The organism is Brevibacterium sp. ACRRH (assembly GCF_022346365.1).
Lineage (GTDB): Bacteria > Actinomycetota > Actinomycetes > Actinomycetales > Brevibacteriaceae > Brevibacterium > Brevibacterium paucivorans.
Map to the genome: position 1 here is coordinate 403,497 of NZ_JAKRMN010000001.1, position 57,671 is coordinate 461,167.

At 59.0% G+C, this 57,671-nt stretch carries 54 protein-coding genes, 1 other RNA gene and 1 pseudogene (2 of these 56 cut by a window edge); 35 read left to right on the forward strand and 21 right to left on the reverse strand.

Features of this window, described 5'->3' with window-relative positions; all coding sequences use genetic code 11:
- Positions 1–1,790, reverse strand: partial view of a beta-phosphoglucomutase family hydrolase gene (locus MHX53_RS01845; protein ID WP_239271048.1) — the 5' portion only. 1,441 nt of this gene lie to the left of the window's left edge; 1,790 of the gene's 3,231 nt are visible here — the first part of the coding sequence; it begins with the start codon at positions 1,788–1,790; its stop codon lies beyond the left edge, outside the window.
- 119 nt (positions 1,791–1,909) lie between these two features.
- Here MHX53_RS01845 and MHX53_RS01850 point away from each other — a divergent pair, with 119 nt between their 5' ends.
- The 10 genes from MHX53_RS01850 (at position 1,910) to MHX53_RS01895 (ending at position 10,187) form a co-directional block, all read left to right on the forward strand.
- Positions 1,910–3,124 carry a M20 family metallopeptidase gene (locus MHX53_RS01850; protein WP_239271049.1) on the forward strand — a complete coding sequence of 405 codons (1,215 nt, stop codon included), beginning with the start codon at positions 1,910–1,912 and terminating at the stop codon, positions 3,122–3,124.
- Position 3,125: 1 nt separating this feature from the next.
- Positions 3,126–4,538 carry an NAD(P)H-hydrate dehydratase gene (locus tag MHX53_RS01855; RefSeq protein ID WP_239271050.1) on the forward strand — a complete coding sequence of 471 codons (1,413 nt, stop codon included), beginning with the start codon at positions 3,126–3,128 and terminating at the stop codon, positions 4,536–4,538.
- Positions 4,535–5,671, forward strand: a complete 1,137-nt coding sequence (alr, locus tag MHX53_RS01860; protein ID WP_239271051.1) for an alanine racemase — start codon at positions 4,535–4,537, stop codon at positions 5,669–5,671. Before MHX53_RS01855 ends, alr begins: the two co-directional genes overlap by 4 nt.
- Entirely contained in the window at positions 5,668–6,153 is a 486-nt protein-coding gene (tsaE, locus tag MHX53_RS01865; protein WP_239271052.1) for a tRNA (adenosine(37)-N6)-threonylcarbamoyltransferase complex ATPase subunit type 1 TsaE, read from the forward strand. The genes alr and tsaE overlap by 4 nt, the downstream gene beginning before the upstream one ends.
- Positions 6,150–6,791 (forward strand): tRNA (adenosine(37)-N6)-threonylcarbamoyltransferase complex dimerization subunit type 1 TsaB, encoded by a 642-nt coding sequence (tsaB, locus tag MHX53_RS01870; RefSeq protein WP_239271053.1) that lies wholly within the window; start codon positions 6,150–6,152, stop codon positions 6,789–6,791. Before tsaE ends, tsaB begins: the two co-directional genes overlap by 4 nt.
- Positions 6,792–6,799: 8 nt before the next feature.
- Positions 6,800–7,204: a GNAT family N-acetyltransferase gene (locus MHX53_RS01875; RefSeq protein WP_239271054.1), complete on the forward strand. Its 405-nt coding sequence runs from the start codon at positions 6,800–6,802 to the stop codon at positions 7,202–7,204.
- A gap of 2 nt (positions 7,205–7,206) precedes the next feature.
- Positions 7,207–7,677, forward strand: coding sequence for a hypothetical protein (locus tag MHX53_RS01880; protein ID WP_239271055.1), 471 nt, complete (start codon positions 7,207–7,209; stop codon positions 7,675–7,677).
- Complete coding sequence (tsaD, locus tag MHX53_RS01885) at positions 7,674–8,738, forward strand: tRNA (adenosine(37)-N6)-threonylcarbamoyltransferase complex transferase subunit TsaD (protein ID WP_239271056.1); 1,065 nt, start codon at positions 7,674–7,676, stop codon at positions 8,736–8,738. Before MHX53_RS01880 ends, tsaD begins: the two co-directional genes overlap by 4 nt.
- Positions 8,731–9,204: an NUDIX hydrolase gene (locus MHX53_RS01890; RefSeq protein ID WP_239271057.1), complete on the forward strand. Its 474-nt coding sequence runs from the start codon at positions 8,731–8,733 to the stop codon at positions 9,202–9,204. Before tsaD ends, MHX53_RS01890 begins: the two co-directional genes overlap by 8 nt.
- A 386-nt stretch (positions 9,205–9,590) precedes the next feature.
- On the forward strand, positions 9,591–10,187 hold the full coding sequence (locus MHX53_RS01895; RefSeq protein ID WP_239271058.1) for a hypothetical protein: 597 nt from the start codon (positions 9,591–9,593) through the stop codon (positions 10,185–10,187).
- 455 nt (positions 10,188–10,642) lie between these two features.
- Here the strand turns inward: MHX53_RS01895 and MHX53_RS01900 are convergent, their stop codons facing one another.
- Together MHX53_RS01900 and MHX53_RS01905 are read right to left on the reverse strand one after the other, a co-directional pair.
- Positions 10,643–11,794 carry a glutamate--cysteine ligase gene (locus MHX53_RS01900; RefSeq protein WP_239271059.1) on the reverse strand — a complete coding sequence of 384 codons (1,152 nt, stop codon included), beginning with the start codon at positions 11,792–11,794 and terminating at the stop codon, positions 10,643–10,645.
- A 42-nt stretch (positions 11,795–11,836) separates the two neighbouring features.
- Positions 11,837–12,697, reverse strand: coding sequence for a sulfurtransferase (locus MHX53_RS01905; protein WP_239271060.1), 861 nt, complete (start codon positions 12,695–12,697; stop codon positions 11,837–11,839).
- A gap of 54 nt (positions 12,698–12,751) precedes the next feature.
- Between MHX53_RS01905 and MHX53_RS01910 the strand changes: the two genes are divergently transcribed.
- Entirely contained in the window at positions 12,752–14,353 is a 1,602-nt protein-coding gene (locus MHX53_RS01910) for a glycoside hydrolase family 3 N-terminal domain-containing protein (protein ID WP_239271061.1), read from the forward strand.
- 35 nt (positions 14,354–14,388) lie between these two features.
- Here the strand turns inward: MHX53_RS01910 and MHX53_RS01915 are convergent, their stop codons facing one another.
- A complete protein-coding gene (locus MHX53_RS01915) occupies positions 14,389–15,603 on the reverse strand; it encodes a class I SAM-dependent methyltransferase (RefSeq protein WP_239271062.1) in 1,215 nt (404 codons plus the stop codon).
- A gap of 33 nt (positions 15,604–15,636) precedes the next feature.
- Between MHX53_RS01915 and rsmA the strand changes: the two genes are divergently transcribed.
- Positions 15,637–16,539 (forward strand): 16S rRNA (adenine(1518)-N(6)/adenine(1519)-N(6))-dimethyltransferase RsmA, encoded by a 903-nt coding sequence (rsmA, locus tag MHX53_RS01920; protein WP_239271063.1) that lies wholly within the window; start codon positions 15,637–15,639, stop codon positions 16,537–16,539.
- A 2-nt stretch (positions 16,540–16,541) separates the two neighbouring features.
- On the forward strand, positions 16,542–17,522 hold the full coding sequence (locus MHX53_RS01925) for a 4-(cytidine 5'-diphospho)-2-C-methyl-D-erythritol kinase (protein WP_239271064.1): 981 nt from the start codon (positions 16,542–16,544) through the stop codon (positions 17,520–17,522).
- Here the strand turns inward: MHX53_RS01925 and MHX53_RS01930 are convergent.
- The 4 genes from MHX53_RS01930 to MHX53_RS01945 all read right to left on the reverse strand — a co-directional run bounded on the left by MHX53_RS01930 (position 17,519) and on the right by MHX53_RS01945 (position 19,219).
- Positions 17,519–18,271, reverse strand: a complete 753-nt coding sequence (locus tag MHX53_RS01930; protein ID WP_239271065.1) for a M56 family metallopeptidase — start codon at positions 18,269–18,271, stop codon at positions 17,519–17,521. The two genes, MHX53_RS01925 and MHX53_RS01930, sit on opposite strands and share 4 nt — an antisense overlap.
- Before the next feature lie 71 nt (positions 18,272–18,342).
- Complete coding sequence (locus MHX53_RS01935; RefSeq protein WP_239271066.1) at positions 18,343–18,699, reverse strand: BlaI/MecI/CopY family transcriptional regulator; 357 nt, start codon at positions 18,697–18,699, stop codon at positions 18,343–18,345.
- Positions 18,700–18,752: 53 nt separating this feature from the next.
- Positions 18,753–19,049 carry a hypothetical protein gene (locus MHX53_RS01940; RefSeq protein ID WP_239271067.1) on the reverse strand — a complete coding sequence of 99 codons (297 nt, stop codon included), beginning with the start codon at positions 19,047–19,049 and terminating at the stop codon, positions 18,753–18,755.
- Between the two features lie 5 nt (positions 19,050–19,054).
- Positions 19,055–19,219 carry a hypothetical protein gene (locus tag MHX53_RS01945; protein WP_239271068.1) on the reverse strand — a complete coding sequence of 55 codons (165 nt, stop codon included), beginning with the start codon at positions 19,217–19,219 and terminating at the stop codon, positions 19,055–19,057.
- A gap of 102 nt (positions 19,220–19,321) precedes the next feature.
- Here MHX53_RS01945 and MHX53_RS01950 point away from each other — a divergent pair, with 102 nt between their 5' ends.
- The 3 genes from MHX53_RS01950 to MHX53_RS01960 all read left to right on the forward strand — a co-directional run bounded on the left by MHX53_RS01950 (position 19,322) and on the right by MHX53_RS01960 (position 22,741).
- The gene (locus MHX53_RS01950) at positions 19,322–19,717 is read left to right on the forward strand and encodes a helix-turn-helix domain-containing protein (RefSeq protein ID WP_239271069.1); all 396 of its coding nucleotides are present in this window, start codon (positions 19,322–19,324) and stop codon (positions 19,715–19,717) included.
- Positions 19,714–20,853 carry an MFS transporter gene (locus MHX53_RS01955; RefSeq protein WP_239271070.1) on the forward strand — a complete coding sequence of 380 codons (1,140 nt, stop codon included), beginning with the start codon at positions 19,714–19,716 and terminating at the stop codon, positions 20,851–20,853. Before MHX53_RS01950 ends, MHX53_RS01955 begins: the two co-directional genes overlap by 4 nt.
- 91 nt (positions 20,854–20,944) lie before the next feature.
- Complete coding sequence (locus MHX53_RS01960) at positions 20,945–22,741, forward strand: ABC-F family ATP-binding cassette domain-containing protein (RefSeq protein ID WP_239271071.1); 1,797 nt, start codon at positions 20,945–20,947, stop codon at positions 22,739–22,741.
- Between the two features lie 71 nt (positions 22,742–22,812).
- On the opposite strand, the gene MHX53_RS01965 is transcribed toward MHX53_RS01960, so the two are convergent.
- Positions 22,813–23,289: a MarR family winged helix-turn-helix transcriptional regulator gene (locus MHX53_RS01965; protein ID WP_239271072.1), complete on the reverse strand. Its 477-nt coding sequence runs from the start codon at positions 23,287–23,289 to the stop codon at positions 22,813–22,815.
- A 238-nt stretch (positions 23,290–23,527) separates the two neighbouring features.
- Here MHX53_RS01965 and MHX53_RS01970 point away from each other — a divergent pair, with 238 nt between their 5' ends.
- The 8 genes and pseudogenes from MHX53_RS01970 to MHX53_RS02005 all read left to right on the forward strand — a co-directional run.
- The gene (locus MHX53_RS01970) at positions 23,528–24,619 is read left to right on the forward strand and encodes a BMP family ABC transporter substrate-binding protein (protein ID WP_239271073.1); all 1,092 of its coding nucleotides are present in this window, start codon (positions 23,528–23,530) and stop codon (positions 24,617–24,619) included.
- A 73-nt stretch (positions 24,620–24,692) separates the two neighbouring features.
- Positions 24,693–26,267, forward strand: a complete 1,575-nt coding sequence (locus tag MHX53_RS01975) for an ABC transporter ATP-binding protein (RefSeq protein WP_239271074.1) — start codon at positions 24,693–24,695, stop codon at positions 26,265–26,267.
- Complete coding sequence (locus MHX53_RS01980; RefSeq protein WP_239271075.1) at positions 26,264–27,472, forward strand: ABC transporter permease; 1,209 nt, start codon at positions 26,264–26,266, stop codon at positions 27,470–27,472. The genes MHX53_RS01975 and MHX53_RS01980 overlap by 4 nt, the downstream gene beginning before the upstream one ends.
- Positions 27,469–28,746: an ABC transporter permease gene (locus MHX53_RS01985; protein WP_239271076.1), complete on the forward strand. Its 1,278-nt coding sequence runs from the start codon at positions 27,469–27,471 to the stop codon at positions 28,744–28,746. The genes MHX53_RS01980 and MHX53_RS01985 overlap by 4 nt, the downstream gene beginning before the upstream one ends.
- An 11-nt stretch (positions 28,747–28,757) precedes the next feature.
- Complete coding sequence (locus MHX53_RS01990; protein ID WP_239271077.1) at positions 28,758–29,141, forward strand: cytidine deaminase; 384 nt, start codon at positions 28,758–28,760, stop codon at positions 29,139–29,141.
- Between the two features lies 1 nt (position 29,142).
- Entirely contained in the window at positions 29,143–30,423 is a 1,281-nt protein-coding gene (locus MHX53_RS01995; RefSeq protein WP_239271078.1) for a thymidine phosphorylase, read from the forward strand.
- A gap of 16 nt (positions 30,424–30,439) precedes the next feature.
- Positions 30,440–31,153, forward strand: a complete 714-nt coding sequence (locus MHX53_RS02000; RefSeq protein ID WP_239271079.1) for a deoxyribose-phosphate aldolase — start codon at positions 30,440–30,442, stop codon at positions 31,151–31,153.
- Between the two features lie 521 nt (positions 31,154–31,674).
- Positions 31,675–31,791: pseudogene (locus MHX53_RS02005) on the forward strand (2-deoxyribose-5-phosphate aldolase); the annotation flags it as partial.
- A 16-nt stretch (positions 31,792–31,807) separates the two neighbouring features.
- Here the strand turns inward: MHX53_RS02005 and MHX53_RS02010 are convergent.
- Complete coding sequence (locus tag MHX53_RS02010) at positions 31,808–33,616, reverse strand: phospho-sugar mutase (protein ID WP_239271080.1); 1,809 nt, start codon at positions 33,614–33,616, stop codon at positions 31,808–31,810.
- A 7-nt stretch (positions 33,617–33,623) separates the two neighbouring features.
- Positions 33,624–34,445, reverse strand: a complete 822-nt coding sequence (locus MHX53_RS02015) for a purine-nucleoside phosphorylase (RefSeq protein ID WP_239271081.1) — start codon at positions 34,443–34,445, stop codon at positions 33,624–33,626.
- 75 nt (positions 34,446–34,520) lie between these two features.
- Between MHX53_RS02015 and MHX53_RS02020 the strand changes: the two genes are divergently transcribed.
- Positions 34,521–35,495, forward strand: coding sequence for a histone acetyltransferase (locus tag MHX53_RS02020; protein WP_239271082.1), 975 nt, complete (start codon positions 34,521–34,523; stop codon positions 35,493–35,495).
- Here MHX53_RS02020 and MHX53_RS02025 read toward each other — a convergent pair.
- The 9 genes from MHX53_RS02025 to MHX53_RS02065 form a co-directional block, all read right to left on the reverse strand.
- Entirely contained in the window at positions 35,492–37,513 is a 2,022-nt protein-coding gene (locus tag MHX53_RS02025; protein ID WP_239271083.1) for an acetoacetate--CoA ligase, read from the reverse strand. The two genes, MHX53_RS02020 and MHX53_RS02025, sit on opposite strands and share 4 nt — an antisense overlap.
- Positions 37,514–37,631: 118 nt before the next feature.
- On the reverse strand, positions 37,632–40,934 hold the full coding sequence (locus MHX53_RS02030; RefSeq protein WP_239271084.1) for an FtsK/SpoIIIE domain-containing protein: 3,303 nt from the start codon (positions 40,932–40,934) through the stop codon (positions 37,632–37,634).
- A 163-nt stretch (positions 40,935–41,097) separates the two neighbouring features.
- Positions 41,098–41,535, reverse strand: a complete 438-nt coding sequence (locus MHX53_RS02035) for a pilus assembly protein TadG-related protein (RefSeq protein ID WP_102239208.1) — start codon at positions 41,533–41,535, stop codon at positions 41,098–41,100.
- Entirely contained in the window at positions 41,501–41,989 is a 489-nt protein-coding gene (locus MHX53_RS02040; RefSeq protein WP_239271085.1) for a hypothetical protein, read from the reverse strand. Before MHX53_RS02040 ends, MHX53_RS02035 begins: the two co-directional genes overlap by 35 nt.
- A 19-nt stretch (positions 41,990–42,008) precedes the next feature.
- The gene (locus MHX53_RS02045; protein WP_239271086.1) at positions 42,009–42,398 is read right to left on the reverse strand and encodes a TadE family protein; all 390 of its coding nucleotides are present in this window, start codon (positions 42,396–42,398) and stop codon (positions 42,009–42,011) included.
- Between the two features lie 7 nt (positions 42,399–42,405).
- Complete coding sequence (locus MHX53_RS02050) at positions 42,406–42,633, reverse strand: hypothetical protein (protein ID WP_102239209.1); 228 nt, start codon at positions 42,631–42,633, stop codon at positions 42,406–42,408.
- Between the two features lie 14 nt (positions 42,634–42,647).
- Entirely contained in the window at positions 42,648–43,586 is a 939-nt protein-coding gene (locus MHX53_RS02055) for a type II secretion system F family protein (RefSeq protein WP_239271087.1), read from the reverse strand.
- Positions 43,583–44,455 carry a type II secretion system F family protein gene (locus tag MHX53_RS02060; RefSeq protein WP_239271088.1) on the reverse strand — a complete coding sequence of 291 codons (873 nt, stop codon included), beginning with the start codon at positions 44,453–44,455 and terminating at the stop codon, positions 43,583–43,585. Before MHX53_RS02060 ends, MHX53_RS02055 begins: the two co-directional genes overlap by 4 nt.
- Positions 44,452–45,678, reverse strand: coding sequence for an ATPase, T2SS/T4P/T4SS family (locus tag MHX53_RS02065; protein WP_102239212.1), 1,227 nt, complete (start codon positions 45,676–45,678; stop codon positions 44,452–44,454). Before MHX53_RS02065 ends, MHX53_RS02060 begins: the two co-directional genes overlap by 4 nt.
- 201 nt (positions 45,679–45,879) lie before the next feature.
- Here MHX53_RS02065 and prfB point away from each other — a divergent pair, with 201 nt between their 5' ends.
- The 4 genes from prfB (at position 45,880) to MHX53_RS02085 (ending at position 49,391) form a co-directional block, all read left to right on the forward strand.
- Positions 45,880–47,010, forward strand: coding sequence for a peptide chain release factor 2 (gene prfB, locus MHX53_RS02070; RefSeq protein ID WP_239271089.1), 1,131 nt, complete (start codon positions 45,880–45,882; stop codon positions 47,008–47,010).
- A 72-nt stretch (positions 47,011–47,082) separates the two neighbouring features.
- Positions 47,083–47,553: an SsrA-binding protein SmpB gene (smpB, locus tag MHX53_RS02075; protein ID WP_102239214.1), complete on the forward strand. Its 471-nt coding sequence runs from the start codon at positions 47,083–47,085 to the stop codon at positions 47,551–47,553.
- Positions 47,554–47,910: 357 nt separating this feature from the next.
- Positions 47,911–48,297, forward strand: a transfer-messenger RNA (tmRNA) gene (gene ssrA, locus MHX53_RS02080).
- Between the two features lie 305 nt (positions 48,298–48,602).
- Entirely contained in the window at positions 48,603–49,391 is a 789-nt protein-coding gene (locus MHX53_RS02085; protein WP_239271090.1) for a hypothetical protein, read from the forward strand.
- Positions 49,392–49,493: 102 nt separating this feature from the next.
- On the opposite strand, the gene MHX53_RS02090 is transcribed toward MHX53_RS02085, so the two are convergent.
- Positions 49,494–50,060, reverse strand: coding sequence for an HNH endonuclease (locus tag MHX53_RS02090; protein ID WP_239271091.1), 567 nt, complete (start codon positions 50,058–50,060; stop codon positions 49,494–49,496).
- A 964-nt stretch (positions 50,061–51,024) separates the two neighbouring features.
- Between MHX53_RS02090 and MHX53_RS02095 the strand changes: the two genes are divergently transcribed.
- The 6 genes from MHX53_RS02095 to MHX53_RS02120 form a co-directional block, all read left to right on the forward strand.
- Complete coding sequence (locus tag MHX53_RS02095) at positions 51,025–52,683, forward strand: ABC transporter substrate-binding protein (RefSeq protein ID WP_239271092.1); 1,659 nt, start codon at positions 51,025–51,027, stop codon at positions 52,681–52,683.
- Between the two features lie 122 nt (positions 52,684–52,805).
- Positions 52,806–53,810, forward strand: a complete 1,005-nt coding sequence (locus MHX53_RS02100) for an ABC transporter permease (RefSeq protein WP_239271093.1) — start codon at positions 52,806–52,808, stop codon at positions 53,808–53,810.
- Positions 53,807–54,805: an ABC transporter permease gene (locus MHX53_RS02105; protein WP_239271094.1), complete on the forward strand. Its 999-nt coding sequence runs from the start codon at positions 53,807–53,809 to the stop codon at positions 54,803–54,805. The genes MHX53_RS02100 and MHX53_RS02105 overlap by 4 nt, the downstream gene beginning before the upstream one ends.
- A gap of 4 nt (positions 54,806–54,809) precedes the next feature.
- Positions 54,810–56,468, forward strand: a complete 1,659-nt coding sequence (locus MHX53_RS02110; RefSeq protein ID WP_239271095.1) for an ABC transporter ATP-binding protein — start codon at positions 54,810–54,812, stop codon at positions 56,466–56,468.
- A 189-nt stretch (positions 56,469–56,657) separates the two neighbouring features.
- Complete coding sequence (locus tag MHX53_RS02115) at positions 56,658–57,221, forward strand: hypothetical protein (RefSeq protein ID WP_239271096.1); 564 nt, start codon at positions 56,658–56,660, stop codon at positions 57,219–57,221.
- A protein-coding gene (locus MHX53_RS02120) for a vWA domain-containing protein (RefSeq protein WP_239271097.1) crosses the window boundary here: on the forward strand, positions 57,218–57,671 show its 5' end (the start). It continues 2,693 nt past the right edge of the window; 454 of the gene's 3,147 nt are visible here — the first part of the coding sequence; its start codon is at positions 57,218–57,220; its stop codon lies off the right edge, out of view. The genes MHX53_RS02115 and MHX53_RS02120 overlap by 4 nt, the downstream gene beginning before the upstream one ends.

Sequence of the window (57,671 nt, forward strand, 5' to 3'; positions counted from 1 at the left end):
TCCACCATGAGCTGTGTTTGGGTTGCTGATCCCGAGGTGGTCTCCACCTCCACTCCGAACCGGTCCCACAGCTTGGCAAGGGCTGCTCGGTGTCCCGGGAGGAGCGCTGTAAAGCTACAGTCGGGCAGCCAGTCGAGGTGCTGGACTGCACCTCCGCGCACTGAACTCAAGGCGGGGTCACGGGAGTGGACGGTCGCGGTCACCGTGTCGAAGTCGTAAGCGTGACCAGGGTAAACAGTAAACGCGTGTTCACGGTAGATCGCTTTTCCACGCTCGTTTTCTTCGCTCACCGTTTCGACGTCGTATCCCATAGTCTCCCCGGGAACGCGCTGGGTGGAGAAATCCACGCGCTGTTCTGTCACGCGGGTGCGCTGGGCCATGGCCACACGAGTCCGGCTCTGTTCGGTGATGACTTCGGTGAGCAGGGTGCCGTCGTCGAGTACCTTCGCGTGGCGGGTCTCAATGTGCTGTTTGGCCAGCTGGTCGTATTCGGCCACGTTGTCGTTGTTGACGCGCGCGTCAATCCCCAAACGCACATGCACCTTTTGCGGTTCGTCGCTGAGCGTCTCCACGCGGGTAAGTGTGGCGCTCAAGTGCTGTTTGTCCATGGACACGATGCGGCGTTGGCACAGTTTGAGCGAACGCCCGTGCGGGTCTTGAACGACTAGGTGACGCACCAGCGCGCCGTCGTCAAAGTTGAGGGTGCGTTCTTCGGACACCACGGTGAGTCCGCGGTCCGACAGCCATTCCCCGTCAGCGAACTTCACATCCAGGGCGGCCCAGTGTGGCAGGTTCACCATGGATTCGTGAACTTGGGTGCGCCCTTGAACGGTTGACGTGAGGCGGTTGAAGATCCCAGCGATGTAGGCTCCGGGTGCCCCGCGGTGTCCTGTTTTGATCTCCGAGGCGGTTCCTCGGATGGCCATGTACCCGTTGCCCAGGGTGGTGAGGGTGGCGCGCTTGCCTTTGTGGTGGTCTTCGCCACCCACGTAGACGAGCGTGCGGGGGCGGTCGCGACGCTCGCCCAGGTCGAGTTCGTGCAGGTCGCCGATGACCACATCGGCGCCAGCGTCAGTGAGTTCGTCGCGGTTACCGTGGCGGTCAACACCAATAACTAGGCCAAATTTTCCGGCTCGCCCCGCTTGCACACCAGAGATCGCGTCTTCAACGACAACGGCGTTGCGGGGTTCTACGCCGAGGTCGTTGGCGGCTCGGAGGAACGTGTCGGGTTGGGGTTTGCCTGGGAGGTTTTCGTCCCGTGCGGTCTGCCCGTCGACGATCGTGTCGAAGAGTTCGGTGATCTGCGCGTTGTCTAAGAGGGCGGGCGCGTTGCGGCTGGCAGTGACGAGGCCGATCTTGCGTCCACCTGCCCGCAGACGCTCGATGAGGTTGATGGTCCCTGGGAAGGTGCGCACACCTTGTTTCTTGAGTTCGTCGTTGAACGCGTCGTTCTTGTGACGGGCAAGCCCGTGAACGGTCAGGGCGCCTGCCGGGTCGTCGTCATCGCCTTCCGGAAGCGTGATGCCACGGGACGCGAAGAACTCACGGACGCCGTCTTCGCGTGGGCGCCCGTCGACGTACGCCCGGTAGTCGGTGGCGATAGAGAACTCAGATGCGTCGAGTTCTTCCGGGAACTCGACTGCTGCGTCTTTGAGCTTGGGGTTGGCCAGCGCGGAGTCAAACAGTTGCTTCCACGCGGCCGCATGGAGTGAAGCGGTGTCGGTGACGACTCCGTCCATGTCGAAGATCACTGCGTCGTACGGTGGGGTGGCTGTGAGAACCTCAGTCATATATCTAGCTCATCACGAATGAGTGACGTGTGGGTGAACGTGCCTGCCTTGTTCAGAACTTTTTGTGTTTGTTTGACCACTGTGTTCTGCCCGCGACTAGGTTTACTAGGCTTAACGTCATGACGGCGAACGAAAACTTATTCAAGAAGGTTGTGGAAGTTTCGGAGCAGTTGGCTCCCCGGTTGCGTGACATTCGCACGCGTATTCACCAGAACCCCGAACTGGGACTCAAACTTCCCGCCACACAAAAGACCGTGTTGGACGCGCTTCACGGTTTGGATCTTGAAATAACGACTGGAACGAATCTGGATTCGGTCGTAGCCGTGTTACGTGGTGACAAGCGTGGCGACAACCCTCAAGCGGTGCTCCTGCGCGGTGACATGGACGCATTGCCCGTGACCGAAGCGACCGGGTTTGAGTTTGCCTCGACAAACGGAAACATGCACGCGTGTGGTCACGACCTGCACGTCACTGGGCTCATTGGAGCCGCCCACGTTTTGCACGCCTGCAAGAGCGAACTGGCCGGTGACGTGGTGTTCATGTTCCAACCGGGTGAAGAAGGCTACGACGGGGCCGGAAAGATGGTCGACGAAGGCGTACTCGACGCCGCCGGTGTCCCAGTTGTAGCGGCCTACGGAGTCCACGTTTCCGCCGATCAGCCCCCAGGTCACGTGTACTCCAAACCGGGTTCGTACATGGCGTCTGCGAACAACCTGGAAATCACTGTCCGCGGCCGAGGTGGTCACGCCGCCCGTCCGGAAGCCGCCTTGGATCCGGTGCAGGTTGGGGCAGCGATCGTGGGACAGTTGCAAGAGTTTGTGTCCCGGCACTTCTTTGCGTGGGACCCCGTGGTGCTCACGGTGGGTCAGTTCCAGGCAGGAACTGCGCCCAACGTCATTCCCGATTCCGCGTATCTAGCGGCGAGCGTACGCACGTTTTCGGAAGAAACCACACGCGAATGCGAACGGGTGCTCCCCGCCCTGGTGGAAGGGATTGCGCAGGCTCACGGCCTGACCGCGGAAGCCAACATGTACCGCCTGCTGCCGGCCACCACCAACAACAACGACGAAAACGCTCTGTTCCTCGAAACCGCTGAAGCGCTGTTCGGCTCCGAACGTGTCCACCTCATGGAACACCCGCGGGTGGGGTCTGAAGACTTCTCCCGCATCCTCGACCTCGTCCCCGGATCGTATGGCCACTTCGGTGCGGCATACGGGCCGGAAGATACATGGGAAGCTAACCATTCACCTCGGGCGCGGCACACGGATACAGCGCTAGGTGACCAGGCGGCGTTTCTAGCCGCGCTGGCACTCAACCGTTTGAGCAAGGACTAACATGCAACCGCTGTATACCTCGCAACACGTGCGCGACGCGGAAGCGCCTCTTCTGGCCGCTGGGCAGGGCAAGGAACTCATGCTGAAAGCGGCCACGGGGCTGGCGCATGTGGTTGTGCGGGAACTGCGGAAAAAGTACGGGAACGTGTATGGGACCCGGGCGGTCGCGTTGGTGGGTTCGGGCAACAACGGTGGCGACGCGCTGTACGCGCTGGCGTTTTTAGCCCGCCGAGGTGTCCGTTGCCAAGCCGTGACCGTCGCCCAATCTGCGCACGAGGAAGGGGCGGCCGCCGCGGTGGCTGCGGGCGTACGGGTCACTACGGAGTGGGACGGGGCGCTGGAAGCCGACGTGGTCATCGACGGGATCTTAGGGACCGGCGCGTCTGGGGCGCTGCGCGAACCGTTGGCGAGCCAGCTGACCGCGTGGCAAAACGAGGCGTGCGATCAGCTGTGCATTGCCGTCGATGCCCCCACGGGTGTGAACGCGTCCACGGGCGAGGTCGATCCGCACGCGGTGCGCGCGACTCACACGGTGACTTTTGGCATGTTGAAAGCCGGGCTGTTTGTGCAGCCCGGGGCTGCGTATTGCGGCCAGGTTGAGTGCGTGGACATCGGCTTGACCAGCACGGACGCCCCGGCGGGCTACCTGCACACCACGGCACGTGTGCCAGCGCCGGAGGAGAGCGACCACAAGTACTCACGTGGAGTCCTTGGCGTTGCAGCCGGGTCACGGCAGTATCCCGGTGCTGCGGTGTTGACCTCGCTTTCCGCGCAGAACACCGGCGTGGGCATGGTGCGGTACGTGGGTGGTGCGACTGAGCTGGTCATGCATTCCGTGCCCGAGGTGGTTACCGGTTGGGGTCGCGTTCAAGCCTGGGTTGTGGGCCCGGGGGCGCCGGAAGATGAACTGGTCGATGAGGTGTTGGATGAGGCGTATGAGAACTCGTTGCCGGCCGTGATCGACGCAGGCGCGCTGGCACGTGTGAACAAGGTACGCAACAACTGGGTTCTCACTCCACACGCAGGTGAAGCCCAAGCGCTGTGCGAGTCACGCGGGTGGGCCGTGACGCGTGAGGAGATTGAGTCAGCGCCTGCGCACTGGGCACGTCGCTTGGCATCTGAACTGGGTTGTTGCGTGCTGTTGAAAGGTGCGCGCACTGTCATCAGTGAACCCGACGGCACCGTCCACGCAACCCCTGTAGGTCCGGCGCGCTTGGCAACAGCAGGCAGCGGAGATGTTTTGGCCGGCATCATGGGTGCCCTCATGGCAACCGAGCAACCGGGTGGTTCGCGGAGTGCCGCTGTAGTCGCGGCGAACGCTGTTCTGATTCACCACGCAGCTGCCGGAACCCGCGCATTGGAAACCGCTCAGACTATTCTGGAAGTCGCACGTTCGCACAGGGAGGATTCATGACGTCTGCACCGCTGACGGCCGTGATTGATACGCGCGCACTCGTCCACAATGTGCAACTGTTGCAGGACCGCGCGGCAGGAAAACAACTCGTCGCAATCGTCAAAGCCGATGCCTATGGGCACGGCGTGAATCTGGTTGTGCCTGCTCTGGCTCGCGCTGGGGTGACACAATTTGGCACTGCGACAATTCCCGAAGCTTTAGCCGTGAAAGACATTCTTGCTGACCTGAGCGATCAGCGCGACCACACTGTCATGTGTTGGCTGTATGAACCGCAGGCTGACCTCTCTGAACCCGTTGAACGCGGAATCGAGCTGGGCGTGGGATCACCGGCGGCACTCGAAGCAATTTTCAACGCGGCTCACACCACCGGGAAAACCGCGCGTATCCACCTCAAAGTCGACACGGGACTGGGACGCAACGGTCTCAACCGCATGCAACTGCAACTGGTGCTAGAACAACTGTCCACCGCACAGGGTGTGAAAGTGTGCGGTGTTATGACACACCTCGCGTGTGCTGACGAACCCAAAAATGACTTCAATACGATCCAGGTTGAGCGATTCAACCAGGATGTGGACACCGTAAAAACAACGCTCGGGATCGACACCCTCATGGAGCACATCGCCAACTCACCAGCGATCCTCTCCATGGATCCGGTGCCCGGAAACACGGTGCGTGCCGGTGTGGCCATATACGGACTCAGCCCTTTTGAAGGAGAAAACCGCGCCTACTCGGAAGGCCTCCAACCTGCGATGACACTGGTCTCGCACGTGTGCGCAGCCAAGGACGTGCCTGCAGGCCAAGGTGCCTCATACGGGTTGCGGTATACCACCTCGGCGCCGTCCAAATTTGCGCTTATTGCCGGCGGGTACGGGGACGGAATCCCGCGCCAAGCCTCCCAAAAAGCGCATGTGGCCATTCACGGCAAAGCGTTCCCCGTCGTGGGGTCGATCGCAATGGACCAGATGATCGCCGACGTGGGCGATGCGCAAGTGTCGCCAGGGGACCCCGTGGTGGTCTGGGGCAACGGTGGCCCGCACGTCGACGAATGGGCGCAGTGGGCGGGCACCATCAACTACGACATCGTCACACGCTTGGGAGCTCGCGTGCCGCGCATAGAACAGGAGCACACGTGATCCTCACGTCGTCCGTGGAACAGACAGCCATTTTTGCCCGCGTGCTGGCCGCTCATGTGCAGGCCGGGGACGTGATTCTGCTGACTGGGAACCTGGGTGCCGGGAAAACGACGCTTACCCAGATGATCGGGAAGGAGCTCAACGTGCGTGGCCGGATCACCTCGCCCACGTTCGTCATTGCGCGTGAACACCAAGCGGTGGGAGACGGGCCGGGGCTTGTTCACGTCGACGCGTATCGTTTAGAAGACGCGATGGAGCTGGACGACCTGGACCTCGACTCTGAACTTGACGACATGGTCACCATCATCGAATGGGGCCGAGGCAAGGCAGAACAGTTGAGCGATTCGTACTTGGACATCTTCATCGACAGGCCCGAACCCGACCCCGAATCCGAAGCCCGCACCTACACGCTAGGCGCGCACGGTCCACGGTGGGAAGGCCGAGTCGAACAGCTGACAACCGCATGCCAGGAGGCGCTGTGATCACTCTGGCGATTGACACCTCGGCGGCGGCGAGCGTGGCACTGGTGGACTCAAACGGGGAAGTACGCGCCCAGCGCACCACGTTCAGCGCCCGCAAACACGCCGAATTTGTAGGCCCCGCAATCCGCGAAATCACCCAGGACGTGAAGCCGCAGCGGGTGATCGTGGGCGTGGGGCCCGGGCCTTTCACCGGCTTGCGCGCTGGGATCGCCACCGGGATCGGATACGCGCTCGGTTTGGGTATTCCCATCTATGGTGTGCGCAGCCACGACGCGTTAGCGTTCCGCGCAGCAGCCCACGGAATCACAGGCGACGTCACGGTCGCCACCGACGCCCGCCGCAAAGAGGTGTACGCAACCACCTACCGCTTGGGATCTACCGTGACCGTGATCGACGGGCCGCGCGTGGTCCTCCCGGCCGGCCTCACGCCGGCGGCCGCCCGGATTGGGCGAGGTTTTGCGCTCTACGCGGAAACCCTGGGCAACCCAGCACGTACGGAAGACGAATTCACCGAACCCACGGCCGGCGACCTCGGCCTGTGCGCCCAGCCGGAACCGGGCAACCCGGAGGAGCTGGGGGCGCTTCTCGACACCTCGCCGCTGTACTTGCGCGAACCGGACGCCCAGCCCCGGCAATGATCGAACGCATGCGGTGGATGGACATCGCCCCCGTGGCTGTCCTCGATGAGAAGAGTTTTGGAAGCCAAGCCTGGAGCGAAGAATTCTTTTGGTCGCAAATGGCCGTGCCGGGCAACCGGTTTTGGGTCGAGCGCGACGGTGGCCAGGTTCTGGGGTATGTGGGGCTCTCAGTTTCCGGCCCCCAAGGTGACATTCTGACGCTGGCCAGTGACCGCCGAGGTGTCGGCAGTCGGCTCTTGGATGTCGCCATGGACGCTGCGCGCGAAGCAGGAGTTGAAGCCTTGTATCTGGACGTGCGTGACGACAACGAACGCGCCATATTCTTATACGCTTCGCGCGGGTTTGAAGAGATAAACCGGCGGGCCGGCTACTATGCGGGCGCAGACGCCCTCATCATGCGTAGTAGCCTGTGAGTATGGACATTGAGGCCACACTCACTGAATGGGAAGACGGCTGTGATTTGGTGATCAGCGCGGACGCCCCCGTGGACTGTGCAACCGTGTGGAACTACGTGACGGATCCTGATTCTGCTTCCCAGTGGTTCGCTCCGTGGAGCCGAGATGACGACGTTGTGACTTTCGACTTTGACGGTGAAGCGCTTGCCGGGGAAATCATCGGGTGCGAAGATCAGCGGTTCTTCTTGCTGGAACTTCCTTTTGGGCGAGTGGGCTTGAGCGTCAATGGCGAAAAGCCTGATTCAACACGTATTACGGTGACTCAGACGTTCGCTACTTATGAGGAAGCGGCGCACACGGTTCCCGAGATTGGGCCGGTGTGGGACACGCACCTGCGCGCCCTGCTTACTGAGCTGGGTCTGAAGAACGTGGACATCGACGAAGATACCCAAGCGCGCAAGTACGCGAACCTCACGGTGGAGGACCTGTGACCGAACCGTTGGTGTTAGGGATTGAAAGTTCGTGCGATGAAACCGGTGTGGGGATCGTGCGTGGTCGCACCCTGCTGACGAACACGGTTGCTTCGTCCATGGACGAACACGTGCGTTACGGGGGAGTGGTGCCCGAGGTGGCCTCCCGGGCGCACATCAACGCTATTGGTCCTACCGTGCAGGCGGCGCTGGACGATGCGGGCGTGACTTTGAACGACCTCGACGGGATAGCCGTAACGGCCGGGCCGGGACTGAGCGGGGCGCTTATGGTGGGAGTGTCTGCGGCTAAAGGTCTGGCCGCTGCTACGGGCCTGCCACTGTACGGGGTGAACCACTTGGCGGCACACGTGGCCGTCGATATGGTGGCACCCGATTCGCCGGGGCTCACACTGCCCACCGTGGCGTTGCTGGTATCTGGTGGGCACACCGAAATTCTCACCATCACCGACATTGTCGACGGGGTGGAACTGGTGGGTGCCACGATTGATGACGCGGCGGGTGAAGCCTTCGATAAGACAGCGCGTCTGCTGGGTTTGGACTATCCCGGTGGCCCGAACATCTCGCGTGCTGCCTCGGGTGCTTTCACTGACGGGGTTGCAGGTGATCCGCACGCGGTTGCGTTCCCGCGGGGGCTTACGTCTGCAAAGGATATGCGTGACCCGGAACGACGCTATTCGTTTTCTTTTTCTGGTTTGAAAACCGCGGCCCTGCGGTATGTCACTCAAACACCGGACGCCAATGTTGCGGATGTCGCGGCCAGCTTCGAAGAAGCGATTGTGGACGTGTTGGTGAAAAAAGCGTTGTTGGCGTGTGAAGACTTCAACATTCCTCATTTGCTTGTGGGTGGGGGAGTTGCGGCGAATGGGCGGTTGCGCGCTCGCCTTGAGCAGGACTGTGCGCAGGCTGGAGTGACGTTGCGGATTCCGCCGTTTGCGCTGTGTACGGATAACGGTGCCATGGTGGCTGCGTTGGGGGCCGAGGTTCTGAGCCGTGGATTGCCACCGTCTAACTTTTCGTTTGGAGTGACAAGCTCATTGGAGGTCGACCACGTCTATGTCTGACCCACAGGTCTCCTTCGTGTCTGGTGACGGCTGGTGCGAAACACCCCAGGGTCGGTTCTGGGGACTGTTCGGAGCTGCCGGTTTGCTCATTCATGACCCGGAGCGGGGCGTTTTGCTTCAGCACAGGGTTGCGTGGTCAGCCCACGGAGGGACGTGGGGCATTCCGGGAGGGGCCAAGCACAAGGGCGAAAGTGACGTGGTGGCTGCGATTCGCGAAAGTCACGAAGAAGCAGGTGTGCCGGCTCTTGACGGGCACGACATTGAGATCATTGACGAGTACACGGTCGACAAGAGCGGTTGGACGTACACCACGGTGATTTGCCGGGCTCTGGCGCGACTGGAAGAAAGCATTAGTGACCCCGAAAGTGAGGAACTCGCATGGGTTCCCGTGGGCCAGGTTGAGAGCTACCCTTTACACCCTGAGTTCGCGAAGGCGTGGCCTACTCTGCGCAAGTCCCTGGGGTGACTTCCGCGCGTGACCGGTTTACCCAACACCTGTAGCGACTCGGGACCAACAAGTGCTGCGGCAGCCATGCCTAAAGCGCAGGGGCGGTGATGCTTGACGCCCTGAGTATCTGCAGATGGAAGATAGACATCTAACCTGGTAGCGAACTCACCTTTAGAATTCTAGCTTGGTATATCCCAGACTTACCGGAGGTAAATTTGTATACGTTTCATGTCGATGAAACCGGCCGTTCAGGAAAAGAAAAGTTTTTCTATATCGGCGGTTTAGTTGCTGACGAAAATCAGTTTATAACTGCTACAGCGCGCACTAAGGAAATTCGAAATAAGTTTAACTACAGTCAAACGGACCCATTCAAGTTCAGTTCGAATTCGAGGCCTAAGGAGAGGGTGTCGATTGAAGATTGGACGGCGTCGAAAAGAGAGGCGCTTGAGCTTATTAAGGAACTGGATATTAAGTTTCTCGCGCTGTACATTCATCACAGTATTGCCAATCCGTTGAAGCGAACTGAGGGAGTTGTATGGAATATGCAAAACCTTTTTCGCCACTATGCAAAAATTTTCTTGCAAGACGAGCCTGGCGCTGTTTGTCTTGACCGTGTGGACGAAAAATGGAGTAACAATGAAATAGCAAAAATTGCACAAAGTCAGATTCCCTTTAAAGATGAGATCATAGGAATTCCGGAAATTATTCATTACTCATTTACGGACCATCGCTTTTCGCATTTTAACTCGCTGGTAGACATTGCGCTGGGGACATTTCATTACTGTTGCGAATCCGCGTTTGCGGAAAATAAAGATGAGAGGATTGAAAAGGTGGAAACGATGCTTAGTCTTGTCTACCCATGTTTCGCCCGAGACGAAGCAACTGGATTAGTGACGGGAACGGGGTTGCTTCAGCAACCGAATTCGCCTGCCTCCAAGTACGAACATGAGTACAACACGTTGCAAGCGTTCTTAGCTGATCACAAGCCTGCTCAACAATAGTATCTCTATCTGTGCACCAACTAGAGGTGTTCCCCTCAGTTTGTGGTCTCTAAGGAATGCCGGTGTGAGCTGTGATGAGCGGAGACCACGCGTACGCGCCTCCTGTAAAGACATTGGAACATGCAGGGTGTGGTGTGACGTGTTTTCGAACTCCATGCGCTGAATGTAGGCCCCGGGGTTCGATTGTGCTATAGCCCATGAACGATCTGTGGAAAACCCGATTTCCCGGGTACACCTGTGCCACTAAGTCGTGTGTGCTGGGGACCGCGCTGAGTGGTTTACCCGACACCTCTCGAAAGGGGTGTTGACTAATTGCCCTTTTTGTTCGTTTTGTTCACGTTTTCGGCCCAAAATCGGCCCGTTACTCTACACCCCACACGAAAGTGTGCTGGCCTTTGTAGAGAAAACGGGACAAACCACCTCAGCAGCTCACTTGTGGTGGGTAAACCAGTAACTTACTCCGCGCCAGACCCAGGGGTGACTTCAGAAGGCTTCGTGGACTTGAACTCGTCAGCCAAAAGCTTGGCCACTTGGAACATGTCGCCCGTGTTTTCGTAGACGGCTCGCTGGCGCTCATATGACGCGCCAATGCGTGCGAACTCTAACATGCCCAGAAGCTCATCCTCGCACCCAAGTTCACGAGCAATCGGGGCCAAGAACTCCACCTCATCAGCAATCACGTGCTTCACCAGGCGTTCACGCCCCAGCTCGTTTTCAATGATGATCGCGTCCATCCCGTAACGCGCGGCACGCCACTTGTTTTCCACGTGGAACCACTGCGGCATGGTGGGCAAACTCAACCCGCGGTCCAAGCGATCGCAGAAGTGGTGCACCAGACACTGGACGAACGCGGTCACTGCGGCGACCTCGGCGATGGTAGGCATCCCATCACACACCCGCACCTCAATGGTTCCCCACTTAGGAGCAGGCCGGATATCCCACCGGATCTCATTGATCTGGTCAATCACGCCGGTCTTGAGCATGTCGCGTACGTACTTGTCGTACTCGCGCCATTCGGTGAACGGGTACGGCAACCCAGCGGTGGGCAACTGCTGGAACAACATGGCGCGGTTGGATGCGTAACTAGTGTCCGTGTCTTCCCAAAACGGGCTGGACGCACTCACCGCTTGCAGATGCGGCACGTAGCACATGAGTGCGTTCATAATGGGCAACACATACTCGCGTTTGTCGATACCGACGTGCGTGTGAACCCCGTAAATGAGCATGTGGTGGCCCCACCACTGCGTGCGGTTGATGAGTTCTGCGTAACGCTCTTTGTCGGTCACCTGTTGTTCGCGCCAGTGCGCAAACGGGTGAGTTCCCGCACTCATGAGGTCCAGGCCCAGCGGGTTGGTGATTTCGCGAAGCTGCGCAACAGAATCCTTGAGGTCCGCAACTGCGTCAGACACGCGCTCATGCACCCCGGTAACAACCTCGACCGTGTTCGTGAGCATTTCGCCCACGATGCACGAATCGAGACCAGCATCAGCAACAAGGTTGAGGACCTCCCCGGCGCGGGGCACCAAGTCCAAATTTTCCTTGTCAACCAGGGCTAGCTCCCATTCGATCCCTAAGGTCGAACGGGGGGACTGCGCAAAATCAACCATGATCGCAATCCTAGTGCGTAGCCCAGGAAGATACGGTGTGAGCTAGCTCGCTTGGTCGCCTGTCGCAACGGGGTTTGAATCGTCCGATGACCACCCTGACCAGGAAGGACCGTACAAAACCGGGGTCACGCCCACGCTCATCAGGCTCAACGCATTATGACACGCTGTGACACCAGACCCGCAGTAAACCCCCACTTCCGCGGTAACCTTGCCCGTTTCATCCAGCACGCCGAGGTCGTTCCACGCCTTGCGTAGTTCGTCCTCTGAGAGCCACAGCCCGTTAGGGGTGTTGAGGGTTGTGGGCCGGTTAATGGCACCGGGAATGTGGCCGGCCTTGGGGTCCATGGGTTCGTTGTCCCCGCGGTAGCGTTCGGCGGCGCGGGAGTCGATGAGGATGCCGGTGCGGGCGAGTTCAGCTGCCCCGGCTGCATCGGTAGTGGGAAGGGCTGGGGTGACGGAGTATGACGACGGCACGCGTTCATTGGTGTCTGGGCCGTGTTCCAGTTCGTAGCCAGCGTCCTTCCAGGCGGCCAGGCCTCCGTTGAGTACGCGAACGTTCGTGAGCCCCGCCCACATAAACAGCCACCACGCGCGGGCCGCCGCAAGCGACGAAGCGTCGTCATAGATGACAACCGTGGACTTCTCGTCAACACTCAGGCACTGCAGAGTCTGCTGAAACTCCTCAACGCTGGGAAGTGGGTGGCGACCCAGGTGTGGTTGATCGGGGCGGTGGCCAGACAGCTGTTCGTCCAGAGATACGTACGTGGCGCCGGGAATGTGGTTTTCCAGATAGTCCGGGTAACCGTTGGGCTTGTCCAAGGTCCACCGCACATCCAGGATCCGAACACGGGGTGTACCCAGAAGCGGGTGAAGTTGATCCACGTCGATCACGTACTGCGTCATTGAGTCGCCTCTCGTTTAGCAATTGCACATAACAGCCTAGCTAAACTTGGGCTCATGCGTCGTTTAATTACCGCAGGAATCTGTGCTCTGTTATTGGCCGGTTGTGGAGGATCCCAAGGGACCCCCACGCACACGTCAGACCCCGCGCAGAAAGCCGAAAAGTCCCAAACCACTTCCAACGCCCCTGAGCCCCAAGGCCCGGCGCCGATTGAAGGAATCAGCGAAGAGGACACTGCGGAAGCAAAAAAGATCGTCGAACAGATGTCGGATGAAGAACTGGCCGGATCTGTTTTGATGATGACGTACCACGGAACGGATCCGAAGGTCGCCGCGGACACCATCAAACGCTTGCACCTGTCGGGCAGCATCGTCATGACATACAACCTGGGCGAAACAGCCACGTTGAAAGACCTGCAGGCGACCACCTCGGCCATAAAGGAAGGCGGCAAAGACCGCGACTGGCCGGTTCTGACCTCAGTCGACCAGGAAGGCGGCCCCGTTGCCCGCGTACGTTCGGCAACCATGCCGTTCCCGCCACTCATGGCCGGTGGGGCCGTGCGCAACAAGGACACAGTCACCAACGCGACCCACGCGCAAGGTGCGGAACTACGCGACGCCGGTTTTTCGATCGACTTTGCCCCTGTCGCCGATGTCACCGTGGGTGCGAAAGACCCAGCAATCAACGTGCGGTCTGCCGGCGACAAACCTGGCTCGGTGAGCGACACGGTCGCGGCCGCAGTGAACGGGTATAGCAAGGCTGGGATTGGTTCGGCCGCCAAACACTTTCCGGGCCACGGTTCCCTCACGGTCGATTCGCACGAATCCCTGCCGGTGTCCAAGAAGTCGCTCAAAAAGCTGGGCAAAACGGAGTTTGAACCGTTTAGAAAAGCCGCCGAGGTGGGGGTCCCTATGGTCATGGTTGGCCACATTGCGTTGCCCGGGAAGGAAAAGCTCCCTGCTGATCTCAACCCCGAGGTGTACGAAACTTTGCGTAAAGACGTTGGCTTTGAGCATGTGGCAGTGACCGATGCGCTGAACATGGGAGCGATCACGCAAAAGGACGCGGCACTCACGGCGATTAAGGCGGGTGCTGACCTGGCGCTTATGCCAAACGACATCGAGCATGCTCACGCGAGCATCGTGAAGGCGGTGAAGAGCGGCGACCTGCCACGTAAACGGTTGACGGAGGCGGCAATCCGAGTGGTGTCACTGAGCCTGTGGCACAAGCGTAGCGCTGAGACCGCCAAGGGGAGTGCCCCCAAGCCTGAGGACGCGTTGCGTGCGTATGCGGAAGAGTCGCTTTCTGTTGTGAGCGGTGAGTGCAAAGTGGCTAAGCCACTGAAGCAGGCCCGCGTCGTTGGCGATGACCAGGTGGCGGTCAAGCGGCTGACAGAAGCGTTCAAAAACAATGGCATATCTGTTGGTAACGGTCCCACCGTGAGCGTGGGACAAAAACCGGCGGACGGGGCGAAGTACGTTGTGGGAATCGGTGCCCCGTGGAACGTGGACCGAGCCAAGGCCCACACCGTCATCGCCACCTATTCCGGCAATGAGTACGCGATGGATGCCGCAGCCAAATACATGGCAGGCACACTGGAGGCGAAGGCGCAGGTCCCCGTGAAGGTTCGCGGTAAGTCGCCTCAGTGCGGAAAGTAGCGCTGGCTGGGCGTCCGGCGCCCGGCGCCCGCTGGTTACGCCGTCACGGGCTGCGTCAACAACACCACGTGTTTTTCGCCCACACGGGTGAAAACCAAAGTCGCTGACTCGCTGCCCTGGGTGAGCTTCAGCTGGCGACGTACCTTCTCGGGAACAATATCCATTCCACGTTTCTTAATGATGACCTTGCCAATGTTGCGGGCCTTCAAAGCTTGGCGCAACGCTTTAATACCGGCGGGCAACACGTCAACAATCCGGTACTGAGACACCGCGCGCTGCGCGATGCCCGTCACAAGAGCTTCACCCGTCAGGTACGCAATCTTGGGCGAAATCCGCCACGCACCTAGAGGGTCACACAGGGCAGTGACTAGCCCGGCGCGCACTAGGGCGCCGTCAGGTTCAAACAGATACTCGCCCAGTTCACCAACCCCGGGTTCGTCCTCAGTGGGCACCTCGGACTCATGTACCGTGAGCGTGCCTGGCCCATCGCCCATGAGAAGAGCAGAGCGCCCCGCACGCTGGCACGCGTCGCCCGCGTACAGAGCCACTTCAACGACATCGCCATTGTGCGAAACCCACTGGGCTTCCCACTCGTCCGGCACGAGCGCATGATCCAACGCCGGTCCCATCTTCACGCCAGCTGCTCGCACCTCGGCGGCCTTCTCAACCACCCACGACAGGGAAGGCGAAAACGACTCCGGATCACTGAGCCTTCGCGCTTGCCCATCCCGGTGCGAACCCGACCTGCGGGCGGGGTCGCACCACAGCGCGTCAAACCCCGCCAGGTCCTGATCCTCAGCGGCACCGTGAACGACCTCGGCGGTGGGGAACTCACGCATATTGAACGCCGCGATCGCAGCGGTCACCTCATCAATCTCAACGGCGCGCACCTGCACATCCGTGCCCGCAAAAGCCAGCGCATCCGCACCAACCCCGCACCCCAAATCAACAACCGAGGTGACCCCAGCCTGACGCATGCGCGCCGCGTGGTGGGCGGCAACCGGAAGCCGCGTGGCCTGCGCCAACCCGTCGCGGGTAAACAACATGTGTGACGCAAACGGACCAAACTTGTCCTCGGCCTCGATGCGCAACTGAGCCTGTGTGAGGATCGCCGCCGTGAGTTCAGGGCTCAAACCCTGCCCTCTCAACTGCTTATTCAGCTGCAACTCACGCGAACGGTCGTAATCGAGTGAATCCAGAATCTTTAAAGCAGAAACGTCAAGAAGTTGTTTCAAAGTGCTGGGATCCATTTCACTATCGTAACTGGCGTATAGGGTGGAGACGTGAGCACACTACTGACCGCGCGCACCGTTCGCGAGATTGCACATGAACTGGGGCTTCGCCCCACGAAAACGCGTGGTCAAAACTTCGTGATCGACCCAAACACGGTGCGCATGATCGTGGAAGAAGCACAGCTGACCCCCGGCGAGCAGGTCGTGGAAATCGGCCCGGGATTAGGGTCGCTCACGCTGGGGCTGCTGGAAGCAGGCCACCCTGTCACGGCCGTCGAGATCGACACGTTGCTGGCCTCCCGGCTTCCGCGCACCATCGACGAACACGCCCCGGACGCCCACCCGCTCACCCTTATCAATGCCGACGCCCTTCACGTCACCGAACTTCCCACCACTCCCACGGCTCTGGTGGCGAACTTGCCGTACAATGTGGCTGTTCCGGTGCTCATGCACTTCCTGGAAACGTTCCCGTCGCTGACCTCGGTGTTGGTGATGGTGCAGGCCGAGGTGGCAGACCGTCTGGCTGCCACCCCAGGTTCGCGGGTGTACGGGGCACCCAGCGTGAAGGCCAAGTGGTACGGAGCCGTGACTCGCGGGTCGGACATTGGGAAGAACGTCTTTTGGCCGGCCCCCAACGTTGGCTCCGGGCTGGTGCGGATCGTGAAACACGCGGAACCATACGGTGACGAGGAACTGCGAAGGGCCACGTTTGATGTGGTCAACGCGGCCTTTGCCCAGCGCCGTAAGACGCTCAGGCAGGCGCTCGCCGGCCTTGTAGGGTCAGGCGCGGATTCTGAACAGGTGCTGGTGGACGCGGGCGTCGATCCCAAGACTCGCGGTGAAGCCCTGGACATCGACGCGTTCATCACGATTGCACGCACGTGGCGTGCGCGCGAGAACAGCACGCCACACACAGCCCCACAGAACGTGCCCACCACAGCCGGGGAGGCCTAAGCATGACAGCCGTGACCGCGCGAGCGCCCGGGAAAATCAACGTGTTCCTCCACGTGGGCGACCGCATGGAGGACGGATACCACGAACTTGTCACCGTTTTTCAAGCCCTCGACATGTATGAAGAGGTCACGCTGCGCCCGTGCTTCGACCAGCCGGACACCGTGGTGCGCAACATGTCCGGAAACGACACGTACCCCGGGCTCAGCCCCGTTCACGCAGTGACGCTCAAGGGCCGGTTCGGTTCGACGGCGATCCCGCTGGATCACTCGAACTTGGCGGTGTCTGCGATCAACCGCTTGGCTGCCCAAACCGGTGTACACGTTCCCGTCGAGGTCGAAATCGAAAAGAACGTTCCCGTTGCCGGTGGCATGGGTGGCGGATCGGCCGACGCGGCTGCCGCCCTTGTCGCCTATGCGAAACTCGCGGGCATCAACGACCCAGATCTTCTGCGTACAGTGGGCGCCGAACTAGGCGCCGATGTTCCGTTTGCTCTACGTGGCGGCTTCGCTGTGGGAACCGGCCGAGGCGATGAACTCAGCCCCATCTTAAGCTCCGGCGAGTTCACCTGGGTGCTTGCCACCTCGGTCGACGAACTTTCCACCCCCGTTGTCTACCACGCCTTAGACGATCTGCGTGACAGCGGCAAGGCGCCGCACGCCGGTGACGTGCAGACGCAGCTGGCGGATGTGTTGCAGGCGGTCGGTTCGGGGGACGCGCACGCGTTGGCGCAGGTTGTGCACAACGACATGGAACCCGCTGCGTTTGGGCTGTTGCCTGCCATCGCCGAGGTCGTCGACACCGGGCGGCAGGCAGGCGCCTTGGCGGCGTTGATGTCCGGCTCTGGGCCCACGGTGGGGTTCTTGGTCGAGGGGGCCACTCACGCGCTGGATCTCACTGTTCTGTTGGAAGCCAGTGAGTCAGTGAAGCACGTGGTCCGTGCGACGGGCCCGGCGTGCGGTGCCCACATTGTCACCCCTGGTTAGGGCGACTGGGAACCGAAGGTTTCGACCCGGATGGGTTCGGGGATCGTGCGCCAGTGCTCGCGTGGCCACTTCTTGGTGGTGAGCCGCTCCGCCCGCAGGAACATGGTTTCGTCACCGGTTGCTTTTGCCATGACGGCCAGCGCGTTGGCGAGTTCTGCCGGCCCCGCTTGTTTCGCCGCGATGTCGTCAGCTGCCAGTTCCACCAGGAGCGTTGCCGAACGTTTGAGTGGCGCAAAAACATGCAACATCTGATCCAGGGTTGTGAGGATTGAGAGGATTTTGCCGTGGCGCTGTGTCACATGGGCGTATTCGTGAGCCAGCACGGCTTGAAGCTGCCCAGGCGTCAACGCGTCCTGTAGTCCCGTTGTCACCATGATGGTTCCAGGGTGGCCAGCTGTTGGGGGAGTCGACAAGGCTGCTGGATACGTGTGTTCCACGGTGGTGAGCGTGAACCCCGGGCGGTCTTCTTGGGTTACCACATGCGTGTTGAGGGTGGCGATCACCTCACGCACATCTTTGGTTACGGGTGCGGTTGCCATGACCCAGAACCCCATAGTCGCAATAGTTAGCAGGGTTGCTAGGACAAATGCCCACACGCTGGTGAAAGGAATTGTGGAGGTGAGGGCGGGGAGCATATACACAACCAGGGAAATGGCAGCCGCGAACACACACCACACGCCCACCACCGTGGACCCCAGTTGGACATGCAACGACAGGGAAGGAAACCGCAATTGAAAGCGGGTGCGCATGAGTATGGGTATCAGTACGCCCGTGACACACGCGAGGGCGATACACGTGATTGCGCTGGCGAGCACTGACCTTATTTCGTGAACGCCGAACGCAGAAGCTCAAGGTCGCGACTGTCCAGGTTCCCGGCGAACGCCAGAAGAGCGGCTTCGCGGTCATTTGCCTGGTCTAACACGCTCACCATGTCGTCCACAGTCTGTTCTTCGTTAGTGCGAACAGCTTCGAACTTGGTCTTGCGAGGGGAAGGGCCACCACGTTTGACGTGCCCCTTCTTCTCCAAGCGTGTAAGCGTGGTCATCACGGTGGAGTACGCAGGAGTGTGGTCAACAAACAGACGCTGAATGTCGCGAGCACCCAAAGGTGCAGGGGCGTCCCACAAGAAATTCATGATTTGGGATTCCAGTTCACCCCATTCGCGGATCCGTGCCACAGTCGTCCTTTCGCTCAGATAACCACTATTCTATGTCGCACTAGCGAAATGCGCTACGACTTGTCCTCATCGGTGGGCTGAGAAGACTGAGGAGGCTGAGAAGACTGAGGAGACGCGGACTCCTCAGCTGAGTCCACCTCAATGGGGTCGCCGTTGTCGTCTAAGTACTCGCCCGTCGAATAGTCATAGTTGACAGGGTTACCGTCTTCGTCGGTCCGTTGATACCAGGCCGTCAGGTCCTCGGCTTTGGAATCAAACGTGGCTCCGGCTACGTACTTGGACGTGCTCGAAGTGGGCTCGATCGAAATAGCGAAATCGTCACCGTGCTTTTCAATACCCCGTCGCACCATGGACTTCAGTGCTTGGCTTTCTTGGAGCGCTCTTGGCGGACCTTCTTCTTGCGCGCGGCTTTCTCTTGTTGCTCCTGGAGTTTGGGGCCCATACGGATGTCGATTTCGGGCTCTCCGGAAGTGGTGGTTTCGTCGTGAGAATCGTTGCGTTTCGTGCGGTCGTTGTTCATTTTTCCTCACTGGGAGCCGGGGAGCTTCTTCTCAGACTATCGCGCTTGTGAAAATGAGTGAGGTTTGTCTCTCTACTGTGCAAGAAATCTTGCACTATAATCGTGCAGGACATCTTGCACAATGGCTTGTGGATCAATTTAGGAGGCGACGTGACACCACCTCGGACATACACCCACCCAGACGCCGACGACCTGGTTCTTGCTCGTGTGTTGTATGCGCTCAGCGATCCGGTCCGGCTAGAAATGGTCAGGCGGTTAGCGTCTGTGGAGGAAGCTGACAGCTTAGATCTGGCCGATGACCTTCCTCGCTCGACACTGACGTATCACACGCGTATCTTGCGCGAGAACGGTGTGACGTTTACTCGATCGCAGGGCCGTTCGTGCCTTATCTCTTTGCGCTTTGATGATGTGGAAAGGCGGTTTCCGGGTTTACTGAAGTCCCTCATTGTGTCGCTGGAAGAGGAGCACGCTGGCCAAGGAGGGGTGGATCGCGCGTGATAACGAAGCTGTGGCCATACGTTCTTGGCAGTGTTGTGCTTGGTCTGGACGCTTACGTGATCGCCGGCCTGTTGCCCACGATCGCAACTGATCTTGATGCCACCGCGGGAATGGTTGGGATCGGTGTGGCCGGGTTTACCGCCGCGTATGCTGTCGTCGGTCCGATCTTGGCTGGGGCGGCCGGAAGAAGTGCGTCCCGGTCGTTATTTCTCGCGCTTGTCGTGTTTGTGATTGCCAATATCGGGTCGGCGATTGCGGTATCTGTCGGTCTGTTTATTATTTCCCGTGTCGTTGCAGGGGCGGCTGCGGGTATATTCTCGCCGCTCTCGTCATCCGTGGCGGCAGCTTCAGTTCCTGCTGAGCGAAGGGGGCGTGCGTTGTCGCTCGTTTTGGCGGGTTTGGCGTGTGGAACGGTGTTTGGAGTTCCGGTGGGGCTACTTGTTGCGCACGCGATGTCATGGAGGTGGACCTTTGGCCTGATTGCCGCAGTGGGGCTTATAGCCACGATCGGAATATCTATGCGTGGCAAGAGCGGTATCGCGGATGTTGCTGCGCCCTCGCTTCGGGCTCGTCTAGTCACACTTACCCGGGGACCCAATGTGGTGACAATGCTAGTGACGCTTTTGACGGGTGTATCTTCGCTTGGGCTGTACACATACTTTTTGCCACTGCTGGATGGGCTGGGGCTCAGTCATCACAAGATGTGGCTAATTTGGGTGTGGGGAATCGGCGGTGCGGTCGGTGCCCTCTTGGTGGGACGTGTGGTTGACGCAGTGCCACGCCCCTTGCTGGTGACGGTGTTTATTACGGCTATGTTGGCGGTAACCTTTGCGCTACTTGGCTGGAACGTGTCCGTTGTTGTTTCTGCCATGTGCGTATTCGCGTGGGGTGTGCTCGGTTGGTCCTCTCTAGCGCCACAACAGCACACGTTGATTACGGCGAACCCGGCCGATGGCACAACAGCAGTCGCAGCTAATGCATCGGCAAACTACTTAGGCTCTGCGCTTGGCGCGTCGGCTGGAGCGATCGTCATTGATGCTGGTGTTGCAGGTGCGGGTTTGGCGCTTATTGCGGTAGTTCCGGCTGTTATTGCATGCATTCTGCAACTGTTTCGCATCCGGATGGCGCGTGCTTAAGTGCTTTGCGTGCTTAATGCCTGGCAGTCGCATGGATACAGTCGCAGTCGGAAGTAATCTAGTTATGACGTATCTATAGAAGGGACCGTGCGTGCACCTGTTAGGCGCTGAATCGATCAGTCTGTCCTACCCCAACCGGGTCGTTCTTGACGACGTGACCGTTGGGGTGTCTGCGGGGGACCGCATTGGGATCGTGGGGCGCAACGGCGACGGGAAGTCCACGCTCATTCGGATTCTGTCCTCTGACTTACCGCCGGACTCCGGCCGGGTAACCTCCCGAGGTGGCACCCGGATTGGGTACTTGCGTCAAAGTGACGATTTGGGGGAGTCTGCCACGGTGCGCCACGCGGTGGTAGGCGACGTTCCCGACCACGAATGGGCCTCGGACGCCGAGAAACGCGACGTGATCCACGGGCTTTTGGGTGACCTTCCGCTCGATACTCCTACTCAGAGCCTGTCTGGGGGACAGCGACGCAGGGTTGCACTTGCAGCTCTTCTGGCCCAACCGTGGGACGTGCTCATTTTGGATGAGCCCACCAACCATTTGGACATGACGGGTGTGCGGTGGCTAGCTGAACACGTAAAGAAGCGGTGGCCAGCCGGGCAAGGCGCGTTCTTGACCGTCACCCACGACAGGTGGTTCCTCGACGAGGTGACGACCCGCACGTGGGAAGTCCACGACGCCACAGTCGACGCCTACGACGGCGGCTACGCGGCATATGTTCTGCAACGGGTCGAGCGTGACCGGCAAGCACAGGCGGAAGAAGCTAAACGCCAAAACTTGATGCGAAAAGAACTCGCGTGGCTTCGCCGAGGTGCCCCCGCCCGCACCTCCAAACCCAAGTTCCGTATTGATGCGGCGAACGCGTTGATCGCAGGCGAACCTCCTGTGCGCGACACGGTTGAACTCGTATCCATGGCGACTTCACGGCTGGGCAAAGATGTTTTTGAAATGGTGGGTGCCTCGGCTGCGTTCGCCACAGATGACAATCCCGAGGTCGTTCGCACGGTCATCGAACCGACCGACTGGATCGTGGGGCCCGGCGACCGGATTGGCATTTTGGGTGCAAACGGTGCTGGAAAATCCACGCTGGTAGGCCTCTTAACAGGACGAGTTGAACCCGCCTCGGGCAGGGTGAAGCGCGGCAAGACCGTGCGCGTGGCCCTTCTTGACCAACAACTGCGAGAACTTGACGATGTCCAAGACGACTTCGTGCGCGAAATCGTGGGGCGCAAACGCGAAGTGCAGACCGTGCAAGGGGACCTGACACCGAGCCAGCTCCTTGAGAAGTTGGGGCTGGGAGGCGTTCTTAAGTCCCGTGTGAAAGACCTTTCGGGTGGTCAAAAGCGCAGACTTCAACTGTTCATCGTTCTCATGGATGAGCCGAACGTTCTGATTCTTGACGAGCCCACCAACGACATGGATACCGACATGCTCGCTGCCATGGAAGACCTGCTCGATCAGTGGCCGGGCACGCTCATCGTCATTTCGCACGACCGCTACTTCACGGAACGCGTCACCGACCACCAGTACGCGGTACACGGCGGGCACGTACGCCACCTGCCCGGCGGAGTCGATGAGTACTTTGCCCTGCAACAGCGGGAGGACGCAGCACCTCGGCAGACACAAACGCCCACCAAACCCGCTGAGAACTCACACGGGCTCAGTTCCGCGGAACACCGGAGAATCACCAAAGAAGTGCAGGCCGTGACGCGCAAACTTGAGCGGATCGACAGTGAAGTTGCGCGACTGGATAGCACGATCGCAGAGCAAGACCAATCCGATTTCGAAGGCTTGGCACAGCTTTCTGCTTCACGCAATGAACTGCTCGAAGAAAAGGACGAGCTGGAACTGCAGTGGCTTGAGCTGTCTGAGCAGTTGGAGTAGAGAAGTGCCTCGGGTGGTTTGGTTCCACCCGAGGCGCGATTCTATTCGGTTGTTTTGATCTGGCTGTGTTTCTACACGTTCTTGCAGAGGGTTTGCGCGACGCGGTTGAAGGTGTTCGTCATCTGGCTCATCTCATCGCGGTGAGCCTGAGCCATAGGTTCGAGTGTGCGACCTAAACGACGGTAAAAATCGACTGCGAGACGGGCAGCGTCCTCCGTGTAGTACAAGACGATGCGACGCTTATCTGCGGCATCGCGGTCACGCACAATGAGGCCACGGTCTGACAGTCGTTCAAGGATCGACGTCAAGGTCGACGCAGAGAGAGACAGGTGTTCAGAAATGTACCCCGGCGTGACAGTGATGTCTTGATCGCTCGCGGTCATTACTGACAAAAGAACGTAGAAGTCGACGTGGTTCATGTCATTGTCGCGCGCGAAGCGTGAGCCTACGACGCGTAAAATTGTGCTCTGGCGAATCAGAGCATGCGTAAGTCCGGCGAGTTCGTCATCGTTGGTGCCTGGTGAAGGGAATTCGTCGGACCCCGTCATATCAAATAGTTCATTCAGGGAATCAGGCAACATACTGCAATGATAGACAATGCCTGATCAGGTGGCATGTCTGTCTCATTTTGAAGTGTATGTGAACGCGGTGTGTCTTTTCGGTGAATCCGCTATTATTAGAGAAGTTACAAATTTTGCCAGTTGCGCCAATGTGGCACGTGGCCTCCGCTGGTAGCCCTCTTGTGGTTAAAAGGTTTGAAGTGTGCCCATGTGTTTAGGAGAAAAGGTGAAGCGCAAGTTTCTTGCTCCCATTACCGCTATTTCAGTTATCACCGCACTAGCAGTTTCCGCTTGCGGCCAGGCTCCTGACGAAGCGGGAGGCGACAAGAAGTCCTCAGACTTCAAGTCCTGCATCGTATCCGACGCCGGTGGTTGGGACGACCGTTCCTTCAACGAATCCTCCAAGGATGGTTTCGACCGCGCAGTTGAAGAATTTGGCCTGCAGAAGGGTGAAGCAGAATCCAAGGACGACTCCGACTACGTCCAGAACGTCGACAACATGGTGCAGCAGGGGTGCAACCTCATCTACGGCGTTGGCTTCAACCTCGCTGGTGTCCTCACTGACTCTGCCAAGCAGAACACTGACGTTCACTACGCGCTGATCGACTCGACCTTCTCAGAAGCTGACGGAACCCCCGTTGAAGTTGAGAACGGCAAGCCACTTCTCTTTAACACTGCCGAAGCCGCTTTCCTTGCGGGTTACCTGGCAGCTGGAACCACCGAGACCGGAAAAGTTGCAACATTTGGTGGAATGCAGATTCCTTCCGTTGCTATCTTCATGGACGGTTTTGCCGACGGTGTGAAGCAGTACAACGACGACAACGGCAAAGATGTCAAGCTCCTGGGTTGGGACAAGGAAGCTCAGAAGGGTTCATTCTCCGGTGACTTCGACAACCAGTCCCAGGGCCAGGCTCTGACTGAACAGTTCCTGTCACAGGGTGCCGACATCGTCATGCCAGTCGCTGGTCCTGTGGGACTGGGTGCAGCTGCTGCAGTTGCTAAGAACGACAAGGCTAGCCTGATTTGGGTTGACGCTGACGGATACGAAGCGATTCCCGACTACAAGGACCGCGTTCTGACATCGGTGGTCAAGCAGATTTCGAATGCTGTGTACGACACCACTGTGGAATCCAAGGACGACAAATTCACGGCTGAGCCATACGTTGGAACGCTTGAGAACGACGGTGTGGGACTTGCTCCTTACCACGACTTCGAAAGCAAGATCGACGATGAACTGAAGTCGAAGATTGACAGCCTCAAGCAGGACATCATCGACGGAAAGATCAAGATCGAAACGCCGAACGCACCTACCAAGTAATTCCATAGCGATACCCGGCCCGGAACAGTTCCGGCCCGGGTATCGTTGTGCTCGAGCCCTGTGAGGAGACACCGTGCAACTTGAATTACAAGGAATTACTAAGCGATTCGGGTCGTTTACGGCTAACGACTCGATTGACCTCACCCTCAAACCTGGCGAGATTCACGCTCTGCTTGGTGAAAATGGTGCGGGTAAATCAACGCTTATGAACGTCTTGTACGGGCTGTATGAACCCACAGAAGGATCGATCCTTCTGGATGGGAAACCCGTAAAGTTTTCCGGCCCCGGCGACGCTGTCGCGGCAGGTATCGGAATGGTGCACCAGCACTTCATGCTCATTCCCGTTTTCACGGTTGCTGAGTCGGTTGCTCTGGGTTATGAGCCCACCAAATCTTTGGGACTTCTTAACCTCGATGAGGCTCGTTCCAAGGTGCGCGAAATCTCCGAACGGTTCGGGTTCGATATTGACCCGGACGCCATTATCGGTGACCTGTCAGTGGGAGCGCAGCAACGAGTAGAGATCATTAAAGCGCTGTCCCGTGACGCTCAAGTCTTGATTTTGGATGAGCCCACAGCGGTTCTCACACCACAAGAAACTGATGAGCTTATCGAGATCATGCGTCAGCTCAAGGACCAGGGCACATCGATTGTGTTCATTACCCACAAACTACGCGAAGTTCGCGCGGTCGCTGACGCCATCACGGTTATTCGTCGCGGAAAAGTTGTTGGTACGGCTTCACCCGAATCGACCGAGTCTGAACTCGCTGGTTTGATGGTTGGGCGTGATGTCAACCTCACAACCGACAAACAAGATGCACAACCAGGCGACGTGAAGTTCGCCGTGAACGATCTCACGGTGCTTGACAAGTCGGGCTTCCCAGCGGTTAAAGACATTTCCTTTGAAGTACGCGCCGGTGAGGTGCTCGCAATTGCCGGTGTGCAGGGCAACGGTCAGACCGAACTGACTGAAACCATTATTGGCCTTCGAACTCCAGTGCAGGGCTCCATTACGCTCGGCGGAAACGAACTCGTTGGCACGTCGGTGAAACACCGCTTGGACGCAGGGATCGGATACGTTCCAGAAGACCGGTCCACAGACGGCATGATCAAAGACTTCTCCATTCGAGAAAACATGATTCTCGACTGGTACAACCGACCTCCGTACTCACAAGGGCTCGCGCTGAAACCACAGGTCATTAGGGACGAAGCCGCGAAGAAGGTCGAGGAGTTCGACATTCGGCTCGGCACGATCGACGACCCGATTTCCACTCTGTCTGGTGGTAACCAGCAGAAAGTGGTTCTGTCGCGCGAACTGGGACGTGAGCTCAAACTCTTGATCGCTTCACAGCCCACTCGTGGTCTCGACGTTGGGTCGATCGAGTTCGTTCACAAACGTATTATTGCCGAACGCGACGCAGGTACCCCCTGCATCATCGTCTCCACGGAACTCGACGAAGTGCGAAACCTTGCCGACCGCGTGGCGGTCATGTACCGAGGAAGCATCGTAGGGATTGTCCCTGCGGACACTCCTCGTGATGCGTTGGGCCTCATGATGGCCGGAGCATCGGAAGAAGAAGCTATGGCTCGCGTTGCTGACGGAACAGCAGTAACCGCAGTCAGTGAGGCAGCGCAGGAGGACATCGTATGAGCGCGCCCGTGAAAGAGAAGAAGACAGAAGCGAACGCTCGTCCGCAGTCACCGTCGGTTCTGCGTCAAATCGTGACGGGGACTTTCGGTGTATCGGTGCTGTCTATCGTTCTTGCACTTATCTTCGGGGCATTCCTGATCGCGTTCGCAAACCCGGACGTCCAGAAGGCTGCGGGATATTTTTTCGCCCGCCCAACTGACCTTCTGTACTACGCGTGGACGTCAATCACGGAAGCGTATGTGGCGCTATTCCGTGGAGCGGTCTTTGACTGGCAAGCTAACTCGGTGACCCGCATGATCCGCCCGTTCACCGAATCACTTGTGCTGTCTACTCCACTCATTTTCACCGGGCTGGGAATCGCGTTGGCGTTCAGGTCTGGCCTGTTCAACATCGGTGGTCAAGGTCAGGTGCTCCTGGGTGCGATTGTCGCTGGTTTTGTTGGTTATGCGATCGATCTTCCTCCCGGGATTCACTTGCTGGTTGCCCTGGTAGCAGGAACCTTAGCGGGCGCCCTGTGGGCAGGAATCGCCGGTGTGCTCAAGGCACGCACGGGTGCCAACGAAGTGATCGTGACCATTATGCTGAACTCGATCGCCGGGTTCCTCTTGTCGTACCTGCTCAAGCAGTCCTGGTTCAGGCAAACCGGGTCCGCTAACCCCATTACTACGGAGATCCACAGTTCAGCGGCCCTGTTCCCGCTCCTTCCAGCTCCGTTCCGTCTGCACTTCGGTTTCCTGATCGCCATCGCCGCCACCGTGCTCGTGTGGTGGATTCTGGAACGCTCAACGATTGGTTTTGAGTTCCGTGCAGTGGGATCCAACCCTGACGCTTCACGCACAGCGGGTATCTCCGTTCAGCGCGTCACCATTCTGGTGATGGCGCTCGCTGGTGCGCTCGCTGGACTGGGTGGAGCCGCACACGTGCTTGGAACGGAAATGAAGATTACCGGTGGTGTCGCCGGGCAGATCGGGTTCGACGCGATCACGGTGGCACTGTTGGGACGGTCTCGTCCGCTGGGTACGTTCTTTGCCGGTTTGCTGTTTGGTGCTTTGAAGTCCGGTGGATACCTCATGCAGGCGCAGACCGGTACACCTATTGACATCGTTCTGGTTGTGCAGTCGACGATTGTGCTCCTCATTGCAGCACCGCCGTTGGTCCGCGCGATCTTCCGATTGCCAGCGCCCGTTGCTAAGGAGGCTGCATGAACACCCTGACTAAGGAATCCCAAATGCCTACAGCTCTGCAGCCCGTCGAGTGGAAGTACCCCATTGTCTACGGTGTTCTAGCTGTCATCGCGTTTGCAGCATTCGGGTTGGGTGCGCCTGGCGATGCACAGACGACGTTCGCGTTTACTGCCCCCGACGCGTTTCTCTCTATCCCAGATTTGGTTGTCGCTTCGAAGGTCACCGCGATCGTGGTGGGTGTCATTCTCTTGGCGCTTGCCGGCTTTAGCCTGTGGGCCACACGTTCCCGTGCCGAGGTGGGAGTATGGCTCCCGCTGGTGTTCGGAGTTTTGTTTGTGTTTGCGTTCCTGACGTGGGCCGGTGCTGGCCGAGGTGTCATCGCCACGACCTCGTTGTTGGCCGGTGGTCTGGCGTTGTCCGTTCCGCTGATCTTTGGTGCCATGTGTGGTCTGGTGGGCGAACGGTCCGGCATTATTAACATCGCGATTGAAGGCCAGTTGTTGGCTGGTGCGTTCCTCGCGGCAGTCGTTGCGAGTGTTGCCAAGAACCCATACGTGGGCCTGATTGCAGCGCCATTGGCCGGAGCCATCGTGGGTTCAATTCTGGTGTTCTTCGCTGTGAAGTACTGGGTCAACCAGATCATCATTGGTGTTGTTCTCAATGTTCTCGTCGTGGGGCTGACAAACTTCTTGTTCTCGACGCTTCTCACACAGAACCAGGAACTGTGGAACTCCCGTCAGGCGCTGCCTGCTCTGCCGATCCCGCTGCTGAGCGAGATCCCCGTGATTGGTCCAGTGTTCTTCAAACAGAACATCTTGGTGTACCTCATGTACGTGGTCGTGATTGTCTTGCACGTTGCTGTGTTCCGCTCCAAGTGGGGCTTGCGGATGCGCGCAATCGGTGAGCACCCACGAGCTGCCGACACGGTGGGCATCAACGTCAACCGTGGACGTGTTCTGAACACGATCTTCGCCGGTGCGATCGCAGGACTTGGTGGTGCGTTCTTTACGATCGGCTCAGGTCTGGCTTTCGGTAAAGAAATGACAGCCGGTCAGGGATACATCGCTTTGGCGGCAATGATCTTGGGTAAGTGGAACCCATTTGGAGCGCTGTTCGCAGCGATTCTGTTCGGGTTTACCAAGAACCTGGGTAACTCGCTTTCCGCGATCGGGGCGCCTATTCCGCAGGACCTTCTGTTCATGTTGCCGTACATTGTGACGATCTTCGCGGTTGCAGGGTTCGTGGGGCAGGTTCGCCCACCGGCTGCAGAAGGCATCCCGTACTCCAAGCAGTAAAAGAGGTCAGAATGGATTGGGACGTTTTGCGTGAACGCGCGCGTGCCGTGATGGAAAATGCGTATGTCCCGTATTCGAAATACCCGGTTGGCGTGGCCGCTCTCGTTGACGACGGGCGAATCATCGTGGGGTGCAACGTTGAAAACGCGTCCTACGGGCTAGGCCTGTGTGCCGAATGCGGCCTCGTTTCGGAGCTTCACCGGACGGGAGGTGGCCGGTTAGTCGCTTTCGCGTGCGTTGATGAACACGGCAACAAACTGGTGCCGTGTGGCCGGTGCCGTCAACTGCTGTACGAACACGGTGGGCCAGATCTTCTTCTGGACATGCCGTCTGGGATCGCGCCACTTTCCCAGGTGCTCCCGGAAGCTTTTGGACCTGATCACTTAAGGAGCTGACATGATCGAACCATTTGACGCCGTCGATGTGATTCGCACAAAGCGTGATCGTGAAGAACTCAGCGACGAACAGATCGCATGGGTCATCGACGCCTACACGCGCGGTGTTGTCGCCGATGAGCAGATGTCGTCGTTGGGAATGGCGATCTTCCTCAACGGGATGAGCCCTCGCGAAATCGCCCAGTGGACGCACGCGATGATCGAGTCTGGCGAGCGGATGGACTTTTCGAGCTTGTCGAATCCCACCTCGGACAAACACTCAACAGGGGGAGTGGGGGACAAGATCACTTTGCCACTGGCCCCATTGGTTGCAGTCTTTGACGTGGCCGTTCCGCAGTTGTCTGGACGTGGACTGGGGCACACCGGTGGCACGCTGGACAAACTGGAGTCGATTCCCGGTTGGCGCGCCAACTTGAGCAACGACGAACTCATGAGCCAGCTTGAGGACATTGGCCCAGTGATCTGTGCTGCTGGAACCGGCCTGGCCCCGGCGGACAAGAAGCTCTATGCACTGCGCGACATCACCGGGATCGTCGACTGCATTCCGCTCATCGCGTCGTCAATCATGAGCAAGAAGATCGCCGAAGGCACCCAGGCGCTCGTGCTCGATGTGAAGGCCGGTTCGGGGGCGTTCATGAAGGACGTCGAACAGGCAACTGCCCTTGCCCGCACCATGGTGGAGTTGGGGAAGAACGCAGGTGTTGAGACCTCGGCGTTGATTACCGACATGTCCACCCCGCTTGGGCTCACGGTTGGTAATGCGCTGGAAGTCCGGGAGTCCGTCGAGGTGTTGGCCGGCGGAGGGCCCGCGGACGTTGTAGAACTGACGGTTGAGCTGGCACGTGAGATGCTCGCGCTGGTTGGCAAGACCGAGGTGGATGTCGAGGCCGCGCTCAAAGACGGTCGGGCGATGGACATGTGGAACCGCATGATTGAACGTCAGGGTGGCGACCCGCACGCGACGCTACCCACCGCAAAAGAAACCCACATGGTGACGGCTGAGGAATCGGGTGTTGTGACGACCCTTGACGCGCTGAGCGTGGGGGTTGCGTCGTGGCGTCTGGGTGCTGGGCGCGCACGCAAGGAAGACCCAGTGCAGGCCGGTGCCGGTATTGAGCTGCACGCCAAGCCAGGTGACACCGTGACTGCTGGCCAGCCTCTGATGACTTTGCACACGGACGAACCGCAGCGTTTTGAACGTGCGCTCGAATCTCTTGAAGGCGCGTGGAGCATTGGCCAGCAGGCTGCGCCTCGCACTGTTATTTTGGACCGAGTTTCCTAACCGAAAGGACCCCCCAATGACCACCCGCACTGATGTTGCACAGATGATCGACCACACGCTTCTCAAGCCCGAATCAACTCCTGATGACTTCGCCGCGCTGGTTGAGGCCGGTAAGGAACTTGGGGTGAAGGCTGTGTGCGTGTCGCCTTCCGCGCTTCCACTCGCTGACACCGGTGACCTGGTGGTGGCCACGGTTGTTGGTTTCCCGTCCGGTGCGGTCAAGCCACAGATTAAGGCTGCCGAGGCGGCCCAGGCTGTGCGTGACGGCGCCCGTGAGATCGACATGGTGATCAATGTGGGGCAGGCAATCGCGGGAGATTTCGCTGGGGTCGAGGCTGACATCAACGGGGTAGTGACTGCCGTTGCCGAAGCGGCAAAGGACCTGGGTCTTCCGGGTGCTACCGGCCCCGAGTCAGCGACTGAAGGTGCCGCGATCGTCAAGGTGATTATTGAGTCGGCGGCTTTGAACGACGAACAGATCGTGGGCGCGTGCGAGGCTGCTGTGCGTGCAGGAGCCCACTACGTGAAGACATCGACTGGGTTCCACCCGGCAGGTGGCGCAAGTGCTCACGCTGTCAAGCTGATGCGCTCAACTGTGGGCGATGCTCTGGGTGTGAAGGCTTCCGGTGGGATCCGTGACGCACAGGCAGCACAGTCCATGATCGAGGCTGGGGCGTCGCGCCTGGGCCTGTCAGGAAGTGCTGCCGTGCTCGACGGTTTCACGGCATAAGCACCGTGAACGGTTGAAGGGCGTTGTTTGGGTGCCCCTGGCAAGGAGGTCACCTAAACAACGCCCTTGTTTTTCTTGCAAAGGTATCTAGTCAGGGCCGTCGCAGGGAGACGATCACATAAACAATCCAAAGGCCACCGAAAAGAAGGGTAAGTAGACCACTCCAAGGAAACAATAGCTCCGCTGGTGAGCCGTATATGTTTGCGTCGCGAGACATTCCTGTAATAGTTCCGCATGCAACAAATATTGCCAAGCTCATTGCGAATGTAGCGCCCAAAACAGTGTTTGTGATGATCTTTCGCGACATAGGCTTCCTCACTTCGGGTTGCAAGCTTGTGCGATGGTCTGGGGCAAACCCGTAGGTGTGATTTTTATCTAGGTTCTTATTTTCTTTGCCCTTTTCTACGGACTTAATGAGCGACGCTCTTGCTATTGCATGAAAAGTGCATGCAGATCACTCATACCTTGCACCGCGGTGTGCGTTAAGTGATATGCACAATTGTACGGTAAACCAACGGCGCGTCAAGGCTTCCGGTGGGATCCGTGACGCACAGGCAGCACAGTCCATGATCGAGGCAGGGGCGTCACGCCTGGGCCTGTCAGGAAGTGCTGCCGTGCTCGACGGTTTCACGGCATAAGCAGGTCAGCTACGTATTACTGCAGGAACTCAGCGAGGTCTGCAGTAATACGGTCCAGCTTGGCGCGCGCTTCTGCAAGAGCCTGCGGGTACGTGCTCTCATCCGCCGTTTCAACGGCCTCCAGATAGCACTTGAGCTTGGGCTCTGTTCCCGACGGGCGGATCACCACCCGGTCGCCTGACTCCGTTAAGAGAGCAAAACCGGGGGTACCCGGAAGGGACTCCGACCCTTGCGACAGGTCAACGACCTCGGTCACGGCAGACCCACCCAAATCAGCGGGAGGTGCCGACGCAAGCCGGTCCAACATCTTGTCAATGTGCTTCAGGTTGGTGACGCGGATCGTGTACGGGGCGGTGAGGAAAATACCGTCACGCACACGAATGCGCTTCAGCTCATCGTCAACGGTGCGCCCTTGCGCGTGGAGTTCGGCAACAAGGTGAGCGATCACGACCGCGGCCGACACGCCGTCCTTATCGCGCACAACCTGAGGGTCCACGCTGTAGCCCAGCGCCTCCTCGTACCCGAATACCAGGTCGGTGCCACGGGAGATCCACTTGAAACCGGTCAACGTGGTGCGGTGCGGGACCCCGTGGAAGTCCGCGGCCTGGGCCAACGCACGTGACGACACGATCGAGTTGGCCACCGTCCCAGGGGTCCGGGAAGCAATGAAATCGCCCAGGAGCAAACCAACCTCATCACCGGTCAGCTGACGGAACGCGCCGTGGGAGTCCGGGATTGGAACAGCGATCGACACGCGGTCGGCGTCTGGGTCGTTGGCGATGACCAGCTGCGCGTTTTCAGCTTTTGCTGTTTCAAAGGCCAAGTCAAGGGCCCCAGGTTCTTCCGGGTTAGGGAAGGTGACAGTGGGGAAGTCCGGGTCGGGCTGCGCCTGCGCCTCAACCGGCGTCACGCGCGTGAACCCGGCCTGCTTAAGCGCGGTGAGCGTAGTGTCATTGCCCACCCCGTGCATCGACGTGTGGACAATCCGCAGATCAGCCGGCGCGTCCGACACACCCAAACGCGACCTGATCGTGGCGATGCTGGCCAGGTACTCCTCGGTGACGTCGACGCTTTCCCACCCGGACTCTGCGCGAGGAACATCCGCGACGCTCTCAACACGGGAAATGTGCGACGCGATCTGCGAATCAAACGGCGCAACGATCTGTGCTCCTGCGCCGTGCGTGGCGCTTTCGTGAGCAGCGTCCTCACTCGCGGCCCCAATTCCGGCGAACGCCATGCCCGGTGCCCCCGCCGTGGCGTGGGCGGCGCTGGCCTGCGAAACGGTGTCAGCCAGGTATACGGCGGCCTGCGGGCGGGCACCCAAGTACACTTTGTACCCATTGTCCCGAGGTGGGTTGTGGCTGGCCGTGACCATCACCCCGGCGTCGGCGTCGAGGTGGTTGACGGCAAACGCCAGCATCGGAGTCGGTTTGCGGGCCGGCAACATGAGCGCACGGCCACCAGCGGCGGTGACAACGGCTGCAGTGTCCAGGGCAAAATCCTCTGAACCGTACCGGGCGTCACACCCGATCACCACGGTGAAATTGTCCCCCACGGTGTCGCGCAGAAACGCGGTGAGCCCTGCTGCTGCACGGATCACCACGGCACGGTTCATCCGGTTGGGGCCACCGCCTAGCTCGCCACGCAGACCCGCGGTCCCAAACTGCAACATGCCAGAAAAGCGGTCGGCCAAATCATCGAGTGCCCGGGCCGACTCTTCACCTGGCTCCTGCGTCGCTTCAACCAGGTCCGTCAGCTGTTTCCGGGTTTCTGGGTCCGGGTCATCTGCGATCCATGCGCGTACAGCATCAAAGTCCACACTCATGATTCCCTCACTTCAGGATTCGACGAACAATGTCGGCCAACAACTGCGAGATCCGGGGGCCGGCCTGCTGCCCAGCCTCTAACACCTCGGCGTGGTTGAGCGGTTGTTCAGAAACACCGGCACCAAAGTTCGTCACCAGGGAAATCCCCAGGATTTCCATGCCGGCTTCACGCGCGGCAATGGCTTCCAGGGCAGTGGACATTCCCACCAGGTCAGCGCCCATGGTGCGAGCCATGCGAACCTCGGCGGGGGTTTCGTAGTGCGGGCCACGGAACTGCGCGTACACGCCTTCGTTAAGCGTGGAGTCGATCTCCTTGGCAACTGCCCGCAAGCGTGACGAGTACAGGTCGGTGAGGTCCACGAACGTGGCACCTTCCAGCGGGCTGGCGGCGGTGAGGTTGAGGTGGTCGGAAATGAGAACGGGAGTTCCCGGCGCGAAGTCCGTGTGCGTGGATCCGCACCCGTTGGTCAAAATGATGGTTTTGGCTCCCGCGGCCGCAGCTGTGCGGACACCGTGAGCAACCGCGCGCACACCCTTACCTTCGTAGAAGTGGGTGCGGGCTCCAAGGACCAGTGCGTGTTTGTGGCCTGCCTGCGTGTCCACCTTGATGGTGGTGAGGGTTCCTGGGTGGCCGGACACCTGCGAGGTGTGGAAGCCGGGCACCTGATCTGCTGGCGTGGAGGCTACGGGGTCGCCCAGCAACTGTGCTGCTGACCCCCATCCCGAGCCCAGCACCAGGGCGATATCGTGGCTGTCGATTCCGGCTGCGTCGTTGAGAACCTGGGCAGCCTGCTGTGCGCTTTCAAGCGGTGAGTCGTTCGTGCTCATATCAGTGACACTAGACGAAAACGGGTGTTGTTTTCATGTGATCTTGGCAAAAACCTGCCACGTTAGGATTTAGGCATGGTTACAATCCGCCCTTTTGCTCCAGGTGATGATCTGGCGCTCAACAACATTTTGAGCGACCCCAATAACCCCGCGCACCACATGTTGCGTTCGCTTGTGCGCGAAGATTCGGATTCGGCGCCGGTGACGCGCACGGTTGTCGCCGAGGTGGCTGCCGGCGTGCTCGTGGGTGTCGCGGTGTGCGCGCAGTCGCCGGCGCACCCGCAGCGGGCGTGGTTTCACATTGAGGTGGCCCACGAATTAGATAGTGAAGAGGCCGCCGAGGTGTCCGCCCAGCTGCGTGAAAAGCTCAGTCACGCTGTTAGCGGGACCGTTCTTGAGGGGCTTCCTTTGCGGACCAGAGTGGGCGTGGGTACGTCTGGTGCGGGTGACGCGGGCAGTGCGGACGGCGACACGGAGCTGTTCCGAACCCGGATCGTGCGCGTTGAGACGCTGGCATTAGGTGGTTTGGGTGCCGACCGTTTAGACGACTTTGTTGTCACAGCTACCGGTTCGGTGGAACTCACGCGAGCCTTTTCGGAGTGGTACACCGGAGTCAACCGGGCCGACCCCGCCGCGTCCATGACCGTGGGCGAGTTCAACCGACGGTTCCTGTCAGAGGCGACCGGCGCACACGGAGCAGCCATGTTCAAACGCGACGGGCAGGTGAGCGCATTCGCCGTGTCGTACCCGCCAGAACAGAGTGCCGAAGGTGACGCAACTCAAGACACGTCCGAGGCCACTGAGCTCACTGTGGGTGTCATGGCAGATGCCGTTGAACCATGCCCTGAACGCGATTCGGCAGAGTACCAAGCCGCACTCGGCGATGTGGGAGCCCTCATTGCCCGCCTGTCCACGGACACCGATGTTGTGGTGGAAGTGACCAGCGAAATGCCGGTGCTCACCGAACTCATCGACGGCCTGGTGCAGGCGGGCAAAGCACACGTGCTCTACGAATACGCCACGCTGGGAAGCGCTCCGCTCAACTCTTAGTCGCGCTTCTTCTGCACCCGCTGGCGCGCAAAGTCCACATACCAGTCCACGGTGGCAACGTCCTCGGCGGCGGTGCGGTTGATGGTGCTGGGGTCTGCTCCCTGGAAGATCTTCTTAATGGGAACCTCCATGAGCTTTCCGGTGCGCGTGCGCGGAACCGCGGGAGCTTCAATGAGCTCATCGGGCACATAGCGGGGCGAGATCTTAGTGCGGATCGCTTCAACAATTGCGCCCTTGAGGTCCTCATCGAGCGTGTACCCGCGAGCCGGAACCACGAAAAGTGGCATGTAGTAGTCGCCGTCTCCCACCTCGGCGCCAATCACCATAGAGGTGGCAACCCCGGGCACCTGGTCAACAACGTCACAAATATCAGCCGAACCCATACGGATACCGCCACGGTTGATGGTGGAGTCGGAACGGCCGTGAATGATCCACGGGCCTTCCGGCAACTGGGTGGCCCAGTCGCCGTGGCGCCACACGCCGGGGAAGTCCGCGAAATAGGCGTCGTGGTACTTGGTGCCGTCCGGGTCGTTCCAGAACATAACCGGCATGTTGGGCAGAGGCTGCGTGAACACGAGCTCACCCACCTCGCCAATCACGGATTCGCCCTGGGCGTTAAATGCGTGCGCATCAACGCCCAGCACTTTGCCCTGGAGTTCGTTGACGTACACAGGGTCGAACGGGTTGGCGCCCAGGATTCCCGAACAAATGTCGGTTCCACCCGAGCTGGAACCCAGCTGGAAATCGTGTTTGACCTGCTCATATGCCCACCGCCACGTGGAACCGGGAAGCGTGGACCCGGTGGACATGATGTGTTCCAGGTGAGGGAGCCTATAGCTTTCCGACGGGTTGATGCCGGCTTTTTCGATGAGGCTGAGTAGCGCAGCACCGGTTCCGATCTGGGTGACGTTTTCGCTTTCCGCAATGTCGAACAGGCGAGCGGGTGAGGGGTAGGCCGGAGAACCGTCGTAGGTGATGGTGGTGGAGCCCAAGGCCAGCACGTTCACCATGAGGTTCCACACCATCCACGTGGTGGCCACTGCGAAGTACAAGCGGGTGTTTTCGTCCGACCCGTTGTGCAGGCCAACCATCTTGTACACGTCCAGAACGATTCCGCCGTGCCCGTGCACAATTCCTTTGGGCTTGCCCGTTGTGCCCGAGGAGTACAGGATCCACAGCGGGTGGGAAAACTCGACTGGTTCAAATACCGGGTCTTGCGGGGTGGCGGTGAGTTCGGAAAAGCGGTGATGAGTGACCGAGGTGGTAGTGCCCGTGCTTTCCTGGCCGTGGAGGTCTGTGTACGTGTCTGGGTGGGAGTCGCGGTGACGGTCGATGAGGATGTGGTGCTCCACCGAGGGGAGCACGCTGAGTGTGGACTCGATCTGGGGGAGCATGTTCCGGTATGTGCCGTTGAAGTCGAACCCGTCAACCGTGAGAAGGACTTTGGGTTCAATTTGGGCAAAGCGGTCAGCGATCCCGCTTTCGCCAAAGTCGGTGTTAACAACCGACCACACGGCACCCACGGTGGCCGAGGCGAGCAGTGCGATAATCGTTTCGGCAGTGTTGGGGAGCACGGCGGCCACGCGGTCACCGGGGCGAACGCCCATGTCACGCAGTGCCGCGGCCAGTGCGCCAACCTTTCCGTTGAGTTCTTTCCACGTGTAGCTTTCGCGTGGGTCGGATTCGTGGAGGGCAACCACGGCTTCGCGGTCTGGCATGGTGTGGACGTGACGTAGCAGGTTTTGAGCATAGTTGACGCTGGCGCCGGGGAACCATGTGGTTTCTTCGATTGAATCACCCGTGCGCACGGGCCCGTCGCCACGGGTACCGACGACGTCGAAGTACTCCCAGATGCTTTCCCAAAAGTCGTCGAGGTTGTCGACTGACCACTGGTGTAGTTCGGCGAACCCGGTGGTGTGAACTCCCTTTTTGTCGGCCAGCCACTGCTGATACGCGTACATGGGGGATTGGCGGATACATTCTTCACTGGGCTGCCACAGCATTTCACGAGTGGTCATCTGATCCTCCGTTGGATTCGTAACGTGCGTCACGCTACATCATGCCCGATCAATCGTTCGGTTTTCTACTGGTGTGCGCAAAGTGAGCGAAACTACGCGTTATAACGCGTAGTTTCGCTCACTTTGCGCCTTCTGGTGGCGACACGTGGACGGGCACGCGCACATTCGCGTGTACGAACCACGCGCATGATTCGTGCGGTGGAATGAACGGAAGGTCGCGAGCTACGTGCCCCAGCTCCTGCGGTGAACGCGCTCCAACAATCAGCATGGGACCTCGGGCGCGAGCCTGCGCAAGTGGCGAGCCAAACCCAGGCATGTGGTCAAGAGGTGCAGCAACCACCGTGAGCGCTCCAAACTCCCAGGACTCCTCATGCGCTCGCGGAACCACGACCGTGCCACGAGGCAGGCTCGGAGCCAACCCAGCAAGAAGCGGCGCGGTTGCGTGTTCTGGGCCTAACACGTTGAGGACGGGCCCCGTCGCCGGATCCCAGTACACAGCATTGCCCAGAGGGCTCGTCCCCACCAGGATTCCGGTACCCACATCGGGAACTGGCTGGTGGGTAAACGGCACTCGGGTGGACACCTGTGCGTCGACCCCGTCGGAGGCTGCGATCGACGGGGAGGAGAGGAGACCTCGGCCGGAGTCCTTCATACCCGCAAACCGGGCGGGCTTCACTCCATAGAAAACAGCGTCTTCAGCCACGGCGGGAGGGAACGTCACACGGGTCGAAGCCCGCGTCGCCACTGCTGAAGCCACCCCACGCCGGCCTGTCACCAGGGCAAACGGCCGGTGTGCCAGCACTAAATCCAGCCTGGCGCGGTGCGTGGGGGAGAACAGGTCGTCGGCGTCATCCACCGCAACAAAAACAGGGTGCGAACTGGGAAGTGACTCCAGCAGGCTCAGTGCGGCTTCGTACATCCACTCCGTGTTCGCGTACACATGGGCGGCGGGCATGGACGTTCCCGCCCGCCCGAACCCCACCACCACGTGCGTGTCACTCGCGTGGCCGGCCAGTACGTGGAGAGCGTGGGTTTTTCCGCACCTCGGGCCTCCGCTGATGAGCACCGCCCCGTCCCGGTCTGGTTGGTAGGACCACGTGGTGAGTCCCGCCGAGGTGTCAAAAACTGCGCTGGCTGTTCCGTCGAAGGTGCGTGGCAGCGGGGGAGGGACGATGGTGTGCGGTTGGGGGAGTGCGTCGTCGGACGAGTCCGCGCTTGGCGCCTGATGCGAGCCGGTTTCGTATCCCTCAAGTGGCACTTCCGTGTGTGGCGCGTCCTCAGCTCCGGCTAGGCGCCAACGCATGACCGCCGGTTCCGGCGCGCCCGTGTGCGCCGACCGGAACAGGGTGAGACCGTGCGGGGTCGAGATGAGTCCCACGCCGGGTGCGCTCGCGTCAAGGAGGGCAGCCTCAGGGGAGTCAATGACGTCGTTTGAGTCCTGCGTGTCCCTCACACGTAGGCACACGCGCACTGAAATGTTCGACTTCATCCGCGCTGTCACCACGCCGGATGGCCGTTGGGTGGCCAGCACCGCGTGGATTCCTAAGGAGCGGCCTAAAGCGGTGAGCTGTTCCAGGATCTCCACGCTTTCCGGAATCTGGTGGACCAGGGCTTGAAACTCGTCGATGACCGTGACGATCCGGGGGATCGGTGGGTTGTGCGCGTTGTACGCGGTAAGGTCGCTCACACCTGCGCGTGCGAACAGTTCTTCGCGTCGCGTTACCTCAGCCAGAACGTACCTCAGTGCCCTGAGCCCCAGGAATGTGTCCAGGTTTGAGACAACCGTGTCGGTGTGAGGCAGGTCTTTCAAAGGTGCAAATGCGGCCCCACCCTTGAAGTCAACCAAAACGAACCGGACCTCCTGCGGAGTGAACACGGCGGCTAGTGATTGAATCCATGCGCTTAAGAACACCGACTTCCCACTGCCCGTTGTCCCCGCGACCAACGCGTGTGGCCCGTGGGCAAACAGGTCAAGAAACACCGCACCGTTTGCACTCACCCCTACCGGGACGGCGCCACGCGAATCGGCGGACACGGAGTTGGTCAGTTCTGTGACACTCATGGACTCCAACGCGACGGGCCCAGCTCCCGAAACCTCACCCAACACCCGCGCAAACCTGTGGGCGGGCATACACCTGGGCGCGAGCGAACCTGGCACCGGGCCGGCCCCTACCGGAGGTGGGCAATGGATACTCGCCGTCACCGAATCCGGGCAGTCCACAATCCACGTGTCGGCCACCTCGGCGGGGGTGAACCGGATGGTGTCACCCCAGGTGACGGTAATGACCGGCCCCGAGGTGGGCGTCCCCACCCGTAGGAACTCCGGCTCATCTGGGTGTGGGTCAAAAACCACAGTCGCGCCGTACGCACGGAGCATGACGATGATTCCGCGGGCCACATCGGGAGCTGACTCACCGCACACCACCAGTTCAGTACGTTCCAGGTCCACCGTGACAATCTGGTTGTTGGACACCAGGTGAGTGTGACCGTCGCGGGTGATCCCAAGGACGGTGACGCGGGCGGCCACGCGGTCAAACGGCGGTTCGTAGTCCGGTGGCGCCTTCACCGTGGCTCCCACGCAACACGTCCCAACACCCACAGGGACTCTGGACAGCGAGAACGGACGCTGGTTCTCAGCGCGCGCGGCCCGGGCACGGTTGGTGCGGATATCGGATTCGAACTGCTCGATCGCCCGCGAAAACTCGTGTAGCGCCTGGGCGAGGTCGCGGGCATACCGGCGCCGACTGCTCCACCACGTCACCCCGGCACTCACGGGACCGGCAACGCTGAACAGCAAGAACCACCACATGTGGGTGACGAGCATGAGCACAACGCCCAGGACAATCGGGATCGCGTAGTGCGCCATGTGTGGCGCGCGCGGGGCGGTGACCCGTGGGGCGGCCGGCCAGGTGAGTGGTTCCGGCGGGGTGGTGCGGTCGCGTGGGTCGTACGTCCCCAGGTGGGTGGCGCCGTGCGTGGTGAGTGCGGCGGGTGATGCGGGTGCGACGGGAGCTGGGGCGCGGCTCATATGCGGATCGAACAGTTGCAGGGTTGCCTCAGACGATCTACCCACGGTGAAGTCGGGGTGTGCCCACGGGACGCAAAACCCGGAATCCGGGCCGGCGAGGACAGAGACCGACTTTTGTTCGACCTCGGGCACGGCGTGGCATAAAGGGCCGATTGGTTTTTCAACCACCGTGACCGGGCTGCGGGTACACCATTCGAACCACTGCTCGTCTGGAGCGGGCGTGGCGCGGGCGAAATTGCGCACGGTGAAGGCGGTGGGCGTCTCGATGCCACGATCGGTCATGAGCGCAGTCAACACGTCAGTAGCCGTGGCATACCCCGGTGCTTCGACGTGCAGGGACGACATGGAGTCACCCTCCGCAACATGAACGATCGTGCTGTACATGTTCGCCATAATGTACGTTCACGGGCCACGGTTCCAGACCCTGGTTGCGGGGTGTGGATAACTCGGTTTCGTCCACACCGTGAGTGGCAGGTAGTCGCAGGACCTGTGGGCATAAGTGCGCGGTGGTGGTGAGGTCCTTGCGGAGGGGCTCAGACGCCGAGGTGGGAGACGGCTACCGGAGGGCGCCCCGGGCTTTTGTCGTTGAGGTCAGCTCGATGCCTTTTGGGACAAAAGGCGAGATGAGGATGGGTTTGTAGCGGGCATGCGCAGTGACGTGAACGTTGCGCGAATCTGCAATATGTGCGCTTACTCGAATGCGTGCGAGGTTCGACGGGGGACTGATACGAGCCACATGCTGGTTCGCTTTCTTCTCGATCCCGTGGGCATCGAAAACGAACGTGGGTTTGCCTCCGGGCACTGGCTGGTAGCTTTCCACAGCCGCAAGGGCAGCTGAATCGGCGATCGCGTACAGCTTGCGGTGTGCCATGTAGTAGTCGGTGATGATGGTAATGACGGTGACCAAGGCAAGGACGATGACACAGAACCCAACGGCAAGGGGTGTGATCGAACCAGACTCACGGTGCGCCGACGATGCTATGCGTGATCTCATGGTGACCTTCTGTGGGTGCGACGATGTCGGTGTGTGACGCGGTAACCGTGATGCGCCCGGCTGTTTCACTGTTGAAGACGGACGGAATCCCGGGAAGAGCCACCCGAGTTTCCACATGAGCGGTGACCGTTGAACCTGGGGTGTTGCACTTCTCTGAACAGGAAAACTTCACGTTGTGTGGAGTCCCGTTGAGCCCGAAATCATCCAGGTGCAGGGACGCGGTGGCGTTGGCGCGCGTATGTGCAGTGTCGGGGTGCCTGGAAGCGTAACGGGCCGCATCGATCGCGATGGCTTGCGTGGCGTATGTGCCTGCCTGGAGAACGCTGATTGCCATGACGATATATACGACAGGCACCAAGAGCACTACCGAAGCGAAAATGAACTCAATAGCTGCGGTGCCAGAGTCGGCCCTGCTGACGCACAGGACCTTGCACCGTTTCGTCATGCCAATCATGCGCACTGTTCCTTGCTGCTTAGGGTTCATACACAGGTTCAACGAACGCGCGTCCCTGTCTGGTCATGAGGCCGGTGGGTCCCCACATTCCAATCACGGGCACGGCAGTTGTCACCTCGACGACGGCTACGTCATCGCCATGAAAACTGTCGTAGCCCACGTTGATTGGGCCCGCGTAGCGTTCGCCTAGGGAACTCACAATCAGAGTTCGGGTCACGTCGCGTGCATCGTCAGCGTTGCCGTCACCCATCGCAAGTACGCGGGCGCCAGCCACGGCAGCATCCGTGACAGTGTTGCGCACGTGAATAGTCAGGCACACTTGCAAGACACCTGCGAACACTAACGACAGAAGGGCCGCGACAAGCACAAACTCGGCTACAGCCGAACCACGATCCGACTTCAGACACATGAGGGAACTACCCTGCGTTGCGCACCTTGTTCATCGAATCATTGAAGAAATTCGTAAACGCTTCGCCGGCCAGCGCCCACAGGGCGACCACTAATGCCGCTGTCATGACCGTAATTAACACCCAACCGGGCACATCGCCGCGGTCTGAGCGTCGGTAACGGGCACCTCGGGGGCGGGGACGGGGAGTAAACGCGAGTAGAAGGGTGGACATAAACGTGTAGAACCGAACAAACACAGCTCCTCCTTGAGCTAAAGACCTACATTGAGAACGGCCAACGATGGATACACAGCGAACAGGACAGTAATAGGAAGGACAAAAAGCACCACAGGGACAAGCATCCCTACTTCTTTCTTGCCCGAAAGCTCCATGAGTTTGCGACGACCCTCCTCTCGAACATCGGCAGCTTGAGCGCGTAACACTTCAGACAGGGGCGTGCCACGCGACAATGCGATGGCCAGCCCGTCGACGAACTGGATGAGGCTTTGGATATTGGTGCGACGTGCCATCGCATCGAGCGCTTCGACCAAGGATGTGCCAGTGCGGGCCTGAGCTAAAGCGATTCGCAGTTCGTCGCTGAGCTCACCCGTAGCGGTTTGGCACACGCGGTTTAGCGCGTCGACCGTTCCCTCACCGGCGGTAATGGACAGTGCGAGCAGCTCAGCAACGGTGGGGAACTCCGCTAGGATGCGTTCTTCACGTTTCTTGACGGCCTGAGTGAGGAGCCAGTCGTTAAGAAAATGGCCACACACTCCGCTGAGAACGATCAGAACAACACACACCAGCGGGTTGAACCCGCGAGCCAAACTGATCACCGTGCTCATGAGTGCGCCTGCCACTAAACCGGCGATGATGAGCAAAACCTGGCGGGCTCGGAAACTGTCGATCGTGTGAGAAGGCCCCAGCTTTGACAGGCGAAGCGTGACGGACGCGTCGGTGGTCATGCGGGAATTCAGCCAGTGGAGAGCCCGAGTGAAGTAATGGCGGGCCAAACCACCAAACCCAGTCTCGGTAGGGGCGGTGAGGTGGTACTTTTCCTCCGCCGCTTGCGTCGTGCGCAGGTAGGGGCCAATGCGGTCCTCTAAGCGTGGGCGACGCATCACGGGTAAGGACAGTACAAAGAACGTCAGGGACAGCCCAACCGACAGGCCGAGTGCGCCAATGACAAGCGGGTGATCGAGCGTCATCATCGCAAAACCCGTGCTTCTTCAGGCAACCGGCCGATCCGCTTCATGACGCTGTAGGCACACAGCGAAATGACCAAACCCACCACCAGCAGAATGGTGCCCTGGGCGGTGTTGTACGCGTCGGCGGTTTCCGGGCGGGTGGCAAGAAGTCCCAGCACCACCCACGGTGCGGCCACACCCAGTTTGGCTCCCGTTACGGTCCACGACTGGCGTGCGGTCAGTTCAGCCCGCGTGCGGGCATCCTCTCGCAGGAACTGGCTGAGCGTTTTGAGCATGGCACCCAAGTCCGTGCCACCCACTTCGCGGGTGATATGTAACGCCGCCACCATACGGTCAGCAACGGGATCAGCAGCCGATTCCTTAAACCGGTTGAGGGCCACACTAAACGAACCCGTGGCGCGGTACTCACGGGCGAAGACCTCGAACAGTGGGCGCAGCGCAACCGGACCGCGGGCACTCAAGCCGCATACCGCCTCGGGCAGGGAAAGCCCCGCGCGCACCCCGGAACTTAAGTGGTCGATTGCTTCCGGCCACAAAGTGCGGCGGGACACCGACGTTTTACGCGCCCGGAACTTCACGATCTGATACGGCGCGACCGTTGCGAAAAAACCAAAACACACGGCAATGGGCAACGCGGGCGAAAACACATACGTCACCATGGCAACCACCAACCCGCACCCCACGCACACCGTGAACAGTTGGGCGGGACTTACCCGGTGGAGGCCAGCTGCGCGGAGTTGGTCGCGCGTGCGCAGGATAAATGCCGGCGGCGTTTTCTTTTGGGCTGGTGTCTCCCACATGGACCACCACAGGCAGAACAAGCCGGCCCCAAGCGTGAGGCCACACAGTGCGCCGGTCAGCGACGTGGTCATGCTGCCTCCAGAATGTGGTGGATGTCTTTACCTACCCGGGCAAAGCGTTCGCCGAGGTGGGTAAAGCCAGTCCCGCGAACTAACGTCCCGCGCTCAGTAGTGTGGAAAACGGTTTCGAGTTCGACAGTGTTGTTTTCGATTCCGCCGGGGATGGCGGCGATCTCGTCGACCCGGCGGGTGCCTGACGGGTCGAGTTTGACGTGAACAATCAGATCGATACACGTAGCGACTGTTGGGGTCACGAACGCTGAACCAATGTTGGGGCCTGCGAGAAGCGGGAGGGTGCACATCTTGGTGACCGCGGCGCGCGCCGAGTTTGCGTGCAAGGTGCCCAGGGCGGGGAGTCCGCTGTTGGCGGCGACAAGGAGGTCGAAACTTTCGGCTTCGCGAACCTCGCCCACAATGATCCGAGAAGGGCGCATACGGAGCGCTTCCTTCACCAGTTTGCGCAAGGTCACCTCGCCGGCACCCTCAAGCGAGGGCTGGCGGCACTGAAGCGCAACCCAGTCGCGGGTGGGCAGGGATAGCTCGAACACTTCTTCGCACGTGATGACGCGCTCGCGGGCAGGAATCGAACCAGCTAGAGCGTTGAGCATGGTGGTCTTTCCCGCTTGGGTCGCTCCAGAGACGATGATGTTGGCGCCGGCGATCACGGCCGCGTCGAGGAACTCGGCAGCGGCTGGGGTGACGGTACCGTTTTCTACCAGGTCTCTGAGAGACCGTGTGCGAGAAATGAACTTGCGGATGTTGACGCTGGGGTACTTGCGCGTGATGTCGGGGAGGACCACGTGGAGGCGTGAACCGTCGGGCAGGCTGGCATCCACAAATGGGCTGGACAGGTCCACCCGCCTGCCGGTTGTGCGAAGCATCCGTTCGATCAAGTCGTAAATGTCTGTTTCGGTGAGGATGGTGGTGGTGAGTTCGGAAACGCCTCGCCGACTGATGAAAACGGCTTGTGGTCCGTTGATCCAGATCTCTTCAATGTCTGGGTCGTCGAGGTACTTCTGCAAGGTACCGAACCCGGCGACGTCGTCGAGAATGCTTTTAAACGCTTCGTCTGGATCCGACAGCACGGGAAGGTTCCCCTTCAGTGTGCGTTCGTCGTAGTCAGCGATAACAGCTTTGATGACGTCGCGTGAAGCGGCGGTATCTATTCGGGGATCTATTCCAGTTGCGCGAATTCGGTCACGCACTTCCGAAGTGATGATGTCGACAGCGTCCATGATGTCTCCAACCGGATGTACGGGTGCTCAACAATCTATCCCGCTGAGCGACGAATGGGAATAGCCTCAACAAAATCTGTGGATAACTTTTTGTGGGGCTGTGTCATGAAGTCGTAGCGCGAAGTGGGCGCTGGGCTGTATTCGCGGCACGGCTGGGCGAGTGGAATCGCGTGGGGTGGGGTGAAGTAGAGTAGAAGCACTATGGCCATTGACTTTCCTAGCGAGATCGCTTCACTGCAGCAAACGTTTGCCTCGATTCGTGAAGTGTCTGACGTTGAACAGCTGAAGTCTGAAGTTGCGGAGCTCACCGAGGCTGCTGCCGCTCCAGACCTGTGGGACGACCCCGATGTTGCGCAAGCCATCACTTCCAAGCTCAGCCACAAGCAGGGCACGTTGGAGAAGCTCCAGAAGTTCGACCAGCGCATTGAAGACGTTGAGCTTTTGGTGTCGATGGGTGAGGACGAAGGCGACGAAGACGCTTTGAAAGAGGCGGCCTCGGAAGTCCAGAAGCTCAAATCTGAGCTGGCCGCGCTAGAGATCTCGACACTTCTGTCTGGCGAATTTGATGAGCGTTCGGCCGTGATTACGGTCCGTTCGGGCGCCGGTGGTGACGACGCGACTGACTGGGCGCAGATGCTCATTCGCATGTACATCCGCTGGGCTGAAAACCGTGGCTACAAGGTTGAAGAGTTGGACACGTCGTATGCGGAAGGCGCGGGCGTGAAGTCGGCGACCATCCAGGTGAACGCGCCGTATGCGTATGGAACGCTGTCGGTTGAAGCGGGTACGCACCGGCTCGTGCGCATTTCGCCCTTCGATAACCAGGGGCGTCGTCAGACGTCCTTTGCCGCTGTGGAAGTGGTCCCTCTGATCGAGCAGACCGACCACATTGATATCGACGAAAACGACCTCCGCATTGACGTGTTCCGGTCCTCGGGGCCTGGTGGTCAATCGGTGAATACGACGGACTCGGCAGTGCGTATTACGCACGTGCCCACGGGTGTTGTCGTGTCGATGCAGAACGAGAAGTCCCAGATCCAGAACCGCGCCGCCGCGATGCGCGTTTTGCAGTCGCGCCTGTTGCAGCTGAAGCGGGAAGAGGAAGAAGCGCAGAAGAAGGACCTGGCTGGTGACATTAAGGCCAGCTGGGGTGACCAGATGCGTTCGTACGTCACGCACCCGTATCAGATGGTGAAGGACTTGCGTACGGGTTATGAAGTGAATAATCCGCAGGCGGTGTTTGACGGGGATATTGACGGCTTCTTAGAGGCTGGTATCCGCTGGCGTAAGGAAGAAGAGAAGGCGGCCGAGGCGGCAGCCAACCAGCCGTGAGTCTCACCTGGCGCGGGCGCTGGTAAGATATTCATCTTGTGCCTGCAAGGAATGTGAGAGGAGGGCTGGCACGTGGCAAAAGAAACCGGTAAGAAGACGATTGCGAAGAACCGCAAGGCACGTCACGACTACCACATTGAAGACACGTATGAGGCTGGTCTTGTTCTCACGGGTACTGAGGTGAAGTCGTTGCGTGAGGGGCGAGCTTCGCTCACGGACGGGTTCGCCCTGATTTTCCAGGGTGAAGCGTGGTTGGAAAACGTTTACATTCCTGAGTATTTGCAGGGCTCGTGGACGAATCACTCTGCACGCAGGAAGCGGAAGTTACTTCTGCACAAGGCCGAGATTCTGAAGATTTCACACAAGCTGAAGGAATCAGGGAGGACTCTGGTTCCGTTGGAGCTGTACTTTGATGGCTCGCGTGTGAAGGTGGAGATCGCTGTGGCCCGAGGTAAGAAGGATTGGGACAAGCGACAGACTCTGCGAGAGAAGCAGGATCAGCGCGAGGCGCAGCGTGCGATGTCCCTCCGACGGAATATGTAACCGTGGCCAAAACGTCCTGTGGATAAAGGTCGTTTCTGTGATTATTCACACGTGTGGAAAAGCTGGGGATATCCCGGAATGACGCACCCTTTCACAATGTGGAATGTATGAGCTCCTGATTTATCCATAGGCTCTCACCTGCGAAAATGCTAGTCTTGTGACAAAGTGTGGAAACTTTATCCACAGTGTGGATGAAGCTGTGGAATATTGCGTGTGCTGCCGGTGTTGTGTATAGCGCTACTGGAAAAATTCAATATGCGTCGAGGGAGCCTTGTGGGTTCCCAGGGCTGTGTTTTCTTGGTGGTTTTGTTAAGATAGAAAGTCCCGCTATGCGCGGGGTGTTTGGCAATTGCATATGGGGATGATCGGTTTCGACGTTGGACATTGCGTCGGGAGAAGCGGGCCGAGAATGCAGACTCAACTCGTGATGCTGTCTGTAAAAAAATAGGTGCTAAATCTAACAACCGCACCGAGTTTGCCCTCGCCGCCTAATTTAGGCCTTAATCCGCGAGCTGCGACTCCGTCAGCCTAGAGGTGCTTTCCCTCTAGATCCTGGCGTCGTTTAGAAAGCCACTGCTGCTCACACATGTTGGGGGTGTGAGTGGGACTCTTACTCAACTCCGTTCGTTGGGATAGTGTGTTCGTGCGCTACCCAGGACCTAAGACACATTTACACGTACTGCGCCCGGAGAAGAATCGACAATTTGCCGACGGACGCGGGTTCAATTCCCGCCATCTCCACCAATGTGAAGTCTCGGGACATCGTTCACTCGATGCCCCGAGGCTTTTTGTGTTTTGGGGTCTTGATGTGTCGGGTCATCGTCCCTTTGTGTGGGTGGGTGTGCAACCCAGTTACCCACCACAGGTGAGTTGCTTTGGAGTGCTCCCCGTTGGTGTTGTTTTCCACTCGTTCCCCTGGATTCTAGGGACTGCTGTGGGTCTACATGGCCCGTGTGTGTTCTTGCTGGTGTGCGTAGTGGGGGGTGCCTCGCATGGTCGTTTCGGCAACTGTGCGGGGCGTTTTCACATTTTTGGGGCATCATAAGAGTGTGAGAGAACCTGCTAGGGGGCGCGAACAGAAGCCCCGTGGAGATTTAGAGACAATCACCATCTTCGGTGCATTGGCAGACGAGTATCTTGAGTTGATTAGTGCCGTCGGGCCAGTGCATGAGTCACCAACCAATGACGAAGAAGCGTCTAACACTCGCATAGCGTTGTCACTACGACTCATGCTAGAGCGCAAGTTCGTGAGTCCGGGAGACGCAGGAACTTATATTCCGTTCGTACTCGATGCTCTCTGCGTGGAACTTCCGGACGGCAGTACCAACGATACTGTAATCGGATTCAGGCAGGAGTACGACGAAATTCTGTCGGGCGAATCAACTGCGGTATCCGCGAATTTCAACAACGTGGAGTTAGATTTCGCAAGTATTCGCAAAGTTTTTGCTTACGGTGGTTTGATGCATTCGGACCGCGATAAGTGGATCAGTTCGACAGTGCTGAGAGAAAACGCTATGCATTTGATGGTACGTCAGTCGGTTTTGCTCGCGGCGTTCATAGCGCGAGTTCGTCTATTCATCAATGAGTCAGTGGAAACTGGTGCACTTCCAGGTGAGTGTGATTCAATCCATGAAACGTGGCTACAAGTTCATGACGATCCTGAAGCGTTTGACCTAGGGGAACGAAAGAGCGTGGAAGATATACCCGCGTTGAACGATGATGGTTCTGAACCACTTCCGGGTGGTCAGCGTCGGCGAACAGTATCTTTCGTGACCCCTGAACTTGGCCGCACCAAGGAATGGCAACAGCAGTTCGGGGACACTTCTCCCGAGACGTGAACAGTCTCGTGCCACCGTCTTTGACGCATGCCCGTGTGCGGCTCCAATCACTGAGAGTTCAAACGCGTCGCTTGTCGCACACGATAACTGCATACATAAGAGTTAGCGCAATAGTGGGTGGTTTGGTGCGAGTTCACCTAAAGCGCGCTCAAGTTCCCTGATTCTCGCTTCATAGGACATGCGCCCCATCATCTCGCCCACATTCTGCGCTGCCGTCGTCAGTTCCAAATGGTCCGGGTTCACGCAACCGTGATTTGCACAAGTGTGGTGAGAGTGCATGTTCTTGATTGGACGGCCCAGTTTGGCTTCTAGCATGAGCCTGTGCACGAGGTAAATTTTCGGGCCGCCTTCATGTACGGGTTTACTGAAGCCCACGCGGGGATACCCCGTCTGCTCGTATGGGCCTTGCCAGACCCAGCATCCAGCCTCGTCTACGTTCGTGCGTTCTCTCAACGCTTCAATGACTTCTGGATAATCAGAGTTATAAAGAGCGTGCCTCAGCCGGGTCCAGTTGGCTTTGGTCCGGGCTGGGCATGCGTTACTGCAATATTTCCTGGACTTTGATCGGGTTGTGAATTCCTTGCCGCAAGCCACGCAGGTTGCAGTGCGCGTAGTGGGCTTGCGGTTCTGTGCCGATACTCGATTGTTCTTCAGTTTGCGCTGGCGCACGCATTCATTTTTCCCGCACACGTATGAGCGGCGACCAGGTGGATCGAACAGTTCTCCGCAAATTTCGCATTCTCGTGGTTCTAAGTCCTCCACGCTGCGGTGTCGTTTCCACCTTGTGTAGTGCTTCTCGCACAGGCCTCGTGATACGGCTATGGACTCACATCTAGTCACCGAGCATGGAACCTCTGGTGCTGGTGGCCTGACATAATTCGGATCCCCGTATAAGCGATTTCGGTTGTAGTGTGGTCGACACATTCCTTTGGCATAGCTTGTTTTAGGGCACCCGCCCACACTGCACGGTGAGTTCTTGCTCATGCATGCATTTTAGGCTGGTCTAATATAAATGGATTGCCCCCCACATCGCCCATACCTGGGCTGTGTGTGGGGGGCGGCTTTTGGATACACTCGAGTTCGATTCTGGGGCTCGAGTGTATCCAAAAGCCGCCGAAATAGTGGCGCAGGTCACTAAATGAGGGTGTTTGATGGCTGTTTGGCTACACTCGACGAATTGGAGTGTAGCCAAATGCACTTCCAGGCCCGAGGTGGCCGCACCTACGCCTGTTACTTCGCCAGTTGAGGTGGCGGGCGCAATAGTGTGATCAAACTGTTCGTGAAAGCGAAGATGTGTTGCCTTCGCTGGGTGCGATTTCTACTAGTTGCCGGAATGGGTGACGGGACCAACCATGTTGCGGTTTGAAGACGCCAACCGAGATCGAGAAGCTCACTGACTGGCAAGAGGCGACAAGACTATCGACACTCGATTGAAGTGACGTGCCTCTAAGCCCCGCGTGCCCCCCAAAAAACGCCCCATCGCGCACCCACTCTCACCAGGCCTCATGTGACGAAAAGTGGCAAAGATAACAATTTGAACGCGCCTTTCGTGTCATTGTCTCAAAGTTGTGAGGTGACTCACAGGTGACGCTATAGTGAAGCATTACGTGATCCATAACACACTGGAGGAAGCATGCGGTCTGCATGGAAAAAGAAGGCGTTCGGCGCTGTCGCCGTTGTCGCCGCAATGGCTTTAGCCGTAACTGGATGCGCCAAGTCGCAACGTGGCGAAGGTGGCGGAGGAGACGTCGACGGGCACTTTATCTTCGCCGCGTCATCCGACCCCAAAACGCTTGACCCAGCGTTTGCAAGCGACGGTGAATCATTCCGTGTCAGCCGCCAGATCATGGAAGGGCTGGTGGGAACTAAGCCCGGAACAGCCGACCCAGCACCACTTTTGGCTGAATCGTGGGACACCAGCGAAGACGGCCTGACCTACACCTTCCACCTGAAGGAAGGCGTGAAGTTCCACGACGGGACCGACTTCAATGCTGAAGCAGTCTGTGCAAACTTCGAACGCTGGTACAACTTCACAGGTATCCAGCAATCTGAAGCTGTTGCGTACTACTACGGCAAGCTCTTCCGTGGCTTCAAAGACAAGCCAGAAGACGCCGTTTACAAGTCCTGCGAAGCCAGCGACGAAAAGACCGCAAAGGTCAACCTCGCACAGCCCTTCGCTGGATTCGTTGCTGCTCTGTCACTCCCAGCGTTCTCCATGCAGTCGCCCGAAGCCATGGAAAAGTACAACGCTGACAAGATCGGCGGAAGCGCTGAAGCTCCAGAAATGAGCGAGTACGCCCGCGAACACCCAACCGGAACCGGCCCATTCAAGTTCGAAGAATGGAACCCCGGCCAGGAAATCAAACTGAAGTTCAACGACGACTACTGGGGCGAAAAAGGCCAGATCAACCAGATCACCTTCCGTGTCATCGACGACCCTGTTGCTCGCAAGCAGTCCCTGGAAGCCGGCGAAATCGACGGCTACGACCTGGTTGCACCCGGTGACGTGAAGCCACTGTCTGACGCAGGCTTCAACGTGATGAACCGCGACCCGTTCACCATCCTCTACTTGGGCTTCAACCAGGAAGTGAAGGAACTTCAGGATGTCAAGGTTCGTCAGGCGATCAGCCACGCGATCGACAAGGACGCCCTCATTAAGCAGACCCTTCCTGAAGGAACCAAGCCTGCCGTCACCTTCATCCCTGACAGCGTGAACGGTTACACCGAAGACGTCGAGAAGTACGAATACGACCAGGAAAAGGCGAAGCAGCTTCTGAAAGAAGCCGGCTACGAAAACGGCTTCACCATCGACTTCAACTACCCAACCGGTGTTTCTCGCCCGTACATGCCTACCCCTGAACAGGTGTTCTCCAACATTTCCGGTCAGCTTGAACAGGTGGGCATCAAGACCAAGGCCGTTCCTGAAAAGTGGTCGCCTGACTACCTCGACCGCGTTCAGGGTGGCAAGGACCACGGAATCCACCTCCTGGGTTGGACCGGTGACTACAACGACACCGACAACTTCGTAGGCGTGTTCTTCGGGACCAAGAAGCCAGAGTTCGGTTTCGACAACCAAGAACTCTTCAAGGCGCTTTCGGAAGCCCGTCAGGAACCCAAGCTGGAGAAGCAGACCCCACTGTACGAAGACATCAACAAGAAGGTTGCTGAGTTCGCACCGGCCGTGCCTTTGGCACACCCTGCTCCATCGCTCGCGTTCTCAGAACGTGTAGAGGACTTCCCGGTCTCACCAGTCAACGACGAAGTCTTCAACGAGATCAAGCTGTCTAAGTAAGACCGCGCCCGAGGTGTCCGCCACGTTGGTCTGACACCTCACCTGAGGGGGTGGAGCGGCTTCGCTCCACCTCTTTGGGCCGGTCTTTGTGACGCTGACCTACAACTGAAAGGCATCTGCCCGTGCTTCGACTTATAGGCAAGCGGCTGTTGCTGCTTATCCCTACGCTTTTTGGGCTCTCAATTCTTCTGTTCTTATGGGTGCGCGCTCTGCCAGGTGGCCCGGCAACCGCACTGTTGGGTGATAAAGCCACGCCCGAGGCCGTTGCGGCTGTGAACAAGGCATACGGTTTCGACCGCCCCTTATTAGAACAGTACTTCACGTACATGGGGAAGATTCTGACCGGTGACTTTGGTCGGTCAATCCTCACCAACAGGCCCGTACTTGAAGAGTTCGCAGCCCGCTTTCCAGCGACATTGGAACTGTCAATCTTCGCGATTATCTTCGCTGTAGCAGTCGGAATTCCGCTGGGGTATTGGGCAGCGCGCAACGTGGGCAAGTGGCAAGACCACCTAACCGTTCTCTTCTCGCTCTTTGGCGTAGTAATACCAGTGTTCTTCTTGGCGTTCCTCCTCAAATGGGTGTTTGCAGTCGAACTGGGATGGCTGCCCACCGACGGTCGACAAGACCCACGTATTGACGCCACCCACTACACCAACTTCTTTGTGTGGGACGGCATTAGCACGGGCGAATACGACGCCGCTTGGGACGCGTTCCTCCACCTCATCCTCCCGGGTGTGGCCCTGGGAACAATCCCTCTGGCGATCATCGCGCGCATCACGCGCGCAGCCGTTCTTGAAGTACAGAACGCCGACTACGTTCGCACGGCACAAGCGAAGGGCTTGGCGCCTCGCCTGATCCGAAGCAGGTTCGTGATCCGGAACTCGATGCTTCCCGTGATCACCACAATGGGTCTGCAACTTGGGTTGCTAATCTCCGGTGCTGTTCTTACCGAAACTGTGTTTGCGTTCAACGGGATCGGATCGTTCCTATGGGGCGCGATTTTCAATCTTGACTTCCCCGTTTTGCAAGGCTTCATCATCTTTATTGCCCTGATCTATTCGATCATCAACCTGGTCGTTGACGTTTCATACGGACTCATCGACCCGAGGGTGCGTGTGTCATGACAATGAATCTTCCTCCAAACCCAAGCGGTGCCACTTCCGACAATGCCGAAAATCTTCCGGGAAGCCCCGAACAGGTTCAGGCGGGACTGACGCAAAAAACATCGGAACCCACCATGGACCAAAAAGGTACGTCGGTGTGGAAAGACGCATTCTTGCGACTCCGCAAGAACCCCGCGGCCATTGCGGGTTTCGTGATCGTAGCGCTGTTCATTCTGATCAGCATTTTGGCGCCTCTTCTCGCGCCACATCCGGGCACCTCGGTCCCCGGAGCACGCGAAATTACCCCCAGCCACATTCCAGGGCCCGGTGAACTGTCGCAATTCCCATTAGGACTCGACCGCTTCGGTGGAGACGTCCTCTCCAAGCTCATTTGGGGTGCTCAAGCATCACTTGTCATCGGTGTCGTATCGACCGCGTTGGGTCTGCTGGGCGGAATGCTCTTGGGCTTGCTCGCCGGCACCTTCGGCGGGTGGGTAGACGGCCTAGTCATGCGAATCGTCGACATCTTGCTGTCAGTTCCCAACCTTCTGCTCGCAGTGTCGATCGCAGCAATTTTGGGACAGACCCCGTACGCTGTCATGATCGCGATTGGTGTTTCGCAGGTCCCCATTTTCGCTCGCCTTCTGCGCTCATCCATGCTTACGCAGAAGGGCCAAGATTACGTTCTGGCCGCGCAGACGCTGGGACTTAGCCGAGGCACCATCACCATGAGTCACATTCTTCCCAACTCGTTGGGGCCGGTGATTGTGCAGGCGACTCTGACGCTTGCGACCGCCGTGATTGACGCAGCTGCGCTGTCGTTCCTGGGTCTTGGTGGTGGACGTCCAGAAACAGCCGAATGGGGACGCATGCTGACCTATGCGCAGTCCGAACTGGGAACCGCGCCGTGGCTCGCATTCCTCCCCGGTGCTTGCATCGCTCTGACCGCTTTGGGCTTCACCCTCATGGGCGAATCGCTCCGCGAAGCTCTCGACCCTAAATCACGGGCAAGGTGACACCATGACTCAGACCCCAGAAAACACAACGAACCTCCTAACGATTCGGGACCTCGAAGTCTCGTTCACCACAATGCACGGCAAAGTGCAGGCAGTAGAAGGCGCCAGCATGGAACTGCCGGCCGGTGGAACGCTGGCGATCGTGGGGGAGTCAGGATCCGGTAAATCCACAACCGCAATGGCGACGATTGGTCTGCTACCCGGTAGCGGACAAGTGACCTCTGGTTCCATTCTGTTTGACGGCCAAGAGCTTGTTGGGCTTCCGGAACCAAAAATGCGTGGCATCCGAGGTCGTCAGATCGGGCTGGTGCCGCAGGATCCCATGAGTAACCTCAACCCGGTGTCGCGAATCGGAACCCAGATTTCCGAAACCCTCCTCACACACAAGTTGGCAACGAAAGACACGGTCAAGGACCACGTCATTGAGGTGATGACCCAAGCTGGTATCCCGGAACCTGAGCGGCGCGCAAAACAATACCCGCACGAACTTTCGGGCGGACTTCGACAGCGTGCCCTCATCGCGATTGCCTTGGCATGCAAACCCAAACTTCTCATCGCAGATGAGCCCACCTCGGCGTTGGACGTCACCGTTCAGCAGGTCATCCTTGACCAGATCGACTCGATGACCGCCGACCTGGGAACGTCAGTCCTCCTCATCACGCACGACCTGGGGCTCGCCGCCGAACGTGCCCAGAACTTGGTGGTCATGCACCGAGGAAAGGTCGTGGAAACTGGGTCGGCTCGACAGCTTTTGGAAGACCCACAACACCCGTACACCCAGTCGCTCGTCAACGCGGCCCCGTCGGTTGCAGCGACTCGTCTGATCGCTCACGAGCACAAGACGGAGGACACTGCCACCCAAGAGCCAGAAGAGAAACCTCTCGTAGAAGTATCTGGGCTCACAAAGGTGTACCCAGTGCGCGGGCACGACGATTTCTACGCTGCGAAGAACGTGAGCTTGGAGATTCCACGAGGAAAGACCGTGTCGATCGTGGGGGAGTCCGGCTCTGGTAAAACGACTACGGCTCGTATGTTGCTGAAACTCATCGAGCCCACGGACGGCTCCATCACGTTTGACGGAAAGGACGTTCTGACGCTCAAGGGCAAGGACCTCAGAGACTTCCGGCAGCGTGTGCAAGCAGTGTTCCAAGATCCTTACTCATCGCTGAATCCCATGTTCACGGTGGGAAAGATCATCGAGGAACCACTGGCCGCCTACAAGCGGGGGAATGTTACAGAGCGGCGCAAACGCGTTCTTGAACTTATGGAACAAGTGGCGCTTCCACAACACTTTTACCGCAGGTACCCGGCTGAGCTCTCAGGTGGGCAACGGCAACGTATTTCGATCGCTCGCGCACTTGCGCTTAATCCAGACCTCATCGTGTGCGACGAACCCGTGAGCGCGCTCGACGTGCTGGTCCAAGACCAGATCCTGACTCTGTTGAAAAACTTGCAGGAAGAATTGGGCTTGTCGTACCTCTTTATCTCGCACGACCTCGCGGTTGTCAGGCTCATCTCTGACTATGTGTGCGTGATGAAGGACGGGGAACTGGTCGAAGCCGCAAGCTCGGAAGAAGTGTTCACCAATCCACGACACCCATATACGCGCAAACTGCTCGCGTCGATTCCCGGAAATGAACTCGGAATCGAAGAAGCAAGCTGAAACGATACCGCCGGTCCTTGTCGTGTAAGAATGGCAAGGACCGGCCTCGCGTAGGCCGTAGTATCAGATCTGATACAAAACAAAAGTTGTGACATTGCGTGGTTCTCAACGTTGTTATGGTTGAAGAGTTCGTGCTCTGGCAGAATGAGAACGTGTGATTTCGAGCACGAGGTGTGAAAGGGGGCCACGGTGTCGGTGCCGTTTGGATCAGGGTCAGGTGGCAACCCCTTTGGTAGCTCACCTGCGAACCAGCCAGGGGGTCCAGCTGCACAGCAGCCGGGTATGGCACCCCAACCGGGTGCGTCACCGCAACCTGGCGCGTCAGCTCAAGCGCCACAACAGGGTCACGCTCCTCAAGCGTCCAATCCCTTCGAATCCCAAGATCCTTCGCAACAGCTGGGCGCCCAGCAAGCCCCGAACGCTCCGTTTGCGCCAGAAACCAGTTCCGGTGATCTCACGGTTGCAGGGCCACCCATGCACATCCTTTTCATCGTTCTTGGATGCGCGGTCCTGGGAATTATCATCGCGGTTTTGCCGTGGGGCTTCACCGGAATCATCGGATGGCTCATCGCCGGGCCAGTTGCGATCCTCATGCTAGGAGACTTCACCACCACTGATGTCCGCAGGCGAGCCGGTGGAATGTACGCCTCGCGCCCAGCCGCAACAACCCTGTACTGGGTGGCCGCGATCCTGACGCTGATCGCCGTGATCGTGACCGCAATTCTGACCGCACTGTGGGTGGGACACCTGTGAAAAACGTTCGTTCGCACGCAAGCAAACTTCTCATCGGCTTCGTAGCCGTATTCATTCTTCTAGCGCAGAGTCTTGCAGGTCTGTCCACCCCCGTTCACGCCCAACCAAGTGAGGAACCGTCACAGGACAGTGGTGACTCACAGAAATCAGGCGGGAGCGACCTCGGCAGTTCAAAACCGCTCCCAGAACAGTTCTCAGCCTGCGCGGCTGCAGGTGGCAACATCGACGTTCTTATTCTGGTGGACGAATCCGGGAGCCTGGTTGACAGCGACCCCAACAGCGCGCGTGTGACCTCTGGGCTGCACCTGGTTTCGCGCATGTCGAAGCTGACCAAATCGGGCAACCTCTCGGTTGCCGTCAGCGGTTTCGGCCACGAATACTCCACCGTGCGTGACTGGCAAGAAGTCAAGAACGACGGCGACGTCGACAACCTCCGCGGCGCCATCAACG

Coding starts and splice junctions, on each gene's coding strand:
- MHX53_RS02030 (WP_239271084.1), bottom strand. CDS start 40,934: ATGGCGAACATGTACAGCACGATCGTTCATGTTGCGGAGGGTGACTCC.
- MHX53_RS01890 (WP_239271057.1), top strand. CDS start 8,731: ATGTCTGACCCACAGGTCTCCTTCGTGTCTGGTGACGGCTGGTGCGAA.
- MHX53_RS02000 (WP_239271079.1), top strand. CDS start 30,440: ATGACCACCCGCACTGATGTTGCACAGATGATCGACCACACGCTTCTC.
- MHX53_RS01875 (WP_239271054.1), top strand. CDS start 6,800: ATGCGGTGGATGGACATCGCCCCCGTGGCTGTCCTCGATGAGAAGAGT.
- MHX53_RS02105 (WP_239271094.1), top strand. CDS start 53,807: ATGACAATGAATCTTCCTCCAAACCCAAGCGGTGCCACTTCCGACAAT.
- MHX53_RS02040 (WP_239271085.1), bottom strand. CDS start 41,989: ATGATTGGCATGACGAAACGGTGCAAGGTCCTGTGCGTCAGCAGGGCC.
- MHX53_RS02035 (WP_102239208.1), bottom strand. CDS start 41,535: ATGAGATCACGCATAGCATCGTCGGCGCACCGTGAGTCTGGTTCGATC.
- MHX53_RS02015 (WP_239271081.1), bottom strand. CDS start 34,445: ATGAGCACGAACGACTCACCGCTTGAAAGCGCACAGCAGGCTGCCCAG.
- MHX53_RS01850 (WP_239271049.1), top strand. CDS start 1,910: ATGACGGCGAACGAAAACTTATTCAAGAAGGTTGTGGAAGTTTCGGAG.
- MHX53_RS01905 (WP_239271060.1), bottom strand. CDS start 12,697: ATGACGCAGTACGTGATCGACGTGGATCAACTTCACCCGCTTCTGGGT.
- MHX53_RS01990 (WP_239271077.1), top strand. CDS start 28,758: ATGGATTGGGACGTTTTGCGTGAACGCGCGCGTGCCGTGATGGAAAAT.
- MHX53_RS01910 (WP_239271061.1), top strand. CDS start 12,752: ATGCGTCGTTTAATTACCGCAGGAATCTGTGCTCTGTTATTGGCCGGT.
- MHX53_RS01995 (WP_239271078.1), top strand. CDS start 29,143: ATGATCGAACCATTTGACGCCGTCGATGTGATTCGCACAAAGCGTGAT.
- MHX53_RS02095 (WP_239271092.1), top strand. CDS start 51,025: ATGCGGTCTGCATGGAAAAAGAAGGCGTTCGGCGCTGTCGCCGTTGTC.
- MHX53_RS02060 (WP_239271088.1), bottom strand. CDS start 44,455: ATGACCACGTCGCTGACCGGCGCACTGTGTGGCCTCACGCTTGGGGCC.
- MHX53_RS01880 (WP_239271055.1), top strand. CDS start 7,207: ATGGACATTGAGGCCACACTCACTGAATGGGAAGACGGCTGTGATTTG.
- MHX53_RS02110 (WP_239271095.1), top strand. CDS start 54,810: ATGACTCAGACCCCAGAAAACACAACGAACCTCCTAACGATTCGGGAC.
- MHX53_RS01900 (WP_239271059.1), bottom strand. CDS start 11,794: ATGGTTGATTTTGCGCAGTCCCCCCGTTCGACCTTAGGGATCGAATGG.
- MHX53_RS02065 (WP_102239212.1), bottom strand. CDS start 45,678: ATGGACGCTGTCGACATCATCACTTCGGAAGTGCGTGACCGAATTCGC.
- MHX53_RS01965 (WP_239271072.1), bottom strand. CDS start 23,289: ATGACGGGGTCCGACGAATTCCCTTCACCAGGCACCAACGATGACGAA.
- MHX53_RS02055 (WP_239271087.1), bottom strand. CDS start 43,586: ATGATGACGCTCGATCACCCGCTTGTCATTGGCGCACTCGGCCTGTCG.
- MHX53_RS02045 (WP_239271086.1), bottom strand. CDS start 42,398: ATGTGTCTGAAGTCGGATCGTGGTTCGGCTGTAGCCGAGTTTGTGCTT.
- MHX53_RS01985 (WP_239271076.1), top strand. CDS start 27,469: ATGAACACCCTGACTAAGGAATCCCAAATGCCTACAGCTCTGCAGCCC.
- MHX53_RS01925 (WP_239271064.1), top strand. CDS start 16,542: ATGACAGCCGTGACCGCGCGAGCGCCCGGGAAAATCAACGTGTTCCTC.
- MHX53_RS01855 (WP_239271050.1), top strand. CDS start 3,126: ATGCAACCGCTGTATACCTCGCAACACGTGCGCGACGCGGAAGCGCCT.
- alr (WP_239271051.1), top strand. CDS start 4,535: ATGACGTCTGCACCGCTGACGGCCGTGATTGATACGCGCGCACTCGTC.
- MHX53_RS02010 (WP_239271080.1), bottom strand. CDS start 33,616: ATGAGTGTGGACTTTGATGCTGTACGCGCATGGATCGCAGATGACCCG.
- MHX53_RS01930 (WP_239271065.1), bottom strand. CDS start 18,271: ATGCGCACCCGCTTTCAATTGCGGTTTCCTTCCCTGTCGTTGCATGTC.
- MHX53_RS01980 (WP_239271075.1), top strand. CDS start 26,264: ATGAGCGCGCCCGTGAAAGAGAAGAAGACAGAAGCGAACGCTCGTCCG.
- prfB (WP_239271089.1), top strand. CDS start 45,880: ATGGCCATTGACTTTCCTAGCGAGATCGCTTCACTGCAGCAAACGTTT.
- MHX53_RS01940 (WP_239271067.1), bottom strand. CDS start 19,049: ATGGTGCGACGGGGTATTGAAAAGCACGGTGACGATTTCGCTATTTCG.
- MHX53_RS01945 (WP_239271068.1), bottom strand. CDS start 19,219: ATGAACAACGACCGCACGAAACGCAACGATTCTCACGACGAAACCACC.
- MHX53_RS01915 (WP_239271062.1), bottom strand. CDS start 15,603: ATGGATCCCAGCACTTTGAAACAACTTCTTGACGTTTCTGCTTTAAAG.
- MHX53_RS02025 (WP_239271083.1), bottom strand. CDS start 37,513: ATGACCACTCGTGAAATGCTGTGGCAGCCCAGTGAAGAATGTATCCGC.
- MHX53_RS02020 (WP_239271082.1), top strand. CDS start 34,521: ATGGTTACAATCCGCCCTTTTGCTCCAGGTGATGATCTGGCGCTCAAC.